50 protein-coding genes (2 of these 50 only partly in view) are annotated in these 57,514 nt (G+C 58.3%); 23 read left to right on the top strand and 27 right to left on the bottom strand.

The genetic code is table 11. The features are described 5' to 3' along the window. On the bottom strand, positions 1-25 hold the start of the coding sequence (locus tag EU557_RS12735) for a leucyl aminopeptidase family protein (RefSeq protein ID WP_135530825.1). The gene continues 1,424 nt to the left of window position 1, outside the view; 25 of the gene's 1,449 nt are visible here — the first part of the coding sequence; its start codon is at positions 23-25; the stop codon falls past the left edge of the window. 245 nt (positions 26-270) lie between these two features. On the opposite strand from EU557_RS12735, the gene rsmA reads away from it, so the two are divergent. After that, on the top strand, positions 271-1,062 hold the full coding sequence (gene rsmA, locus EU557_RS12730) for a 16S rRNA (adenine(1518)-N(6)/adenine(1519)-N(6))-dimethyltransferase RsmA (protein WP_135530824.1): 792 nt from the start codon (positions 271-273) through the stop codon (positions 1,060-1,062). 48 nt (positions 1,063-1,110) lie between these two features. Beyond that, positions 1,111-2,064, top strand: a complete 954-nt coding sequence (locus tag EU557_RS12725; protein WP_135530823.1) for an NAD(P)-dependent oxidoreductase — start codon at positions 1,111-1,113, stop codon at positions 2,062-2,064. Positions 2,065-2,170: 106 nt separating this feature from the next. Here the strand turns inward: EU557_RS12725 and EU557_RS12720 are convergent, their stop codons facing one another. The 8 genes from EU557_RS12720 to allB all read right to left on the bottom strand — a co-directional run bounded on the left by EU557_RS12720 (position 2,171) and on the right by allB (position 14,803). Next, a complete protein-coding gene (locus EU557_RS12720; protein ID WP_135530822.1) occupies positions 2,171-3,640 on the bottom strand; it encodes a glutamate synthase subunit beta in 1,470 nt (489 codons plus the stop codon). 147 nt (positions 3,641-3,787) lie between these two features. Next, the gene (gene gltB / locus EU557_RS12715; RefSeq protein ID WP_135530821.1) at positions 3,788-8,311 is read right to left on the bottom strand and encodes a glutamate synthase large subunit; all 4,524 of its coding nucleotides are present in this window, start codon (positions 8,309-8,311) and stop codon (positions 3,788-3,790) included. Between the two features lie 404 nt (positions 8,312-8,715). Beyond that, positions 8,716-10,152, bottom strand: a complete 1,437-nt coding sequence (locus tag EU557_RS12710) for a DUF6986 family protein (RefSeq protein WP_135530820.1) — start codon at positions 10,150-10,152, stop codon at positions 8,716-8,718. A 202-nt stretch (positions 10,153-10,354) separates the two neighbouring features. After that, positions 10,355-10,693 (bottom strand): hydroxyisourate hydrolase, encoded by a 339-nt coding sequence (gene uraH, locus EU557_RS12705; protein WP_135530819.1) that lies wholly within the window; start codon positions 10,691-10,693, stop codon positions 10,355-10,357. Further along, positions 10,690-11,196, bottom strand: a complete 507-nt coding sequence (gene uraD / locus EU557_RS12700; protein WP_135530818.1) for a 2-oxo-4-hydroxy-4-carboxy-5-ureidoimidazoline decarboxylase — start codon at positions 11,194-11,196, stop codon at positions 10,690-10,692. Before uraD ends, uraH begins: the two co-directional genes overlap by 4 nt. A gap of 173 nt (positions 11,197-11,369) precedes the next feature. Further along, a complete protein-coding gene (gene allE, locus EU557_RS12695) occupies positions 11,370-12,116 on the bottom strand; it encodes a (S)-ureidoglycine aminohydrolase (RefSeq protein WP_135530817.1) in 747 nt (248 codons plus the stop codon). Between the two features lie 106 nt (positions 12,117-12,222). Next, positions 12,223-13,464 (bottom strand): Zn-dependent hydrolase, encoded by a 1,242-nt coding sequence (locus tag EU557_RS12690; protein ID WP_245326253.1) that lies wholly within the window; start codon positions 13,462-13,464, stop codon positions 12,223-12,225. 4 nt (positions 13,465-13,468) lie between these two features. Continuing rightward, on the bottom strand, positions 13,469-14,803 hold the full coding sequence (gene allB / locus EU557_RS12685; protein ID WP_135531030.1) for an allantoinase AllB: 1,335 nt from the start codon (positions 14,801-14,803) through the stop codon (positions 13,469-13,471). Between the two features lie 59 nt (positions 14,804-14,862). Here allB and pucL point away from each other — a divergent pair, with 59 nt between their 5' ends. From pucL to EU557_RS26040, 3 genes are all read left to right on the top strand, one after another. Continuing rightward, the gene (gene pucL, locus EU557_RS12680; RefSeq protein WP_135530816.1) at positions 14,863-15,702 is read left to right on the top strand and encodes a factor-independent urate hydroxylase; all 840 of its coding nucleotides are present in this window, start codon (positions 14,863-14,865) and stop codon (positions 15,700-15,702) included. Between the two features lie 289 nt (positions 15,703-15,991). After that, positions 15,992-16,465 carry a transcription elongation factor GreA gene (gene greA, locus EU557_RS12675; RefSeq protein WP_135530815.1) on the top strand — a complete coding sequence of 158 codons (474 nt, stop codon included), beginning with the start codon at positions 15,992-15,994 and terminating at the stop codon, positions 16,463-16,465. Positions 16,466-16,642: 177 nt separating this feature from the next. Next, positions 16,643-17,518 carry a nuclease A inhibitor family protein gene (locus EU557_RS26040; protein WP_135530814.1) on the top strand — a complete coding sequence of 292 codons (876 nt, stop codon included), beginning with the start codon at positions 16,643-16,645 and terminating at the stop codon, positions 17,516-17,518. Between the two features lie 75 nt (positions 17,519-17,593). On the opposite strand, the gene EU557_RS12665 is transcribed toward EU557_RS26040, so the two are convergent. The 4 genes from EU557_RS12665 to EU557_RS12650 form a co-directional block, all read right to left on the bottom strand. Then, positions 17,594-18,697: an AI-2E family transporter gene (locus tag EU557_RS12665; RefSeq protein ID WP_135530813.1), complete on the bottom strand. Its 1,104-nt coding sequence runs from the start codon at positions 18,695-18,697 to the stop codon at positions 17,594-17,596. Positions 18,698-18,767: 70 nt separating this feature from the next. Next, positions 18,768-19,931, bottom strand: coding sequence for an MFS transporter (locus EU557_RS12660; RefSeq protein ID WP_135530812.1), 1,164 nt, complete (start codon positions 19,929-19,931; stop codon positions 18,768-18,770). A gap of 387 nt (positions 19,932-20,318) precedes the next feature. After that, complete coding sequence (locus EU557_RS25845) at positions 20,319-21,812, bottom strand: DNA/RNA non-specific endonuclease (protein ID WP_245326252.1); 1,494 nt, start codon at positions 21,810-21,812, stop codon at positions 20,319-20,321. 296 nt (positions 21,813-22,108) lie between these two features. After that, positions 22,109-23,299: a lactonase family protein gene (locus EU557_RS12650; RefSeq protein ID WP_167855189.1), complete on the bottom strand. Its 1,191-nt coding sequence runs from the start codon at positions 23,297-23,299 to the stop codon at positions 22,109-22,111. Positions 23,300-23,499: 200 nt separating this feature from the next. On the opposite strand from EU557_RS12650, the gene EU557_RS12645 reads away from it, so the two are divergent. The 3 genes from EU557_RS12645 (at position 23,500) to EU557_RS12635 (ending at position 26,838) form a co-directional block, all read left to right on the top strand. Further along, complete coding sequence (locus tag EU557_RS12645; protein ID WP_135530810.1) at positions 23,500-25,278, top strand: DUF885 domain-containing protein; 1,779 nt, start codon at positions 23,500-23,502, stop codon at positions 25,276-25,278. A 156-nt stretch (positions 25,279-25,434) separates the two neighbouring features. After that, a complete protein-coding gene (locus tag EU557_RS12640) occupies positions 25,435-25,779 on the top strand; it encodes a thioredoxin family protein (protein ID WP_135530809.1) in 345 nt (114 codons plus the stop codon). A gap of 288 nt (positions 25,780-26,067) precedes the next feature. After that, the gene (locus EU557_RS12635; RefSeq protein ID WP_135530808.1) at positions 26,068-26,838 is read left to right on the top strand and encodes a YdcF family protein; all 771 of its coding nucleotides are present in this window, start codon (positions 26,068-26,070) and stop codon (positions 26,836-26,838) included. Positions 26,839-27,209: 371 nt separating this feature from the next. Here EU557_RS12635 and EU557_RS12630 read toward each other — a convergent pair whose 3' ends face one another. The 3 genes from EU557_RS12630 to EU557_RS12620 form a co-directional block, all read right to left on the bottom strand. Beyond that, positions 27,210-27,953: a ferredoxin reductase gene (locus EU557_RS12630; RefSeq protein ID WP_135530807.1), complete on the bottom strand. Its 744-nt coding sequence runs from the start codon at positions 27,951-27,953 to the stop codon at positions 27,210-27,212. Further along, positions 27,946-28,590 carry a sulfite oxidase-like oxidoreductase gene (locus tag EU557_RS12625; protein WP_135530806.1) on the bottom strand — a complete coding sequence of 215 codons (645 nt, stop codon included), beginning with the start codon at positions 28,588-28,590 and terminating at the stop codon, positions 27,946-27,948. The genes EU557_RS12630 and EU557_RS12625 overlap by 8 nt, the downstream gene beginning before the upstream one ends. A 116-nt stretch (positions 28,591-28,706) precedes the next feature. Next, positions 28,707-29,489 carry an SDR family NAD(P)-dependent oxidoreductase gene (locus EU557_RS12620; protein WP_135530805.1) on the bottom strand — a complete coding sequence of 261 codons (783 nt, stop codon included), beginning with the start codon at positions 29,487-29,489 and terminating at the stop codon, positions 28,707-28,709. Between the two features lie 186 nt (positions 29,490-29,675). Between EU557_RS12620 and EU557_RS12615 the strand changes: the two genes are divergently transcribed. After that, positions 29,676-30,722 (top strand): LLM class flavin-dependent oxidoreductase, encoded by a 1,047-nt coding sequence (locus EU557_RS12615; RefSeq protein ID WP_135530804.1) that lies wholly within the window; start codon positions 29,676-29,678, stop codon positions 30,720-30,722. 214 nt (positions 30,723-30,936) lie between these two features. Here EU557_RS12615 and EU557_RS12610 read toward each other — a convergent pair whose 3' ends face one another. Beyond that, positions 30,937-35,607: an Ig-like domain-containing protein gene (locus EU557_RS12610; RefSeq protein WP_135530803.1), complete on the bottom strand. Its 4,671-nt coding sequence runs from the start codon at positions 35,605-35,607 to the stop codon at positions 30,937-30,939. 443 nt (positions 35,608-36,050) lie between these two features. Then, complete coding sequence (locus tag EU557_RS12605) at positions 36,051-36,830, bottom strand: oxygenase MpaB family protein (protein ID WP_135530802.1); 780 nt, start codon at positions 36,828-36,830, stop codon at positions 36,051-36,053. A 145-nt stretch (positions 36,831-36,975) separates the two neighbouring features. Between EU557_RS12605 and EU557_RS12600 the strand changes: the two genes are divergently transcribed. Continuing rightward, positions 36,976-37,380 carry a ribosomal maturation YjgA family protein gene (locus EU557_RS12600; RefSeq protein WP_245326251.1) on the top strand — a complete coding sequence of 135 codons (405 nt, stop codon included), beginning with the start codon at positions 36,976-36,978 and terminating at the stop codon, positions 37,378-37,380. A gap of 44 nt (positions 37,381-37,424) precedes the next feature. Here the strand turns inward: EU557_RS12600 and EU557_RS12595 are convergent, their stop codons facing one another. Then, on the bottom strand, positions 37,425-38,825 hold the full coding sequence (locus EU557_RS12595) for an NAD-dependent succinate-semialdehyde dehydrogenase (protein ID WP_135530801.1): 1,401 nt from the start codon (positions 38,823-38,825) through the stop codon (positions 37,425-37,427). 251 nt (positions 38,826-39,076) lie between these two features. Between EU557_RS12595 and EU557_RS12590 the strand changes: the two genes are divergently transcribed. The 8 genes from EU557_RS12590 (at position 39,077) to EU557_RS12555 (ending at position 45,296) form a co-directional block, all read left to right on the top strand. Continuing rightward, a complete protein-coding gene (locus tag EU557_RS12590) occupies positions 39,077-39,634 on the top strand; it encodes an RNA polymerase sigma factor (RefSeq protein WP_245326250.1) in 558 nt (185 codons plus the stop codon). Positions 39,635-39,636: 2 nt separating this feature from the next. Next, complete coding sequence (locus tag EU557_RS12585; protein ID WP_135530799.1) at positions 39,637-40,515, top strand: anti-sigma factor; 879 nt, start codon at positions 39,637-39,639, stop codon at positions 40,513-40,515. A gap of 129 nt (positions 40,516-40,644) precedes the next feature. Next, positions 40,645-41,196 (top strand): heme NO-binding domain-containing protein, encoded by a 552-nt coding sequence (locus tag EU557_RS12580; RefSeq protein WP_135530798.1) that lies wholly within the window; start codon positions 40,645-40,647, stop codon positions 41,194-41,196. Positions 41,197-41,257: 61 nt separating this feature from the next. Further along, a complete protein-coding gene (locus EU557_RS12575; protein WP_044017893.1) occupies positions 41,258-41,596 on the top strand; it encodes an arsenosugar biosynthesis-associated peroxidase-like protein in 339 nt (112 codons plus the stop codon). A 356-nt stretch (positions 41,597-41,952) separates the two neighbouring features. Continuing rightward, on the top strand, positions 41,953-43,002 hold the full coding sequence (arsS, locus tag EU557_RS12570) for an arsenosugar biosynthesis radical SAM (seleno)protein ArsS (RefSeq protein WP_135530797.1): 1,050 nt from the start codon (positions 41,953-41,955) through the stop codon (positions 43,000-43,002). An 11-nt stretch (positions 43,003-43,013) separates the two neighbouring features. Then, the gene (locus EU557_RS12565; protein WP_245326249.1) at positions 43,014-43,580 is read left to right on the top strand and encodes a rhodanese-like domain-containing protein; all 567 of its coding nucleotides are present in this window, start codon (positions 43,014-43,016) and stop codon (positions 43,578-43,580) included. A 50-nt stretch (positions 43,581-43,630) separates the two neighbouring features. Further along, positions 43,631-44,284, top strand: a complete 654-nt coding sequence (locus tag EU557_RS12560; RefSeq protein ID WP_245326248.1) for a TIGR04282 family arsenosugar biosynthesis glycosyltransferase — start codon at positions 43,631-43,633, stop codon at positions 44,282-44,284. Positions 44,285-44,339: 55 nt separating this feature from the next. Beyond that, positions 44,340-45,296 (top strand): hypothetical protein, encoded by a 957-nt coding sequence (locus tag EU557_RS12555; protein WP_210116034.1) that lies wholly within the window; start codon positions 44,340-44,342, stop codon positions 45,294-45,296. Here EU557_RS12555 and EU557_RS12550 read toward each other — a convergent pair. The 3 genes from EU557_RS12550 to EU557_RS12540 all read right to left on the bottom strand — a co-directional run bounded on the left by EU557_RS12550 (position 45,265) and on the right by EU557_RS12540 (position 48,981). Then, positions 45,265-46,683 carry an MptA/MptB family glycosyltransferase gene (locus tag EU557_RS12550; RefSeq protein WP_135530795.1) on the bottom strand — a complete coding sequence of 473 codons (1,419 nt, stop codon included), beginning with the start codon at positions 46,681-46,683 and terminating at the stop codon, positions 45,265-45,267. The genes EU557_RS12555 and EU557_RS12550 overlap by 32 nt on opposite strands. A 15-nt stretch (positions 46,684-46,698) precedes the next feature. Then, positions 46,699-48,174 carry a cellulose synthase family protein gene (locus EU557_RS12545; protein WP_135530794.1) on the bottom strand — a complete coding sequence of 492 codons (1,476 nt, stop codon included), beginning with the start codon at positions 48,172-48,174 and terminating at the stop codon, positions 46,699-46,701. A 102-nt stretch (positions 48,175-48,276) separates the two neighbouring features. Continuing rightward, entirely contained in the window at positions 48,277-48,981 is a 705-nt protein-coding gene (locus EU557_RS12540) for a glycosyltransferase family 2 protein (protein ID WP_135530793.1), read from the bottom strand. A 180-nt stretch (positions 48,982-49,161) separates the two neighbouring features. Here EU557_RS12540 and EU557_RS12535 point away from each other — a divergent pair, with 180 nt between their 5' ends. The 3 genes from EU557_RS12535 to EU557_RS12525 all read left to right on the top strand — a co-directional run bounded on the left by EU557_RS12535 (position 49,162) and on the right by EU557_RS12525 (position 51,364). Further along, the gene (locus EU557_RS12535) at positions 49,162-49,626 is read left to right on the top strand and encodes a peroxiredoxin (RefSeq protein ID WP_135530792.1); all 465 of its coding nucleotides are present in this window, start codon (positions 49,162-49,164) and stop codon (positions 49,624-49,626) included. A gap of 99 nt (positions 49,627-49,725) precedes the next feature. Further along, the gene (locus tag EU557_RS12530) at positions 49,726-50,283 is read left to right on the top strand and encodes a hypothetical protein (protein ID WP_135530791.1); all 558 of its coding nucleotides are present in this window, start codon (positions 49,726-49,728) and stop codon (positions 50,281-50,283) included. A gap of 88 nt (positions 50,284-50,371) precedes the next feature. Then, positions 50,372-51,364, top strand: coding sequence for an alpha/beta fold hydrolase (locus tag EU557_RS12525; RefSeq protein WP_135530790.1), 993 nt, complete (start codon positions 50,372-50,374; stop codon positions 51,362-51,364). Positions 51,365-51,832: 468 nt separating this feature from the next. Here the strand turns inward: EU557_RS12525 and EU557_RS12520 are convergent, their stop codons facing one another. The 4 genes from EU557_RS12520 to EU557_RS12505 all read right to left on the bottom strand — a co-directional run bounded on the left by EU557_RS12520 (position 51,833) and on the right by EU557_RS12505 (position 55,568). After that, positions 51,833-52,255: a hypothetical protein gene (locus EU557_RS12520; protein WP_167855188.1), complete on the bottom strand. Its 423-nt coding sequence runs from the start codon at positions 52,253-52,255 to the stop codon at positions 51,833-51,835. A gap of 168 nt (positions 52,256-52,423) precedes the next feature. Continuing rightward, entirely contained in the window at positions 52,424-53,839 is a 1,416-nt protein-coding gene (locus tag EU557_RS12515) for a 4Fe-4S binding protein (RefSeq protein ID WP_135530788.1), read from the bottom strand. 85 nt (positions 53,840-53,924) lie between these two features. Continuing rightward, positions 53,925-54,155: a hypothetical protein gene (locus EU557_RS12510; protein WP_135530787.1), complete on the bottom strand. Its 231-nt coding sequence runs from the start codon at positions 54,153-54,155 to the stop codon at positions 53,925-53,927. An 87-nt stretch (positions 54,156-54,242) separates the two neighbouring features. Continuing rightward, a complete protein-coding gene (locus tag EU557_RS12505) occupies positions 54,243-55,568 on the bottom strand; it encodes an NAD(P)/FAD-dependent oxidoreductase (protein ID WP_135530786.1) in 1,326 nt (441 codons plus the stop codon). A 240-nt stretch (positions 55,569-55,808) separates the two neighbouring features. On the opposite strand from EU557_RS12505, the gene EU557_RS12500 reads away from it, so the two are divergent. Both EU557_RS12500 and EU557_RS12495 read left to right on the top strand, forming a co-directional pair. Continuing rightward, positions 55,809-56,192 (top strand): hypothetical protein, encoded by a 384-nt coding sequence (locus EU557_RS12500; RefSeq protein ID WP_135530785.1) that lies wholly within the window; start codon positions 55,809-55,811, stop codon positions 56,190-56,192. A gap of 240 nt (positions 56,193-56,432) precedes the next feature. Further along, positions 56,433-57,131 (top strand): carboxypeptidase-like regulatory domain-containing protein, encoded by a 699-nt coding sequence (locus tag EU557_RS12495; RefSeq protein ID WP_135530784.1) that lies wholly within the window; start codon positions 56,433-56,435, stop codon positions 57,129-57,131. A 147-nt stretch (positions 57,132-57,278) separates the two neighbouring features. On the opposite strand, the gene EU557_RS12490 is transcribed toward EU557_RS12495, so the two are convergent. After that, a protein-coding gene (locus EU557_RS12490) for an APC family permease (protein ID WP_135530783.1) crosses the window boundary here: on the bottom strand, positions 57,279-57,514 show its end. The gene runs 1,234 nt beyond the window's last position; the window shows 236 of its 1,470 coding nt (coding positions 1,235-1,470); the start codon falls outside the window, past its right edge; it ends in the stop codon at positions 57,279-57,281.

Raw genomic sequence — 57,514 nt, 5'->3', positions numbered from 1 at the left:
CGGAGTAGGCGAGAGATAGGGGCATGAGACGATTCCGTTAGGCCAGTGGCTGTTCCTGCTTCGGGCGCTGGAGGTGGAGAAACGGCAGCCGCTGGCGTATCTTTGGGCGTGAAGGTAGTCCTTTTGTAGAAGGGCTGGGTAACTAAGTGCGAGGTTAGAAGGGAGAAATTAGACTTTCAGTCTACTAACTAGACTTCCATCTTTTGCTTCGCATCGCCGGCAGAAATGCATCTGGCAGCTCTCACCGCTCACTTGTAACCTCTCGATCAGATGGATTCCGTTAAAGCCAAAAAACACCTCGGGCAGCACTTTCTCGCTGATCCTAACATCGCCCGCAACATTGTGGAGGCCCTGCGCCTGCCAGATGGCGTTACGGAAGTTCTGGAGATTGGGCCCGGCATGGGGGTACTAACCGAAACGCTGCTACAGCACCCAGAGTACCGGACTTCGGTGGTAGAAATTGACCGGGAGTCGGTGGCGTATCTGCAAAAGCACTTCCCGGCTCTGGAAGAGCGGATCTATTCGCAGGATTTCTTGAAGATGGATCTGGGCAAGCTGTATAACAACCAGCCCATCACCATCATTGGCAACTTCCCTTACAACATCAGCAGTCAGATTTACTTCCAGGTACTAGCCCACCGCCAGCAGGTGCGCGAGTGCGTGGGCATGATTCAGAAGGAAGTGGCCGACCGCCTCGCTGAGGGCCCTGGCACCAAAACCTACGGCATTCTGAGCGTGTTGCTGCAGGCGTTTTATACCATTGAGTACCTGTTCACAGTGCCGCCGCACGTGTTCAACCCGCCGCCCAAAGTGCAGTCGGCCGTCATTCGCCTGACGCGCAACAGCACTGAGAAGCTGGACTGCGATGAAAAGCTGTTCTTTCAGGTAGTGAAGCAGGCTTTCCAGACTCGCCGCAAAACGCTGCGCAATGCCCTGAAGCCCTTCGGGATGCCGGCTGAAACCACCACCGATCTTGTCTTCGACAAGCGGGCCGAGCAACTAAGCGTGGCTGACTTTGTTGGATTGACCAAACACGTAGAGCAGCATCGAGTAGTGGCCTAGCATTTGCGGTGGCCGCTGTTTTCTAACTAAGCTCTCCCCTCCACAACCATGTCCCTCTGCCTCGTCATCGACGATATGCACCCGAGCCTGCCGGACTACATGCAGGAAATTGGCGTGCAGCTGCACTACCGCCCCGATCTGAAAGCCGCGGAGGTACCTGCTGCGCTGGCCGCTCACCCATATGATGGCCTGATGGTGCGCTCAAAGCTGCGCATCACGGCCGAACTGCTGGCGCATGGGCCGCACCTGCGCTACGTGTGCCGGGCCGGAGCTGGGGTCGATAATATTGATGAGGAGGCCCTGGCTGCCGCCGGGGTTACGCTCTTGAATGCACCTGAGGGAAACCGAGACGCAGTGGGGGAGTACGCCATAGGCCTCTTGCTGGCGCTATTTCGCAATATTGTGCGGGCCGATAAAGAAGTACATGCGGGGCAGTGGCGCCGTGAAGCCAACCGGGGCGAGGAAATAGGAGGGAAGACCATTGGGCTGCTGGGTTACGGGCACATGGGCAAGGCCTTTGCTCGTCGCCTACAGGCATTCGACTGCACCGTACTGGCCTACGACCACGACCCGAACTGCGAGGCTAACCACCATGCGCTGCTGGTGAGCCTACCAGAGCTGCAGGAGCGGGCTGAAGTGCTGAGCCTGCACATCCCGTATTCGCCAGCCAATCATCACTTCGTGAACGAAACTTTCCTGCAGGCTTTCAAGAACCCACTGTGGCTGCTCAACACGGCCCGCGGCGAGGTGCTAGACCACGCTGCGCTGGTGCAAGGCCTACGCGAAGGTCAGATTCGGGGGGCAGCCTTAGATGTGCTAGATAACGAGAAGCTTGCCACCCTAAACCCAGAGCAGCAGGCGCGTTTCGAGTTTCTGTCGTCGGCGCCCAATGTTATTCTATCACCCCACATTGGGGGGTGGAGTTTCCAGTCGTACCGGCGGATTAACGAGGTGCTGGCCCGGAAGCTCAAGGCGTTTTTGGGTACGCAAGGAGTGGCCTAGGCTGTAAGCTTGTCAATTAAAAACTGTCATTCCGAGCAGAGCGAGGAATCTGGAGACTGGCCTAGAGGCTAACTCAGATTCCTCGCTCTGCTCGGAATGACAGTTTTTACGTGAACATGCCTACGGCATTTTTGCTAGGCAGGGCGGTCTTGCCCGTCAAGAACAGGTCAACCTTCCGGGCAGCTTCGCGGCCTTCGGAAATAGCCCACACTACCAACGACTGTCCACGGCGCATGTCGCCGGCTACGAACACGTTAGGTACGCTTGTTTGGTAAGAGCCTTCAGCGGCGCGCACGTTGCCGCGCTCATCTACCGTCACGCCGAGTTGTTCAAGTAAGCCTGCGTATTGGGGCGAGGCAAACCCTACCGCCAGCAATACCAGCTGGCAGGGAATTTCGCGCTCGGAACCCGCAATTTCCTCAAAGCGCAAGCGGCGGCCCAATACATCGGTTTCCCAGGTTACGTCCGTTACCAACAGGGCGCGCACCTGGCCTTGCGCGTCGCCGAGGAAGGCTTTGGTGTGGATGCCCCAGTAGCGCTGACAGCCTTCTTCGTGGGAAGTACTAGTGCGGAAGATGGCTGGCTCTTGCGGCCACGGCGTGTGGGCGGGCCGCTCGGTTCCGGGCTGGTGCATCATGGCAAATTGTGTAACGGAGCGCGCCTGCTGACGGTTAGCCGTGCCCACGCAGTCGGAGCCCGTATCGCCGCTTCCGATTACTACCACATCTAGGCCAGTCGCCAGCACCTCCTCCTCGGTAAGGGGTAGGCTGCTCACGCGACGGTTGTGCTGGGTGAGGTAGGGCATGGCGAAATGGATGCCTTGAAGGTCCCGGCCGGTAATAGGCAAATCGCGCGGTACTGTGGCGCCGCCGGATAGGACTACGGCATCAAAGGAATCAGTAAGTACGTTGGCGGGCAAATCTTTGCCGATTTCCGTATTGCAGCGGAATACCACGCCGTCTTCTTCCAGCAATTGAATACGCCGGTCGATTACCCATTTCTCCAGTTTAAAGTCGGGTACCCCGTAGCGCAGTAGGCCACCCGGCAGGTCGTCGCGCTCAAACACCGTAACTGAGTGGCCAGCCTTGGTAAGCTGTGCCGCCGCGGCCAAGCCAGCTGGCCCCGAGCCCACTACGGCCACCGTTTTTCCCGATTTCAGCACGGGTGCCGTGGGCTGCACATACCCTTTGGAGAAGGCAATTTCAATGATGTGTTTCTCGATTTCCTCAATGGCCACCGGCGCGCGGTTGATGCTCAGCACGCAAGCCGATTCGCAGGGCGCTGGACAAATACGGCCTGTGAACTCGGGGAAATTATTGGTGGAGGATAGAATGCGGTAGGCCTCTTCCCAGTCCTGCTGATACACAGCATCGTTGAACTCCGGGATGATGTTGCCCAGGGGGCAGCCGGAGTGGCAGAATGGAATGCCGCAATCCATGCAGCGCGCCGCCTGTTTGGTTAGCTGATCTTCCGAATACAGGCCTACAAACTCGCGGTTGTGCGCCACGCGCTCTTGCGGGGCGGCCTTAGCTGGCAGCTCCCGCTCAAATTCTTTGAATCCGGTGATATGTCCCATGCGTGATAGTCAATTGCGTGTGGGGGGCCTGCTGAGCTTGTCGAAGCATCTCTACCTCTGGCTAATCAACTGGCCTAGCTGAGCAACGAAGCGGTAGAGATGCTTCGCAGGCTCAGCATGACACTCTGATTTGGTTATTCTAGGCCACTACCGTTCGGCTGGCTCGTATTGCCTTGCTTGCAACACCTTCTTGTATTCGGAAGGGAAGACCTTCACGAAGCGGCCGGCTTCCTCTTGCCAGTTGCCGAGCAGGTAGGCAGCTAATTGGCTGCCAGTAAGTTGTTGGTGCTTGCGGAGGAGCGTTTGAATCTGAGCTTCGTCGTCGAGGTCGAGTGGGTCCAGTTCCACCATTTCGGTGTTGCAGTTATCGCGGAAGGTGCCCTCGGGGTCGTAGACCCAGGCGATACCGCCGCTCATGCCGGCGGCGAAGTTGCGGCCGGTTTTGCCTAGGATGAGGGCGCGGCCGCCGGTCATGTACTCGCAGCCGTGGTCGCCCACCCCTTCCACCACGGCCGTAGCCCCGGAATTACGCACCGCAAACCGCTCGCCGGCCTGCCCCCGCACGAACAGCTCACCGGAAGTAGCGCCGTAAAGGGCCACGTTACCAATGATAATGTTCTGCTCCGGTACAAAATGACCCTCGGGAGCTGGATAAATGGCCAACTGGGCACCGGAAAGACCTTTGCCCACGTAGTCGTTGGCCTCGCCTTCCAGTGCAAACGAGAGCCCCTTAGCGCAGAAAGCGCCGAAGCTTTGGCCCGCCGACCCTCGGAACGTGTAGTTGATGGTATTGTCGGGGAGGCCGGGGCCGTGGTAGCGCTTGGCTATTTCGTTGGAGAGCAGCGTGCCGATGGTGCGGTCGGTGTTGTGCACTTCAAAAGAGGCAAACACCGGAATGCGCTCATCCAGCGCAGGCTGGGCGTGGTGGAGCAGCTGCCAGTCGAGAATATTGTTCAGGCCGTGGTCCTGCTGCTCGCTGTTATAAAGCGTGCCTTTAGAGGGGTTGGCTACGGCCTGCAGCAGGTCGGAAAGGTCGAGGGTGCGTGCTTTCCAGTGCGAAATGCCTTCGCGTACCTTCAGGAATTGGGTGCGGCCTACCATTTCATTGACCGTCCGGAAGCCCAGCTCGGCCATGATTTCGCGCAATTCCTCGGCTAGGAAACGGAACAGGTTTACGATGTGCTCGGGCTGGCCCGTGAACAGCTTGCGCAGCTCGGGGTCTTGAGTAGCCACACCTACGGGGCAGGTGTTCAGGTGGCACTTGCGCATCAGGATGCAGCCGCCCGCAATGAGGGCAGCCGTGGCTACTCCCCATTCCTCAGCGCCCAGCAGGGCTGCTACGGCAAGGTCGCGGCCGGTTTTGATCTGGCCGTCGGCCTGCAGCACTACGCGGCTACGGAGCTGGTTGCGCACCAGCGTCTGGTGGGCTTCTGACAGGCCTAGCTCCCAGGGAAGACCCGCGTGCTTGATGGAGCTCATGGGCGAGGCGCCCGTGCCGCCGTCGTAACCGGCAATCAGAATTACGTCGGCGTGGGCTTTGGCTACGCCGGCGGCAATGGTGCCCACGCCGGCCTTGCTCACCAGCTTCACGTTGATGCGGGCGGCGCGGTTGGCATTTTTTAGATCGAAGATGAGCTGGGCCAGGTCTTCAATGGAATAGATATCGTGGTGGGGCGGGGGTGAGATGAGGCCTACGCCGGGCGTGGCGTGGCGCACTTTCGCAATCCACTCATCCACCTTATGGCCGGGCAGCTGGCCACCCTCGCCGGGCTTGGCGCCCTGGGCCATTTTGATTTGCAGCTCGTCGGCGTTAGTGAGGTAGTGGGCCGTGACGCCGAAGCGGGCCGAGGCTATCTGCTTGATAGCCGAGCGCATAGAGTCGCCGTTGGGCAGTTGCTCGTAGCGCATGGGATCCTCGCCGCCCTCGCCGGTGTTGCTCTTACCCCCGATGCGGTTCATGGCAATGGCCAAGGTGCTGTGCGCTTCGTGCGAAATAGAGCCAAACGACATTGCTCCGGTAGCAAACCGCTTCATGATGCTTTCGGCGGGCTCCACGTCTTCCAGTGCAATAGCCGGGCGGTGATGGGCAAAATCCAGCAGGCCGCGTAGGGTAAACAGGCGTTCTGGCTGCTCATTCAGTAGCTTGGCGTAGCGCTGGTACACTTCATAGTTGCCGGTGCGGGTGGCGTGCTGGAGCAGGTGCACGGTTTCGGGGTTGAACATGTGCGCCTCCCCCCGGCGGCGCCACTGGTACACACCTCCTTCCGGCAGAAGCTGTTGCTCTTCCAGGGTGCTGCTCTTAAAGCCCTGAAACTGCTTATACAGCGTTTCGCGGGCAATTTCGTCGAGCCCTAGGCCACCTATGCGCGTTACGGCCCCAGTGAAATACTGGTCTACCACCTCCTGGTTGATGCCCAAAATCTCGAACACCTGCGCGCCGTGGTACGACTGCAGCGTGGAGATGCCCATCTTTGAGAAGATCTTCAGCAACCCATCACACACCGCCTTAATGTAGTTTTTGGCGAGTTGCGGGTAGTCATACGCAGTGTTGAACTGACCGCCAGAGTGCATGGTCTGCACTGTGGAAAGGGCCAGGTAGGGGTTGATGGCTGTGGCGCCAAAGGCCAGTAAGCAGGCGAAATGGTGCACTTCCCATACGTCGCCGGCTTCTACTACCAGGCCCACGGACCCACGGTAACCCTTCCGGATCAGGTGGTGATGCACCGCCGACACGGCCAGCAACGATGGAATAGGAGCGTGCTTGGAGTCTAGGCCACGGTCTGACAAGATCAGCACCTCAAACCCATCATTCACGGCATCTTCAGCATAGCGGCACAGGCGGTCGAGGCCTGCGGCCAGGGAGCCGGGTTTGCCGTCGGCTTTGAAGTAGGAGAGCAGCGTTTTGGCGTTGAACATGCCCGTATCGATACTCCGCAGCTTTTCCAGCTCGTGGTTGGTGAGGATGGGCTGGTGCAGGGCCACGCAGTGGCAGTGCATTTTGTCCTCGTCGAGGATGTTGCCGTTGTTGCCGATGAACGTAGCCAGGCTCATCACCAGCCGCTCCCTGATGGGGTCGATGGGCGGATTGGTTACCTGTGCGAAGAACTGCTTGAAGTAGCTGCTCAGGTGCTGGGGCTGGTCAGATAGCACGGCCAAAGGCACATCTACGCCCATCGAGCCGATGGGCTCCTTGCCCTCCAGCGCCATGGGCGTAATTAGGGTGTCAATGTCCTCGCGGGTGTAGCCGAATACTTGATGGTACTTGAACACGGCATCCGCGGCGAGGTCGGAGAAGACCTGCCGGGGCTCGGGCAACTCCTCCAGCCGAATCTGATACTCATCGAGCCACTGCCCGTAGGGCTGCCGGGCGGCGGCCTGGGCCTTCAGCTCATCATCGGTGATGATCTGGCCGGCCACGGTATCCAGGAGCAGCATTTTGCCGGGCTGCAGGCGGCCCTTTTTCTCCACGATGGAATCGGGAATAGTGAGCACGCCGGTTTCGGAAGCCACCATCACGCGGCCATCGTTGGTTACAATGTAGCGTAAGGGGCGCAGGCCATTGCGGTCGAGCATGGCCCCGAGCATTTGGCCATCGGTGAAGAGTAGAGCCGCGGGGCCGTCCCAGGGTGCCATGAAGGTGGCGTGGAACTCGTAGAAGGCCTTTTTCAGCGGGTCCATCTGGGTGTTGCCGTCCCAGGCCTCGGGCACCAGCATCATCATTACGTGGGGCAGAGAGCGGCCCGAGTGCAGCAGAATCTCCACGATGTTGTCGAGGCAGGCCGAGTCCGATTGGTGGCTGTCGATGACCGGCAGCAGCATGTCCATCTCCTCCGCCGAGAAGAACGGCGACACGTAGCTGCGCACCCCGGCGTAAAACCAGTTCAGGTTGCCTCGTAGCGTGTTGATTTCGCCGTTGTGGGCCAGCAGCCGGAAGGGCTGGGCCAGGCGCCACGACGGAAATGTATTGGTAGAAAAGCGCGAGTGCACCATCCCAAACGCCGAGGTCACGCGCTCATCCGACAGATCGGGGAAATAGCCGCGCACCTGGTAGGTGGTCAGCTGGCCCTTGTATACAATGACTTTGCAGGAGAGGGAGGTAAAGTAAAAATCCTCAGCCGCCGCAGGTACTTGCTCCTGAACCAGCTTGGTGATGTAGCGCCGCAGCACGTAGAGCTTCCGCTCGAAGTCTTCGGCGGTGGCTAGGCCAGTAGGGCGAGCCACAAACACCTGTTCCATGCTGGGTTCCGCCGCCAGCGCCGTGGGCCCTATACCGGCCGGATTCACTGGCACCGGGCGGTACCCCAGTACCGAGAGGCCTAGCTTGTCGCCAGCGACCTTAATTACGGCCCGGCAAGCCGCTTGCGCGGCGGCCTCCTTGGGTAGGAACAGCATGCCCACGCCGTAGTAGCCGGGCTCGGGCAGCCGGATGCTCAGGGCGGTGCACTCTTCTAGGAAAAACCAGTGGGGCAGTTGCAGCAGCAGCCCGGCACCGTCGCCCGAATCGGAGTCGCAGCCACAGGCGCCGCGGTGCTCCATGTTTTCGAGCATGGTGAGAGCATCGATAATAATCTGGTGCGACTTGCGGCCGTTGAGGTAGGCTATAAACCCAGTACCACAGGCATCATGTTCGAACTCGGGGCGGTATAGGCCCTGCGGGTTGTCAGGTGTCATCGGAGTGTGGCGTCGTGGTTGGAGAGGAAGTCGACTCGGCGTACTAAGCCGAATTAGCAAGATATTCTCCTCCACCAAGCGTTTATACCACACTAGGCCAGTTCTACGATTTCTAAGCGAGTAGTATTTATAGGTTTAAAAAGATAAATACTTGGATTTGATTAGTCTAAGCTAGTTTCGGCTGAGTTCGCGCTTACAGTGTCAGAACGAGGTAGAAGCCGCGCAAACACATAGGTAAACTGCGTGACGACTGCCGCATACGCTCGTCATGCTGAGCTTGTCGAAGCATCTCTACCACTGGCTACTGGCCTAGCAACGATTCAACCAAGCGGTAGAGATGCTTCGGCTGTGCTCAGCATGACGGGCTCTTTCCAGAAGAATAGGCTGGTTGCAAGGCAAGTGGCCTAGGCCTTCTGGGTGCGGCGGCCTTCCAGAATGCGGAAGAAGGAGCGAGTGTGAATTTCGGCGGTGGTGAGGCCAGTGGCTTTGATTTCCTCTTCCGTAATGGCTCCGCAGTTCAGGGCTTTCAGGAAGAAGTTGAGCAGGCCCTGGCCGGTAGCGGCATCGTCGAAAATGTCGCCGGTGAGGGTGGAGATGGCGGCGCGCTCCACGAAGGTTTTCAGGCGGTGGACCGCGTCGTCGTAGCTGCTGAGGAAGAAGGTGTATGTGGCCGCGTAGCGCATGGGCAATTGGGCGGGGTTTAGGTCCCAGCCCTGATATAGGCCATTGATGAGCGAGTGCGTGGTATGGTGGAAACCCTGCCGCCAGGCATTGTGCACCGATTCGCGGTTCTCCCGGAGTTGTTCGTAGGATAGGTTTTCGCCGCGGTGTGGGCCGATGGGCATTACATTGGTGGCGCCGTCGGAGACGAAAATGCCGGTGCCGCCCAGGGCTACTTTGGTCATGTGGTGGGCGAAGTCGCAGACGGGGTGCGCCATAGTCTGGTACTTGGCCGTGATTCCCGCCGACGCGGTATAGTCGTAGGTGCCGAAGTGGGCTGCTACGCACCGCCCTTCGCTGGCCCGGATGATGCGCATGAGGGGGTTGCGGCCCTCATCGTCCATAATAATCTGGGTGGCCTCCACCATGGTCTCCATCTTCAGGGTGCCGGGCTCTAGGCCATTGGCCTTCTCCAGCAGTTCAAAGAAACGCACCATGGTGGTCATCTGCTCCGGAATGGTCACTTTGGGTAGCATCACCACGAAGTTGTCGGGTAGTTTGCCACCGGTTTTCTCCAGCAGGGTGGTCAGGAAGATGTCTAGCGTGCGGATGCCGCGGGCCTTCATATCCTCCGTGAAGGGCTTGATGCGAATACCAATAAACGGCGATACCGTGCCCTTTTGCATACCTAGCGCCAGCTCAGTAGCGGCCTGCACGGCAGTGGCATCTTCCTCCGCATCGGGCCGGTTGCCGAAGCCATCCTCAAAGTCGATGCGAAAATCCTCCACAGCTTCCGTCTGCAGCTTCCGCACTATCTTATTGTACACGGAGTAGGCCAGCCAAGCGTGCTCGTGCTTGCGCTCCGCCGCCGACATAGTATCTAGCCGGGCTGTCAGCGCCTTGATATCTTGAGCCAGCGTGGGCAAATGCTCGTGCCCCTTGAGCTGCAACACCCGCGCCAGCTCCACAAAGTTGGGGGCGTAGGTGTGCAGGTTGTTGAGGGCAATGTCGCCCATCCGTACGCAGGTGTCGGCCTTGAACAGGTTGGCGCCGCCGTACACCGTGTGCACGGGCTGGCGGTCGGGCTTATCGCCGGGGTAGGTCTGCTGGAAGCGGCGGTTGGCCTCGCCAAGCTGGTCTAAGAGGTGCGCTTTATCGGTATCCTGGATGCTGAGCTTCATGGTGGGAAAGAGGGGGATATGGTAAAAAGCTAGAGACTAGTTCCCCTCCTCAGTTAAGGAGGGACTAGGGGTGATGAACTGGCCTAGAACGATAATTAGAACTAAGCGCTAGTTTTTAGATGATGTTCGGCCGCGCTGGTCAAGCACCCCTAACCCCCTCCTCAACTGAGGAAGGGAACTAGCTGTAGCTCTAGTTTATAATTCATGAGCCGCGGTAGGTGGAGTACCCGAACGGGTTCAGTAGCAGCGGCACGTGGTAATGCTCGGAAGAACTAATAGCAAAGACAATTTCCACAAAGGGATAGAACGTTACGACGTCTTGCTGATCGAAGTACGGCTGGGTGAGAAACTTTAGTTTATAGATACCTAAAGGCAGTATCTCCTCTTTCGGCAGTAGGTCGCTGATACGGCCGTCGGAGTTGGTGGTGCCGTAGGCCAGTTCGGCCCAGCTTTGGGCTTGTTGGCGGTAGAGGGTGACGGCTACGCCCGTGGCGGGCTTGCCCTGCGTGGTATCCAGAATATGGGTTGTGAGCTGACTCATGCGGCTAAAAGCTTTTCCAAGCGAATTCGGGTGATTTTATCCTGCTCTGCCATGGCTATCAGGATTTCCTGCGGCGGCGGGTTAGGTAGGCGGGCTTGCAGTAGCGCCAGCATTTCCTCCGCCGATTTGCCGGTAGCACACACAATGAAGATGTACCCGAATTTCTGCTCATAGGCCTCGTTGCCAGCGGCCAGCGCTTCCAGCACCTCCAGTGGAGCTTCTTTCACTGCTCCTTGCTCTCCGGCAGCCCAGGCACTGGTGCTGGCAAACTTCTCTTTTAGAGAGGCGATATCACCAATTTTAGGATGGTGCGTGAAGGCTTCGCGCCAGTCGGCTTCGGAGAGGTCGTTCCAAATAATGGTGGCCTTTTGCAGCAGCGTTACCCTATCAGCCACCGGAAAAATACCCCGCATGGCTTCCACCCAAGCTGATGACCCGCAGCATGTCTGCAAGGCATCGGCTAGGCCAGTGGGGGGAAGACGGTTGAGTTCAGCTAGGGTCATTGGCGGGGAGAGGAAAGTTCTGAAAAGCTGATATAAGCAGAATGTAGAGACGCGACACTTTGCGTCTCGGCGCGTCGTGATGTTGTTTAGCCAGCTATTCTAGGCCAGTCGTTCAACGCCGAGACGCCAAGTGTGGCGTCTTTACTCCGTTCTGGTATCAGTTGGCTGGTTGGCTATACTACAGTTGGGAAGCGGTTTACATTCTTGTAGTAGATGTACACGGAGGGCTCTTTGCCCATGGTGGTGGCCCACTGCTGGCAGTAGGGGGCCATCCAGATGGAATCACCTTTCTTGACCGGGTACCACTCCTGATCTAGCATGTAAATGGCCTGGCCTTGGAGATAGAGCAGGCCGTGTTCCATGATGTGGGTTTCCACCATGGGCAGGTGTCCGCCGGGATTGTAGGTGAAAATGTTCACGGCCATGTCAAAGCTCGGGTCATTCGGGAGCAGCTCCTGAATCCGTAATGCCTCATCATTCATATAAATGGGAGCCTTGCTGTCGTCTTTCTCCCCGAACAGGATGCTGGGCGTCTCGTAGCTCACCAGCGGCTCGTACACCTTATGAAAAGTCAGCAGCTGCGTGCCTTCGGTGGCTTGCTCAAACACGTAGGCCTGTCTGATAGGTATGTAGACGAACTGGCCGGTGCTCAGCGTCCGGGCTTCCCCGCCCACCGTAGCGTGCACTGTGCCCTCCACTACATAAAAGAAAACCTGCGATGCCAGGGTCTGGCCTTCCAAACGCCCATCTTGCCGCATAGTAATGATGGTCTGGCACAAACGAGCACCCATCTGCTCATTAATGATGACGTTGACGGTGCAGTTCGTCCAGCCCGGCACGTTGCTGTTGATGTAACCATCGGGGGCAATGATGGCGTGGTTGCGCTTGACAACGGAGCGGGTGAGGGCGGATATTTCCATGGAGGGAGAGGGGGTGAAGATGAAGTTGTCATTCCGAGCGGAGCGAGGAATCTAGGTTAGCTACTAGGCCACTCCTCAGATTCCTCACGCTGGTCGGAATGACAGGTTAGTGCGAAGCGATAAGTAACGAAAGAAACCGGTCAGTTACTGGCAATGTGGCGGCCAGATCAGCCAGCTCTACCCGTTCCAGCGGGTTATGACTAATACCCTCAAAGCACCGCACAAACAGCATGGTAGCAGGTGCCACGGCCGAAATAGGTACGGCATCGTGGCCCGCGCCGCTGACCAACGCCACCACTTCATGCCCCGAGTCAGTAATGGCCTGGGCGAGCAAGGTATTCATTCCCGCATCGCAGGCAACAGGGGGCGTGTACTGAATTTGGTTCCAGTGCAGCTCCAGGCCGCGGCGGGCAGCTATGGCTTCCGTTAGGGCGCGCAGTTCCTCGTAGGCCACTTGCAGGCGGGCCGCGTCGGCGCTGCGCAGGTCCAGACTGCAGACTACTTCGCCGGGAATAACATTGCTGGCCGCATGGCGCACGTCGAGCTTGCCCACGGTGGCTACTAGCTCTTGTTGGTGCTTCCGCCCAAACTCCTCCACTACTAGTACAAACTCGGCGGCGCCCGCCAACGCATCGTGGCGCATGCCCATGGGCACCGTGCCGGCGTGGCCTGCCATCCCGCGCCAGGTTAGCTCCACGCGCTGCTGCCCGGCAATGGCCGTGACCAGGGCCACCGGAATGTGGCGCTCCCACAGCACCGGTCCCTGCTCAATGTGCACTTCAAAGTAGCCCAGCCAGTCGGCGGCCGGAATAGCATCGGCGGCGAGGTGGCCTAGGTGGCCGCCCATTATACTGATGGCGTCAGCTAGGGTGAGGCCGTTGGCATCTTGCTTCGCCAGTAGGCCCGCGTCGAAGGCGCCGGCTACTACTTTGCTGCCCAGGTAGGTGGTGTGGAAGCGCACACCTTCCTCATCGCTGAAGGCAATCAGCTCCACATGAAATGGTAGCTCCGCTTGCTGTGCCATCAATTGCTCCAGCATATCCAGGCCCAACAGTACGCCCAGCGGACCATCGTATTTACCGGCATTCACCACCGTATCAATGTGGGAGGCCAACACGAAGGTTTTGGCGGCGGGGTTGCGGCTCACCAGCCGGCCCCGTACGTTGCCTATGTTGTCGATGCGGGTTTCTAGGCTACTGTTTTCCATCCAGGAGCGTACTAGGGAGCTGCCCGTCAAAAAGGCCGGCGTGCCGAAGGTGCGCGTAACACCGTCGGAGTTTTCGCTGATAGCTGCTAGTTCTTCAATGCGCCGCATGATGTTGGCGGCGCGCGTCGTGTAGTGTTCCACCCAGTTAGCGGGTTAAAAGTTGGCCTTGATTAAGCTTGAGAAACTCCGGGCGCTGGTACACAAGTTGGCCGGCCAGAAAGGTTTGCTCCACCACACCCCGCAGCTCCAGCCCCACGTACGGCGACACTTTATGGCGGTGGTGTAGGCCACTCTCCGTTACGCGGAAGGTGTTATCCGCGTCCAGCACTAGCAGATCGGCGTCGTAGCCCTTCTCGATTTTGCCCTTGCGGTGGCCTAGCCCGATGAGGTGGGCCGGGTTGGTGCTCAGCCAGCGTACAAGGTCGGGGAGGGTAGCGCCGCGGCGCTGAGCGGCCGTCCAGAGGGCGGGTAGGGCGAGTTGCAGTGAGGCAATGCCGCCCCAAGCGGTGGTGAAGTCGCCGGTTTCGATTTGCTTGAGGTGTGGTGGGGCGGGGGAGTGGTCGGTGGCTACAAAGTCTATGATGCCGGCTTGCAGGGCCTTCCAGAGCTGCTCATTGTTGGCCCGCTCCCGAATGGGCGGAGCGCACTTAAACTGGGTTTGGCCGTCGGCAATATCTTCGGCGGCAAAGTGCAGATAGTGCTGCCCGGTTTCAACTGTAAGCGGCAGCCCCCGCTGCTTGGCTGCGGTAATCTGCGGGAGAGAATCGGCCGACGATAAGTGCACGATGTGGGTGCGGCAGCCCGTTTCCTCGCATAGCCGAATCATGAGGGCCACGGCCTCGTCTTCCCATCTTTTGGGCCTCGAGGCTAAGTAGTTGGCATAGGAGCTCGGGTCATGCTGCTTCCAGGTGTCGTTATCGGTGGTCAGCTCGCAGTGCACCAACAGGGGCAGGCCGTGGCGGGCCAGAATGGGCATAGCCTGGCGCAAATCGGCCTCGGTGGCATTCGGGAAATCATCAATACCGGAATGAGTCAGGAAGGCTTTGAAGCCTAACACCCCGCGAGCAATCAGGCCTTCTATCTCGCTGGTATTGCCAGGAATGATACCGCCCCAGAATCCGCAGTTGGTATGCAGCTGGCCTTCCGTAGCCCGCAGTTTCTGCTCGAAGTTAGCCACGGTAGTCGTGACGGGCGCTGAGTTTAAGGGCATGTCCACTAGCGTGGTAATACCTCCCGACAGCGCCGCGCGAGTAGCTGTATCGAAGCCTTCCCATTCCGTGCGGCCAGGCTCATTGATGTGTACGTGCGGGTCAATTACGCCCGGTAGCACGGCCCGGTCACCGACATCTAGTACTAAACACGCTACGCCTGTATCGGCGGGCACCACGTCGGCAATGCGGCCATCCTGCACCAGAAGCAAGCCATCATAGCTGCTTTTGCTAATTATGATATTCTTACTTTTTATCGCTAAATAGAGCATTTGCCGCCGGTATTTTCCTCCAAATTCAACATCTTTCACAAAGAAGCAAGCTGAATAGTATGAAATTAGGAATCAATGCATACGGCAAAAACGCGGTAAATCTATCCAAAATCATCCGGCATGCTGACCATCATGAGTTTCGGCAAGTGTCGGTGAGCGTGCAGCTATCCGGTGACTTTGATACGGCGCATACGCTCGGCGACAACTCCCAAATTCTGCCCACGGATACCCAGAAAAATACGGTGTACGTGCTGGCGAAGGAGCACTTCACGGGCACCATTGAGGAGTTTGGGCTGTACCTGGCGCACTACTTCGTAACCCGCAACCCCCAGATCAGCAAGGCGCGCGTAGCTATTGAGGAGCACAGCTGGCAGCGCATGAGCTTTGATGGACAGCCGCACACCCATTCCTTCACGGGCGGCACCACTGAAAAGCGCACAACTGTAGTCACGCAAGATGCGGCGGGCCCGGTAGTAGTGTCGGGGCTTAAAGACTTGCTGCTGCTCAAAACCACCGACTCCGGCTTCGAGAACTTTATCAAGGATGAATACACGGTGCTAAAGGAAACTTCTGACCGCATTCTGGCTACGCAGTGCGAAGCGAGCTGGGAGTACACCGCCACCGCGCTGGACTTTGAGGCGCTGTACCAACAAATACGCACCTCCTTGCTGCACACCTTCTCTGCGCATAAGAGCTTGTCGGTGCAGCACACGCTCTATGCTATCGGTGAGCAGATTCTGTTGGATAACGACGTGGTGAAGGAAGTTAGCCTGGTGATGCCCAACAAGCACCATATTCCGTTCAACCTGGAGCAGTTTGGGCTGGAGAACAAAAACGAAATCTTTGTAGCCACCGACGCCCCGTTTGGCTACATCACGGGCACTGTAGTGCGTGACTAGCAGAGTGGCCTAGCCTTGATCTAGCGCAGGGGCAGGTGCCCGCTGCTCAGGAGGTTACTTGCTGGAGGCAGGCGTAATTTATGCGCCGAGCCCGGAGGAAGAGCAGGAGGAATGAAATACTGTATTCTTCCTGAAAAGCCGCAAAAATGAGCTGCACCCACGTTAGGTAGGCCTAGCTAGCACTAGACAAATCCAACCATATTTCGTATATTTGCCTAAACCTGTTCGGGGAGAACGGCCAGCCATGCTGGCCGTTCTCCTTGTTTTTTGAGCTTACCATCACCCCACCATGTCTACTATCAACTACTATACTCCGGAAGGTCTTCAGAAGCTGAAGGATGAGCTGCAGGACCTGAAAATCCGCGGTCGGGCTAAAGCAGCTGACGATTTGCGCGAAGCTCGCGACAAAGGCGACCTGAGCGAAAATGCGGAGTACGACGCGGCCAAGGAAGCCCAAGGGTTGCTCGAACTCAAAATTTCCAAACTCGAAGAAATTGTGGGCAACGCCCGCATCCTCGACGAATCTAACCTGGACCTCACCAAGGTGCTCATTATGAGCAAGGTGAAGCTCAAGAACCTGAAGAACAACATGGTTCTCGACTACACGTTGGTGGCGGAAGAAGAAGCTAACCTGGCCGCAGGCAAAATCTCGGTAAAGTCGCCGATTGGGAAGGGCCTGCTGGGCAAGTCAGCCGGCGACACGGCCGAAATCACGGTGCCCGCCGGGAAGCTGCAGTTTGAAATTCTGGAAATCAGCCGGTAATGGTGAATTAGTGAACTAGTGAGTTCACTGTTCCGCTGAATCCCAAAACGCAAAAGGGCGAAGCCACCGGCTTCGCCCTTTTGCGTTTTGCCTCGTACTTTGGAGCGCGTGGCTACTAGCCGAGGCCACATTGTGGCCCTATGAACTCACTAACTCACTAAATCACCACTTCACCCTATGCCATCTATCTTCTCCCGCATAGTTTCCGGCGAGCTGCCCGCCTATAAAGTGGCCGAAGACGAGCATCACTTAGCCTTTCTGGATATCACGCCGTTAGTGGAAGGTCACACCCTGGTTATTCCAAAAAAGGAAGTAGACTACATTTTTGATTTGCCCCCCGCCGAGCTAGCGGCGCTGCATCATTTTGCGCAGCGTGTGGCCAAAGGCGTAAAGGCGGCCGTGACCTGCCGGCGCATTGGCGTGGCCGTGATAGGCCTAGAGGTGCCCCACGCCCACATCCACCTGATTCCGATGAACAACGTGTCGGACATGAACTTCGCCAACCCTAAAATCAAGGTGGCCGAAGCGCGCATGAAGGAGCTGGCCGCGGCCATCGGTGCCCAAGTGCCCGGTGCCGATGGTGGGGCCGTGGCTCCGCTGGACACCAAAGGCAGCCGCGAAACGGAGGAAACTAACAACCCAGCCGCCGCGGCCGCTCCAGCGCAGGATAGCTCCCTAGGCCAGTTGCAGCAGCTCACCAAAGGACTGTACTTCATGAGCGAGTCGGATGCGCCGCTGGAGGCCGTGAGCTTTCCCGCGCCAAGCAGCATGAACGATGAAGCACTAGCTAAACTGGCCGGACAGCCCACGGACGCGAAAGTAGAAAAGCAAGAGCTGACGTACTTCTTGCGCAACCATACCGCCGACAAAGGCGTGCTTGGCGACCCGGCCCTGGCCAACCGTTTCAAGGCCCTGCAAATGTACCTGAAGCAAGAGCTGGAAGACGTGCAGGTGTACCGCTTCGGCAGCGGTCCGCAGGTACCGGTGCTGGCCCTGGGCAAAACGGAAGATGGCAAGCTCGCAGGTTTCAAAACCGTGCTGACGGAGACCTAGGCCACTCGTCTCACCCAATTTCAAACAACAAAGGCGCAGGACTTGTCCTGCGCCTTTGTTGTTTGCTGGGCTATGTTACTGTGGATCAGCGGGGCCCTCGTTAGCGTCGGGCTCTACGTGGGGGATGTTATCAATCTTGCTGCCTCTGAGCTTAGGGCGAAGCCGGTTTTCGCGCTCGAATACCTGCATCAGCACAATGAAGTAGGAGAGTAGCAGGGGGCCCAGAACCAGGCCTAGGATACCGAATATCTCGACGCCGAGCACCACGCCGGCCAGCGTAATGAGCGGATGAATATTGCCCATGCGCCTGGCCAGCACAATGCGCAGTAGGTTATCGATGTTCATAATGGCTATCAACCCCACCAGCAGAATGCCGATGCCCTGGCCCGTGTGGCCCTGAGTGAGCTTGAGAATGGCCGCCGGGCCCCACACCAAAGGTGTGCCGAGCACCGGGATGAAAGCCATAAAAAAGGCCACTACGCCCCAGAAAAGCGCATCGGGAACTTGGAAAATCCACAGGGCTAGGCCAGTAAGCGTAGCCTGCACCAGCGAAATCAGCGCCTGACCCAGCACATTGGCATTCACGGTGTTTTTCAGCGACTCACCTAACTCATGCAGGGTATTGTTGCGGAAGGGCAAGTAGCGGCGCAGCCCCCGCAGAAAATCGTTTTCCTGGGTAAACATGAAGTACAGGGTGAACAGCATTAGGCCGATTACAACGGCAAAATGCAGTAGCCCACTAGCCAAGGATGGCAGCCGTTGGCTGATCCAGCTTACACTTTGCTGAAGCAATGAGCGCACGTTTTGCTCGGTGGTAAACCGGTAGCCGGTTTTCTGCTCAATAGTGTGCAGCACGGTCATAATCTGGCTGGTATCCTGGCCGTAGTGCCGGATACGGTCAACCAACATTAGGCTTAGCGCCGAGAAGGGCAGGATAATGACCACAAAGGCAAATGCCAGTAGCCCAAGGGTTACTGCCTGGCGGTTCCAGCCGCGACGGTGTACCAGGGCTTTAAACCAGGGGCGGAACACCACGAATAGAATACCCGCGCCCAGGAAAGCCGTGATGTAACTGCCCAGCCCAAGCAGAATGAGCGTAGCCAGCGCCACCAAACACACAATCAGCAATACGTACTGCTGACGCGGGGTGTAAATATTGTCGGAGGGAGCAACGGGCATAAGCGAGGCAGGAAGGGTGTAGCCGCAAAAATACGGATAAGATAGGGCAGCGGCTATATAGAGTGTGCTGCTACTCTACGCCGGCACGCCGCGCCAAGGCGGCCACGGCCAGGCCCATCACGGCAATCAGCGAAAAAGAAACGCGCAGACTTGTAATGCCAGCCACGAGGCCAATCAGGGGCGGGCCCAGCAGGAAGCCCGCAAACCCCACCGTAGAAACAGCCGCCAGCGCTACGCCCGGCGACATTGTTTTGGAGCGGCCCGCTGCCCCGTACACCAGCGGCACCACCGATGATACGCCCAACCCCACCAACATAAAGCCAATAGTGGCCGGAATTACGCTCGGGAAAACTACTGCCATGGCCAAGCCCAGGGCCTCCAGCAGCCCACTTAGCATGAGCGTGCGCTGGCGGCCGAAACGGTCAGTGAACCAGTCGGCTATGAAGCGCCCGGCGGCCATGGTGCTCATGAATGCCGCAAACCCCACGCCCACCAGGTCCTTATCGGCGTGTAGTACTTTGCCAAAGTAAACTCCACTCCAGTCGAACATAGTGCCTTCGCAGAGCAGGGAGCAAAACGCCAACAGGCCTAGCAGCATCAGAGACTTGTCGGGAAGTACGAAAATAGGCGCGTCGGCTTCGCGGGGGGCATCGGAGGGCAGCAGGTAGGGGCGTACTAGCAACACACCTCCAATTACCACGCCCGCAATCAGCAGGAAGTGATGAAGGGGCGACACGTTGTGCGAAATCATGAACGTGCCGATAGCCGCCCCCGCGAAACCCGCCAGGCTCCAAAGCCCATGGAAGCTCGCCATTATCGACTTACCATACACGGCCTCCACGCCTACGGCCTGGGTGTTGATGCTGATGTTAGCCATGTTGCTGGCCAAGCCAAATACCACCAGTGCTACTAGTAAAAGCGGAGTAGAATTGGCTAAGCCTAGCAAGGGCAGGAAAGCTGCGTACAGAAACAGGCCTAGCACCGTGAGCAGACGGCTGCCGTGGCGGGCTACCAGCCAGCCCGAGAGGGGCAGCGAAACCAACGAGCCAAAGGGTACGGCCAGCAGCACGCCACCCAGCTCCGTATCGGAGAGGCCTAGCTGCTGCTGCACCGTTGGGATGCGGGCCGCCCAAGTGGAAAAGCACAGGCCCTGCAGAAAAAAGGCCGCGGCTACCGCTACCCGGTACGTGCGGCGGGGATGTACCAAATCGGAATCAGGAGAATATGTCAGCATAGAAAAGGCTGTCAGCGAAGTCGGGTAGGCAAAAAAACACCCATCTAGGCCTGACAAAGGACAAGATGGGTGGGATTTTTAAGAGGTAGGACAAGCGCGGTGGGGGCGCGGCAAAAAAGTCGGGAAAAGAAGGCGAAATGGCTCAGGTTCAGCTATTCGGCCTGGAGGTTTTACGGCAAGGTACAGCGGAAGTTCAGTGAGAAGCTAAGGCTGTTCAGGAGTAAAAGAAGATCATGTTGAGCTGGTAGAGGCCGCGAGCTGATGTCGCCGGAGTAGCTACAGGCACAAGGAGGTGCCTCAACCAGCTTAGCATAACGGGCACACGTAACTGGGATGGGGCTACGCACCTAGATCCTGCCCGATAATCGAAAGGGTAAGCAGCCTAGGCTAGCTTACTGGGCCAGCGTCTACTTGCGCTTCAAGCTTGTCTTGCACGGGTAGGGGGAGCTTGCTGAGCAAGTCTAGGCCAGTGGCGGCTTCAATGGCATCGATGCTGACGCGGTACCGGCTCCACTCGGGGCTAACGGATTGGTCGTTGGGCGTATCTACCGCTATGATGCGGGCTTGGCTGGCGGCAATGCGCTGCAGGTCGTTGGAGCCTTTGGGCAGAATTACCAGCACCTTCCACACGCGGGCCGGCACCGTCACGCGGCCCTGGTCGATGCTCGTAACGCGGCCGTTCTGGCCGGTGCCGCCTTTGCCGTAGCTACCCATCAGTACGTACACCTCCTGGCCTTGCTTTACCTGGGTGCGCGTCCATTCCTCTAGGCCACTCCAGGTACGCTGGTTGTTGTTGCCGGCCTGCGGAATCATGTTGGTCATCAAGAAGGTAGCCGAGTTGTCGTCGAGGTCGGTGGTGCGGTCGGCGGAGGGGCAGTTGTGGCCCCGGTCGAAGCCTGAGCCCTGGTAGCTGCGGGGCGTAACCTGGTAAAACTGGCGCGGTAGAGCCGGGTCGGGCCGGAAATCGTCTTGGCGCGGGGCCGAGCCCATCCAGGACCGGTTGAGGTGCCAGCTCACCCAGGTGGGCGTGCCTCGTTGGGCATTGTAGCCAATGGTAAACTGGGGCTTTACCAGCAAGTAGTTAGTAGGGGTGTTAACATCGGAGGTGGCTCCGCTGGGGTTGCCCAGGGCCATGTTGTCATCGCGGCCCGAAACGACGGCTGTAGCCCGCGCCGTGGTGGCCGGCGGCAGGCTGGAAGAAGCCGGAGCCGGGCTGCTAGCCGGAGTAGTAGAGGAAGGCGCCCCTGCTACTGAGCCACCCATAACGGCCGTGCCATTGGCTCCCGTCAGGATAATGTCATCAATGTTGAGCCGACCCTTACCACCATTCGTTTTCCGGATTTCCAGGCGCATCGGAGCCGCTGCCCCGCCCTGAAAGGTGGTCACAACCAGCCGGGGGCCCTGGGCTTTCACGGGCTGCCCGATACGGCGGTACGTGCGGCCGCCATCAAGGCTACCCCACAGCTCCCAAGTGCTGGCGGGGTCAGTGCCATACGCGGCGCTGGTTATTTTAATGACCTGCACGCCCCGCGGCGCATCGAAGTTCATGCGCAGCCGGCCTTGGTCGCGCAGGCGCGCTGCCTGATGACCATTCTTGTGGTCTTGGTCGGAAGAGCCAATCAGGGCGTCCTCAAAGTGCCAGGAGCCAGAAGTTAAGTTCTCGTCGCCGGTAGCGTAAGCCCCTTTTTGAGCATTTTCAAATGTTTCGGGGAAGCGGCCGGGGCTTTGGGCAGCCGTGCCCGCTGATTCTACAGGAATGGCCGGCGGGCCAGTGGGGGCAGGGGCAGGCTGGTGGGTGGTTTCGGGGGAGTTTTGGGAGCAGCCAAAGGAAGTCAGGCTCAGCAATAGGCCTGAGAGAACAATAGGGGAGATGCGGCGCATAAATAGCGGGTGAAATTCTGCAGCGAATGTAGCAGAAGCAGCGCAGTGTGGCCTAGAATCACGCCAGACCACTTCTTATGCTCGTGGAAAGGTGGCATTTTGTACCGCTAAGATCCGTTTCAGCGCCTAACCAGTCTAAGCTATTAAGGAACCATCCGGTGCTTCCTCTCCCGAAGAGAGGGGGCCTGGGGAGGCGCCCCGCCTGAACGATAGGTAAGCCTACAATTCTGAGCGAATACTAGCTTTGCTCGTCACGAAACAGATTTTCGCGGTACAGTTGGTTGGGGCTACCTGGCCTAGCTGCGCAGAAAATCGGGGTACACTTGCAGGCACACGGGGGCCGGCAGCTCCACGCTGGTACCGGTGGGCGTGAGGCGGCCGGTGTTGGCATCGGCGAAGTACGTGACGATGGTGTTAGACTGCTGGTGCGCCACCAGCACGGTGCGGCCGGTGGGGTCAAAGGTGAAGCTGCGGGGTGTTTTGCCGGGCAGCATCACGTGCTCCACAAAGCTCAGGCGGCCGCTGTTCTGGTCGATGGCGTACACCACCAAGCTATTGTGTCCGCGGTTGGAGCCGTAGAGGAATTTGCCGTTCGGCGACACGTGCACATCGGCGCAGGCATTCCACTCGGTGAAGCTCGCGGGCAGGGTAGTCAGGGTCTGGATTTCGGTGAGCGTGCCCCGGCTGGCATCGTAGGCCAGAGACGTCATCGTGGAGTCGAGCTCGTTGATAAGGAAGGCCAGCGGCTTGGTAGGGTGGAAGGTGAGAATGCGCGGCCCCGCACCCGGCTTGGCCTTAAACGCAGGCCCCGACTGGCCTAGCAACTTGCCACTAGCATCGAGGGTGTAGCCGTACACGGTATCGTTGCCCAAATCAACGGCAAAAAAGTGCTTGCCGGCGGGGTCGGGTAGGAGGCAGTGGCCGCGGGCGTTCGTCTGGTTTTTGTGCGGGCCGTGGCCCTGGTGCTGGTCAATGGAAGAGGCGGGGCGTAGCTGCCCATCGGGGCCAATGGGCAGGGCCGCCACGGTGCCGTTGCCGTAGTTAGCTACCAGCGCGTGTCGGTTCTGCTTATCAAGGCTGATGTAGCAGGGAATGGTGCCGCCCGAAGCCTGCTGGTTGAGCAGGGTGAGCCCCCCCGTTTTCCGGTCGATAGCAAAGGCACTAACTCCGCCGTTGGGGGTGCCCTGGTAATTGTCCACCTCATTCACGGCGTAGAGGAAGCGGTGCTGCGTGTCAACCGTTAGAAAGGACGGTGCGGCGCCGCCCTTAGCCCCCAGTACCCGCGTGAGGGCACCGGTGGCGGGCGTGAGACGATACAGCACGATATTCTCCTGATCAGCCGGACCGTAGGAGCCTACATATACCAAGTAGGAGGCATTGGAGGAGCCTAGGCCAGTACGGGCGCAGGCCGCCAGTACGGCAGTGCCCGCTAGGCCAGTGCCCAGAGTTAGAAGGAAACTACGGCGGCTGAAAGAGGATGAAGTCATAGGTAACAGAACGAGCGGTGGAAGTTGTAGGAGACGTGTAGGATAGTTGCCCTGATAAGGCAGTATGTAAACGTACACTTTACGCAATAGAACTCCCATGCGTGGGCATCATATATTCCTACGGCTTGCCGCAACGCCCGGTGTCAATCCACGTCCTTGTCCGCTACCTTGGCGCTTCTATTCCGCTTCTACCATTCTGTATGCAGAAATTCTACCCCTCTCAGCTGCTGCTGGCGGCCGGCTTAAGTGGCCTAGCCGCCTTCAGTGCCTGCAACTCCAATAACAAACCCACCTCCGGTACCCCCGAAACAGTAAACGCTGATTTTGACCGCTATAAGCAGCGATTCATTGACTCGCTGTGGTATTACAACCCCGAGTGGGCCAGCTCCCAGGGCTACCACCGCTACGATTCCTTATTGGTAGTGCCCACGGCGGGCCGCCGGCAAACGGAGGCCGCCGCCATTGCCCGCCGCTGGAAGGAGATGGAAATCTTCAAGCCCGAAGACCTGTCGGTAAATAACCAAACCGACTATCATCTGCTGGAAAATTACCTGCAGTCGGCGCGCTTCTACGCCGATACCCTGCGCGACTGGCAGTGGAACCCCGCCAGCTATAACCTGGGTGGCTCGGTGGCTGAAATACTGAATGGCCGCTACCAGCCCCTCGACCGTCGCCTGCGCTCCATCAGCAACAAAATCAGCCGCGCCGCCGACTACTACGAGGCTGCCAAAGCCAACATTAAACAACCCACCCGCGAGCATACAAACCTTGCCATTCAGCAAAACCAGGGTGGCCTAGAGGTGTTTGGCAAGGCTCTGCAAGATTCCATTGCAAAATCGGGGCTCTCGGCGCAGGAGAAGAAGGACTTCACCGGCCGCATTGCCACCACTCGCCTCGTGATGGAGAACTACGTGCGCTTCCTGCAGCAGGAAGTGCTGCCGGCTGGCAAGTTTCGCTCCTTCCGCCTGGGCAAGCCCCTCTTCGACCGGAAGTTTGCGCTCGATATTCAGTCGAGCTACTCGGCCGAGCAGGTGTACCAGAAGGCGCTGCAGCACAAGCAAGAGCTGCTCCACGACATGGGCAAGCGCGCCGCGCGCCTGTGGCCCAAGTACTACCCCGGCCAGCCCCAGCCCACGGACTCGGTGCAGCTGATTAAGCAGGTACTCACCAAACTCTCAGATAAGCACGCCACGCAAGCGGACTTTGTGCAAGCCGTGAAAGACCAGATACCCACACTGGTGAAGTGGGTGAACGACCACAAGCTGCTGACCCAAGACCCCACCAAGCCCCTGGTAGTCCGCGAAACGCCGCTATACATGCGCGGCAGCGGCGCCGGGGCCAGCGTTTCGGCGCCCGGCCCGTATGATAAGGCTGCCGATACCTACTATAATGTGGAGCCCCTAACTGGCCAGCCCGCCGCCCAGGCCGAGAGCTACCTGCGCGAGTACAACCAGTACACCCTCCAGATCCTGAACATTCACGAGGCCATTCCGGGCCACTACACCCAGCTGGTGTACGCCAACCGCAGCCCTTCCCTGGTGAAAGCCATCTTCGGCAACGGGGCCATGATTGAGGGCTGGGCCGTGTACGCCGAGCGCATGATGCTGGAGAGCGGCTACGGCGGCAACACCGACGAAATTTGGCTGGCCTGGGATAAGTGGAACATGCGCGTGACGCTGAACACCATCCTCGACCACGAGGTGCACGTCAATAACATCTCGGAGCAGGCCGCGGTGGCAATGCTGCTGCGCGATGGGTTCCAGGAAGAGGCCGAAGCTCGCAATAAGTGGCGCCGCGCTACCCTCAGCCAGGTGCAGCTCAGCAGCTACTTCACCGGCTACACCGCCATCTATGACCTACGCGAGGAACGTAAGAAGCAGCAAGGAGGCAAGTTCGACCTCAAAGCCTTCAATGAGCAGTTCCTAAGCTACGGTAGCGCCCCCGTGAAATACATCCGGCAGATGATGCTGGCCAAGTAGTGAGGCTCAGGTAGATAGTGAGTAGTTACAGAAATTACGGCCCCGGTAGGAATTATCCGGGGCCGTTTTTGTGTCTGCGGAAGAACTTTTCTTCGTTTCTCCCGAATGTAGGGGGAGCCTCCACATTTCCTGCTTTGCTTGCTCTTTTGCACGCTTATGAAAGTTATTGACACCAACGATACTGGCCTACGCACCCTCATTCACGACTTCCCTCGGGTTATTGCCAAGTTCACCTCAGCCAACTGTGCCATCTGTGAGCTATTGGCCCCGCCATTTGAGAAATTTGCCGGCGACCCTCGCTTTCGCACCACCTTCCTGCGGCTCGACTCTGACGAGAACCCAGTAGCTAAAAAGCTGATGAACGAGCGGATAGCTCCCTTTTTTGTGGCCTACTGTCGCGGCAGAATCATCGAGTGTGATACCCTAAAAACGGAGCAGGAAGTGCTGGCCATGCTGGAGAATCTGCAGTCCTGCACTGATGAAGCCACCCCAACTACCTAAAGCAGAAAGGTAGTTTGTGCGATTCCGCCTCCACAAGGACCTAATTGCGTTCGTAGCCTTCCAGGTTACCCGGGTTTTGCTGTGTAGCTAGCCACACGTAGTGGCCCGGTTAAGTAGCGGTAAAAGATCCTAGTCCGTGAGTGCAAATCTTTTGTAGGCCACTCAGGCTTATGATGTAGGGCCTTTTATGCTTGCCTGCTATGGCCTTAGCTGTTGGGCGGCGCAACAAATTCAGGCTCACTGCGACATTGGCAGGATTGGCACAACGCTTCCTAGTAGCTTTGTGCCATGTTCTTTGTGCTGTCTAAAATCCTGGATTTTTTGTTGTCGCCGATGCTGTGGTTCGTGGGGCTGCTCTTGCTGGCTCTCGTGCTGCGGCGCACAAAGTGGTGCCTCCGGCTGCTGGCCCTTACCACTGTGCTGGCGCTTATTTTCACCAATAGCGCCCTCGTTAATGAGGCGCTGCTGGCCTGGGAAGTGCCACCCAAGCCGCTGTCAGAGCTAGGCCACCGCGATGCAGGCGTGCTGCTGACGGGCATTACCAGCGTCACGAAGTCGCCACACGATAGGGTGTACGTGAACCAAGGCGCCGACCGCCTTCTGCACACCCTATGGCTATACCGGGCCAAGCGGATTCGCAAAATCATTATTTCAGGGGGCTCAGGAGCTATTAACACCAAGGTGGCGCGCTCCGAAGCTGAGGAGCTGCGTATTCTGCTGCGCTTGGCCGGCGTACCCGCCCAGGATATTCTGCTGGAAACTAAGAGCCGTAACACCCACGAAAACGCGCTCAACACCAAGTCCTTGCTCGCCCAACACCCCGAAATCAAGTCGTTGGTGCTGATTACTTCGGCTTTTCACGAGCGCCGGGCCATGGGCTGCTTTCGCCAGGTAGGCCTAGAGCCGGTGGTTTTTCCGGCCTCGTACTACTCCACTGACCGCCGCCCCACGCTCACCTACTGGCTCATCCCCAACGACGACGCCCCGCGCCTGTGGAGTATTCTGGTGCATGAAATGGTAGGCTATGGGGTGTATAAACTATTGGGCTATGTAAAATAAAAAAGCCAGTCAGCGAGACCGGCTTTCAGTACTATTGCTCAGGTATTGGGTTAACTACCCTTGCAAGTCTTCCTCAATCTGTTGGAGGAGCTGCTCATATACGCACGAGGCCTGCAATGGCCAGCCTGGCGTGCCTGCTAATTGCTTAGCCTGGTGCTGCAGGAGTTGGTGCATGTAGCGGTCTAGCTCGAGGGCCCGCCTAATAGGCGAAGGCAGGGTTGGTTTTGTGGGGCACTGTGGCTGCATAGGTGTTGGTAGTATTCAGGACACGAGCTAATACGAATGTAAGTAGGTACATGGTTTTGCGCAGTGGGAAATTATTTTAGGGGGCAGCTGCCGAAGTTTACGGTTGCTACTGCGGGGTAGCGCAGTCAGGAGCCGGAAGGCCCAAAGCGCTCAGTATGAATAGCTGACGCCGGAAGCTGGAGTTGTTCTGCTAAAATATTCGCGGCGCTTTCTACCAGGCCAGTTGGCCCGCAAATGAAGCATTGCGGCGCTGAGGGCAGGAGGCCTAGCGCCTCTTGGAGCATGGCTTCATCAACCCGCCGATGATACCCCGTCCACCCAACGGGAGCCTGCCGGGTATAGGCCAGTTGCAGGTAAAACAACGGATCAGCCTGCGCCATATCCCTCAGTTCCTGCGCATAAATCACTTCCTCCGGAGTCCGGACGCTGTAGAGCAGTGCTGTGGGGTTATGTATGCCACTGCGCTGTCGGTGGCGAAGCATGCACATGAGAGGCACAATGCCCGAGCCGCCCGCCACGAGCAGCAGCGGCCCAGCTTGGGGCGTGGCTTCCCACACAAAGTAGCCGCCAATGGGGCCGCGTACTTCCAGCTGGTCGCCGGGCAGCACGCCCTCAAACAGATAGCCCGATACTTCGCCTTCCTCAATCAGCTCAATAGTGAAGGCTACCTCGCCAGTTTGCTCCGGGGGCGAGGCAATGGAGTAGCTGCGCTGCGCCTGGTAGCCATCGGGGGCAGTGAGGCGAAGGGTGTAGTGCTGGCCCGCCCGGTGGGGCTGCCAGTGGGGCAAGCGTAGCGTAAAGGTTTTTGCGTGGGGCGTTTCGGGCGTTACTTGCACCACAGTGCCCAGTTGCCAATCGAGACTATTCATTGGCTTTGGCAGCCAGGTATTCGTCGTCATCCAGGTAGCGCTGCTCCTTCCATGGGTCACCATACATACTGTAGCCGGCCCGCTCCCAGAAGCCCGGTGCGTCTTCCGAGAGCAGCTCCAGACGCTGAATCCATTTAGCACTTTTCCAGAAGTAGAGGTGGGGCACTACCAGGCGGGCGGGGCCGCCGTGCTCTGGAGCCAGCGGTTTACCATCGTACAGCAGCCCAATGAAGGCTTTGCCGCCGCGCAGGTCGGCTAGCGGGAGGTTGGTGGTGTAGCCGCCGTAGCAGTGGGCCATTACGTAGCGGGCCTCGGTGGTGGGCTGGGCGGCATCCAGCAGCGTATCGAGGCTCACGCCCTGCCACCCCGTACCGAACTTCGACCACTGCGTTACGCAATGAATATCCACCGTGAAGTCTTGCTGGGGGAGGTTATTGAACTCCTGCCAGCTCCACTGCTGGGGAGTTTGCACCAGGCCATCGAGCCCGAACGACCACTGCGCGGGGTTGATCTGGGGGGTGGGGCCGGCGCTCAGCACCGGGAAATCCTTGGTTTCGTACTGGCCCGGCGGCAGTACGTGGCCAGTAGGGGCGGGCCGCTTGCGCTGGAAACCGCGGTTAAAGAAAGAGTTCTGCATGGAAAGGAAGAGTGAGGAGAGCGTGCAAGCCGAAGAGCGAGAGAATGCCGGGGTAGGTAATGCCTTCACCTGCCTCGCGCTACTCGGCCCGACAATATACATGACAGTACGCTGTTCTAGGCCTGCTGCTGAGTGAGCCAGGCGTCAAACTCCGTGGCCACAATGCGCTGGCCCGTGATGCCGTTGCTGGCTTCGGAGGCCAAAAACACAATGGGGCGGGCCATAATAGAGGGGCTGAGCAGGGAAAAGTGGCTGGGCAATGCCGCGCGCTGCTCCTCGGGTATCATGCCGGTTTCGGTGGCGCCCCCGGGCAGCAGCATGTTCACGTTGATGTTATGCTCGCGCAGGTCTTCGGCCATAATCAGGGAAAGCGACTCAGCCCCGGCGCGGGATGGGCCGTAGGGAATGAAGCCCTGGCGCTTCATGGTCTCGTGATTCATGGAGATGTTCACGATTTTGCCGTGCCCCTGCGCCACCAGCAGGGGCGCAAAGGCCTTGGCCACCAAAAAATACCCCGTCAGGTTGGTGTCGATAAGGTCGCGGAAGCCAGCGGCACTGACCTTGTAAAAGGGCTGGGGAGCCGTCATAAACTCGGGGTTGACGGTGCGCATCCCAATGCCGGCGTTGTTTACCAGCAGGTCTAGGCCACCCCAGTTGGCCTGCACCCACTGCAAGGCCTCGGCAATGGAGTTTTCGTCGCGTACATCCATGGTAAGGGCTTGCACCCGGTCAGCCGGGTGGCCTAGGCGAGCAAGCGCGTCGTTGAGCGTGGCCGAGCTGCGGCCCGTGATGAGCACCGCGGCGCCAGCATCGGCCAAGGCTTGGGCCATGGCGAAACCCAAGCCGCTGGAGCCGCCGGTAATTAGGGCTTTCGTGCCGGATAGAAAGTCGGTTGGCAAAGCGTAGTAGTTGGAAGGAGTGGGGCAACTACCCGCTGCCAGTCTGTGGGTAGCGGGCCCGACATAAACCTTTCAGAGTAGGCACTGGTTTACCAACATCTGCTTCTGCATGACCTGCCGGACAATAACTGCTTGCCAGTGACCAGGCCTAGGGGAGCGGCTTTCTATCTTTTGAAGCTTACGAACATGACCACTCCGTCACTCGCTAATATTCCCTTCTCCGTACTGGATCTGGCCCCCATTCTGGCCGGCCACACCCCCGCCGATACGTTTCACAATAGCCTGGAGCTGGCCCGCCGGGTAGAGGAATGGGGCTTCCAGCGGTTCTGGCTGGCTGAGCACCACAACATGGCCAGCATTGCCAGCTCGGCTACGTCTATCCTGATCGGGCACATTGCCGGTGGTACCAACCGCATTCGGGTGGGCTCGGGCGGTATTATGCTGCCCAATCACGCCCCGCTGGTTATTGCCGAGCAGTTCGGGACTCTGGCCACGCTCTACCCCGGCCGCATCGACCTGGGCCTGGGCCGCGCCCCCGGCACCGACCAGGTAACGGCCATGGCCCTGCGCCGCGACGCCCGCGGGTCGGCCAACGACTTTCCCGAAAACGTGCAGGAGCTGCAGCTCTACCTCTCCGCCGAAAACCGCACTGGTCGCGTGCGGGCCGTGCCCGCCGAGGGGCTGGATATTCCCATCTGGCTGCTGGGCTCCAGCACCTACAGCGCCCAACTGGCTGGTATGCTAGGCCTGCCGTTTGCCTTCGCCAGCCACTTTGCGCCCACTTACCTGCACGAAGCCCTGCGCCTGTACCGGAGCAGCTTCCGCCCATCTGAGCACCTGACGGAGCCGTACGCCATGGCCTGCGTAAACGTAATAGCTGCCGATACCGACGCGGAGGCGGAGCGCTTAGCCACCTCGTTTTACACCTTCGCGCTGGGCATTATCCGCGGTACTTCCGCACCTCTGCAGCCGCCCGTAGATACCATGAACGGCCGTTGGAGCGACATGGAAGAAGCCGCTGTGCGTCAGATGATGACCTACGTATTCATCGGTGGCCCCGAGAAAATAGCTCGTCAGCTCGAAGAATTCGTGGCGAAAACCCAGGTAAAAGAGCTGATGGTTGTATCGCACATCTACGAGCCCGCCGCCCGCTTGCGCTCCTACGAGATTCTGGCTGAGCTAAAAGGTAAACAGCAGCAAACGCCGGAGCTGGTAAGCGGCGAAGTGGCCTAGCGGCTCGTGTAGTGTAACAAAGGCTTTTCCTGGCACGTCATCCTTCGTGCTGCGCAGGATGACGTGCGGATGTAATCTGGCAACGTCAGCACGCGAGATGTCTCGGTAAGCTCGACATAACCGCCTCTTTACTTTCCTCCATAGCTTATTAACAACAAAAAGCCCCAGTCAATCGGCTGGGGCATTTTGTTGCTAAGACCTCGTAGGTACTGGCCTAGTGGCGGATGGAAAGTCGCTTGGTCTGAACTTCCTTGCTTGTCACCAGGCGCACGAGGTAGATGCCGTCGGCAAACTCGCCGGCGTTCAGGTCGAAGGTCAGGCGCTGGCTGCGGCTGCCTTGTCCGGCACTGACTTGCTTCACCAGGGTACCCTTCAGGTCGTAGATGCTCAGGGTGTAAGCTCCATCCTGGGCCAGCGCAATTTCCAGGCGGGTATGATCCTGGGCAGGGTTGGGGTAGAGCGTAACTTCAGCAGCCTGCAAGTCAGTAGACTGACCAGCCAGGTACGCACTAGACTCAGCCACTGTGCTAACCGATGGGGTGCAGCTGCCCAGCACGGCGCCCTTCTTCAAACGCTCGGCGACATCAGACGCGGAAATCTCAACGGAATTGCCATTGTGGCAAATCATTACTTTGTCGCCCTTCTTGCCAGCGCGGACGTCGATAACCGTGATGGTGACGGAAGCCGCAGCCGTGCAGCCCTCCGCGTTTTTGGCCGTAACCTGCAGCTGGTAGCTGCCGGCAGTTTTAGGGGCAAACACAGTGCTGGCTCCAGCGGTGGCCCCTAGGCCAGTAGCGGGGCTCCAGCTATAAGAAGCGGCGCCCGTGGCTGTAGCCGTCAGGGTCACGCTCTGCGGGCCATAACCCAGGTAAATGGTCTGGGCATTGCCGCCAGTGTATACTGTGGAGGCCGGCTTCACGGCAATAGTCGGAGCGGCTTGGGCGGGCAGGTCGAGCTTGCCGTCGCAGTTGCGGTCTTGGCCGCACACGTCCTTCGCAGCAGGGTTGATGCTGGCATCTTGGTCGTTGCAGTCGCCGCCTTTCAGCACGTAGCCAGCTGGCGTTAAGCAGGCTGTAACGGTTGCTGCCGAGCTGTTGCCAAACCCATCACCATCGGCATCGGCATAGAACACTAGGCCAGGGTGCACGGCGGGATTATGGTCGTCGCAGTCCTCGTTGGCGGGGTATCCGTCGCCATCTTCATCGGCGTAGGCCACCGTAATGTTCACGGGCGCCGAGGTAGTAGCTAGGCCACCGTTGTCAGTAGCTTTTGCCGTGAGGGCGTAGCTGCCCACAGGCACGTTATTCCACTGGAAGCTGTAGGGCGCCGCAGTAGCCGAGCCCAGCAGGGTAGTGCCCTGGTAGAACTCTACCTTAGCAATGCTGCCATCGGCATCAGCGGCCAAAGCCGTAAGCGTAATGCTGGCCGGCGCGGCAAACGTGGTAGCCGACGGTGAGGTCAGGCTGACGGTAGGCGGCGTGTTGGCGGGTGCTGCCGCGCAGGAAGTGCCTACCGTGTAGGTGACTTTGGCATCTGCCGTATTGCGCTCAAACCCATTGGGGCCCACCTGATACGTGAAGTAGAGGCTGAGCACAGAGCCGGCGGCCTGTCCGCGGGCCGTGTAGGTAAAGTCGCCTGCGGAGTTCTTGGTCATGCCGTAGCCGCCCCCGTTGATGTACAGGATAGCTAAGTTGCCGCCCGCCGTGGCGCCTAGTGGGTGGAAGGTAAAGGCCACATCGGTGCCGGTGGTGCTGGCTTTCCAGCTGAAGTCACCATTGGCCGCCGTGCCACAGTAGCCGCCCGTATCACCGCCGGGCGTGGTGCCCGTTACGGTCACGGCTACCGGGGCCGAAGTGGTGGCTAGGCCACTGTTGTCGAAGGCTTTGGCCGTGAGCGAGTAGCTACCTGCTGCTACATTGCTCCACGAGAAGCTGTACGGAGCGGTGGTAGCCGTGCCGAGCAGAGTAGTGCCTTGGTAGAACTCCACCTTGCTGATGGTGCCATCAGCATCGGCGGCGTTGGCCGTGAGGGTAATGGTAGCGGGCGCAGCAAATGTAGCGGAAGCTGTTGGCGAGGTCAGGCTGACGGTTGGGGCGCTGGGCGCTGGAGCATCGCTGCACACGGAGCCAGCGGTATACGTGTGGGGCGTGGCGGACGAGTTTTTCTCACCGCCGCCGGCTCCTACCTGATAGGTGAAGTAGAAGTTCAGGGCCTGACCAGCCGTTTGGTTAGGAAGCGAGAAGGTGAAGTCACCCACCGAGTTTTTCGTCATGCCATAGCCGGGGCCATTCACGTAAATGATAGCCAGGTTGCCGCCCGCCGTGGCACCCAGAGGGTGAAACACGAAGTTGACGTTATTACCCACCGTAGTGGCCGCGTAGCTATAGTCGCCGCTGGCAGCGGTGGCGCAGTACGTAACCGGGGGCAGCGTAACCGGTGCCGAGTTGTAGTAAATGTTGTCGAAGTAGAAGTCGGCCTGGGGGCCAGCGGCATCACCCGCAAACATAAAGGCTTGCTCTAGGGCTGTCCAGTCGAGGTTGCCGAAGGCTTTGAGCGGAATGATAACCTCATGCCACTGCCCATCTCGCACTAGCCCGTACTGCGTGGCACCAGGCGCGAAATCAACCCAGCCCTCAGTGCCGCTCTTCACGCCTATTTTAAACTGCCCGGCATAGGTGGTTTTGAAGTGGAATTTCAACGAGCCGTTCGAGAAAGCCGCCAGGTTCTTAACGCTGTTGGCCACGCCCATTCCAAACCAGTTGCCGGCACCGGCGCGCAGGGCCAGTACATCGGAGCCTTCGTAGGGCGTGGGAGAAGGAATGTTGCTGAGGTTGTTCCAGATGTACAGATCAGCATCCTGCCCAAACACCAGCTTCTCCGTTACTTGGGCGTTTTCGGTGTATACCCCAAAGTTCGGGCCCGCAATAACGTTGCTCTTCACCGTAATGGTAACTGGCGCTGAGGTAGTCACGAGCTTGCCATTGTCCGTCACCTTGGCCGTAAGCGTGTAAGTGCCAGCCGTTACTCCGCTCCAGCTGTAGGTGTACGGGCTGCTGTAGTCGGTGCCCAGCAGGGTCTGACCGTTGTAGAATTCTACTTTATACACCGAGCCATCGGCATCGGCGGCATTGGCCGCAATTGTGATGGTAGCCGGCGTAGTAAAGCTGGTGCTGGCCGTGGGGGCGGTTATTGCCACCGTAGGCGCCGTGTTGTTAGGTGCAGCTACAAATACCGTAATCGGCGCTGAGGTGGTTACTACCCCTTCGTTGTCGGTGGCTTTGGCGGTGAGGGTGTAGGTGCCGGGCGCTACACTACTCCAGGTGGCGCTGTAGGGCGCCGTGGTAGAAGTGCCCAGCAGCGTGGAGCCGCTGTAAAACTCCACCTTTGTAACCGAGCCGTTGGCGTCGGAGGCGTTGGCCGTCAGGGTAATGTTGGCGGGTGTAGTGATCAGCGCCTCATTAGTAGGCGAGGTTAGGCTGACGGTGGGAGCGGGGTTGGTAGCCACGCCGCCGCTGTAGTAGATGTTGTCGAAGTAGAAATCGGCGGCGCTACCGGGGGCGTCGCCGGCAAACATGAACGTGGCCGTTACCGAACCTAAGTCGCCGTTGTTGAAGGCCGACATCGGAATTACTACTTCGTGCCACTGCCCGTCGCGCACCAAGCCAAAGCGCGAGGTGCCAGCCGGGAAATCAACCCAGCTTTCGCCCGCGCCCGACTTAATCCCGAACTTAAACTGCCCAGTATAGGAGGTCTTGAACTGGAGCTTCAACGAGCCCTTATCGAAGGCCACCAGGTTTTTTACCTGATTATCGACGCCCATGCCAAACCAGGCGCCAGGGTTGGCGCGCAGGGCCAACACTTCCTGCCCTTCAAAAGGAGTTGGGGTAGGGGAGGTGATGTTGGCGAGGTTGTTCCAGATGTAGAGGTTGGCATCTTGCCCGTAGGCCAGGCGCTGGGTAATAGCGGGGTTCTCGGTGTAGATGCCGAACTCGCCCGCAATGCCGTTGTTGGTGCCCAGGTACAGCTCGTCGCCGGGGCTCTGGTAGAGCCGGATGTAGTCTACCTGCATTTGGCCCGGCAAGGGTGCCGTAATGCCATCGGCGCCGTAAATGCCGGTGTACTGGCCTCCTACGGCCAGGTTCAGCAGAATGTACTGCGCCTTGTGAAACTCCTCCAGGTCGGCAGCTGCGCCCTTGGAGATGTCGATAGCATAGTATTCGTGGTCGTCGATGAACATGCGGATGAGCTGGCTGTCCCAGGTCATGCGGTACACATGGTAATCGTTGGTGAGGTCGGTGGGGCTGTCGTAGTACCGGTCGTAAGAGGCATGTTGCCCAGCGTTTTGCCAGTGGGTAGCCCCGCCTACGCGCCGGTTTATTACGCCATCTTTAATGGCGGCCGCCGAGCCCATTTCCATAATATCGGTTTCTCCGCTGGCGGGCCAGGTGCCGCTGGCACCTAGCAGCCAGAACGCCGGCCACAGGCCGTTCTGTAGGTTCGGCACCTTAATGCGGGCCTCCAAAGTGCCGTACTTAAACTGTACGCGGCCCAGCGTTTTCATGCGGGCCGAGGTGAACTGCCGGCCCTGGTACGCCTCCCGCCGGGCTTCAATTACGAGGTGGCCGTTCTCCACGCGGGCGTTTTCGGGGCGGTTGGTGTAGGTCTCCAGCTCACTGTTGCCCCAGCCGCATACGCCCTGGGCGCAGCCGTCACCAACGTCAAACGTCCAGGTGTTGGGGTTGATGCTGGTTGTGTTGAAGTTCTCTTCCCAAACTAGTTGCTGCTGGGCCTGCGCCGAGAAGTGCGTAACTGCTAGAAGGCCGCCCAGCAGCGCTAGGCCACTCAACCGAACTCGTTGGACATACCTGTAGAAGGTTCTTTTCATAAGGGTGGGGTTAGAAAGGGAAAATGGATCGGAATGCGGAGCAGAAGCCGGTAAATGAGGAGGTTAGCCCGGATATGTAAGTGCGCTTAGGCTTAGACTGGCCTAGCAGAAAGTAGCAGCGGGAGATGAAAGGGTATTCAGAAATCCTACCCTGCCCAGGATAAATAGGCCTTGAATAGTGCTAATGTATCCTTAATAATTACCTAAATGCAAGCCGTGAAACTGGCTAAATATCCTAGCAGTAAGCATATAGTCCTTCTATAATACACTTAAGACACACGCAATAAATCGGTACATACACACCAGTAAGAGCCCGCTGAGATGCAAAAGAATTGGAGGCTTGCGCTTAAAAAACAAAGAGCTCCGGCCCTGTTCCCGCAATATTTTTTGCGAAGACAGGGCCGGAGCTCTCCCGGCCGACGGGGCTGTAACTGAACAGAAGCCTAGGCCGCTAAACGCACACCCGGCTCACCATCAAGGGCTAGGATCTGAGCCTTGTAGGCTGTAGGCAGCAGCGACGCTCTGAGCCAGCGGCTGAACGCCAAGTGCTGCAGGCGCCGGTACACGGGCAGTACCGGCCGCAGCCAGGAGCGCTGGCCTAGCTGCAACAACTGCCGCACCTGGGCTGGCGCCACTAGCCGCTGCGCTTCCAAAAGTAACCGGTAGCGTACCGGCCCCAGGTGGCGGCGGTACTGCGTATATAAATCGGCGGTGAAGTTGCTGTGAGCCAGGTGCTCATTGAGATGCTGCTCGCGGGCCACCTGCCACTCCGCAAAACTATTGGGCAACCCACTGATGCCCATGCGCTGGCCTACCCGGCAGAATACATCGAACACCTCGGCTTTCTCGGCCTCCGTCATGCGGCGCTCTAGCACCTCAAATGCCTGAATAGAATAGGAGATGAGCATGTAGAGTACATCGCGGTAAGCCCAGTCCGGAATGGCCATGCCCCTCTTGGCCTCCACAGCCCCGTGAATGGCCGCAATAGTGTCAATGGCCCGCTCGGCACCCGCCCGCTCGGCAAATACAATCTGACGGGCGTACTCCACCGTAGAAAACAGGCGCGCCAGCGGATCAGCGGGCAGGCGGCCCGTGAAGTACAGCCAGTCTACGGCCTTGTTCAACGCAAACTCTGCCGCCGACCCCGCAAAAATAAACAGCACCACATCCGCCTTGCTCCAGATAGAGCGAACAACCGAACCTTGCGCAACGAAATATTCCATAGTAGTGATAACCCTAAAAGGAGTGGCCTAGATCCTCACAGATTCAGCTTTTCTGTAAGTTTGACTTTGGTAAAAAGAACTTTGAATTGCAAAGCAAATGATAAATTTGCGAACCATCACATATTGCCCTGTACCAGCGAGCTAAGTGAAGAATATTCGTCTGACGTATTTGTTGCTGAGCATCAGCACCATGCTCCTAGGCCTCTGCTCCCGCCATTACGGGGCCTGGCTGCCTGGTTGGGTGGCTGTATACGCCGGTGATACCCTCTGGGCCCTGCTGGTGTACTGGCTTCTAGGGCTGGGGTGGCCTAGCTGCCCGGCCAAGTGGCGGGCAGTGGTAGCCATCAGCTTCTCCTTCTTTATTGAGGTCAGTCAGTTGTATCACCCGGCTTGGCTGGAGGCTGCGCGTAATACCACCCTAGGGAGCTTAGTGCTAGGCCACGGCTTTCTGTGGAGCGACTTGGTGTGCTACACCGTTGGCGTGTTACTTGGCTATGTGGCAGACCAAGGGCTGGCAACAAAACAACTAAAGCCGATAACGCAGCGCTAGGCGCCACATTATCGGCTTTAACGTAAGGCTTTTATACCCGTGAGTTATTCTACTTTCTTCTTGGCTTCGGGCTTGGTTTCTTTGGCCACCCATACCGATTTCTGATTGACGAACTCCCGAATGCCTAGGTGGGAAAGCTCGCGCCCATAGCCCGACTTCTTCACGCCGCCGAAGGGCATTTCCGGCGCCGATTTTACTAGGCTGTTCACAAAAACTGCCCCGGCCTCTATGCGCCGTGCCAGCTCTTCACCGCGCTTGCCGTCTTTGGTCCAGATGGAGGCACCCAGGCCAAACCGTGAGTCGTTGGCTAGCCGGATGGCGTCGTCGGCGTTCTTGGCTTCCAGTATAATAGCCACCGGGCCGAAGAACTCCTCTTCGTAGGCCCGCTGTCCGGGTTTCACCTGGCTCAGCATCATTGGCCGGAAGAGGGCGGTGCCGGGCTTACTCTGACCCCCGAACAGCTCCACTTTAGCGCCCTGCTTCACAGAGTCTTCCACTTGCTGGGTAAGCTCATCGGCGAGGTCGGGGCGGGCAAGGGGGCCGTATTGGGTGGCCTCATCTAGTGGGTCGCCGGGGCGGAAGGCCAGCAGGTGGGTTTTCATCTTCGAGATGAACTCCTTCAGAATTGGCTTCTCCACAATAAAGCGCTTGGCGGCAATGCAGCTTTGCCCGGAGTTAATCATGCGGGCCTGAGCGGCGGTTTTGGCGGCCAGCTCCAGGTCGGCGTCGGCCAGCACAATGAAGGCATCGGAGCCACCCAGCTCCAGCACGGTCTTCTTGATTTCGCGGCCCGCCGTAGCAGCTACCTGAGCGCCAGCTGGCTCCGAGCCCGTAAGGGTAACGGCCCGCACCCGGTCGTCTTCAATCAGCTTACTCACCAAATCAGAGCCAATCAGCAACGTGCGGAAAGTAGCGGGAGGGAAGCCTGCATCATGGAAAATCTTCTCCAGCGCCAGGGCGCATTGGGGCACGTTAGAGGCATGCTTGAGCAGGCCTACGTTGCCAGCCATAAGGGCTGGGGCCGCAAAGCGCACTACCTGCCAGAACGGAAAGTTCCAGGGCATCACGGCCAGCACAATACCAATGGGCTCGTGGGAGATGAAGCTGTGCTGGGCTTCTGTCTTGATTTCTTCGTCGGCCAGAAACGCCTCGGCGTGGTCGGCGTAGTAGTCGCAGGTGAGGGCGCATTTCTGCACTTCAGCCCGGCCATCTACTATTGGTTTGCCCATTTCTACGGCCATCATGCGAGCCAGCTCATCCTGCCGTTCACGCAGCAGCTCGGCGGCGCGGTGCATGAGTTGGCTGCGGTGGGCAAAGGAAGTGGTGCGCCATTCGGCCGCGGCCCGGTGAGCCTGGCCTACAATACGCTCGGTTTGGGCCCAGCTAAATGCTCGGAAGCGCCGCTCGACGCGACCAGTAAAGGGGTTAAACGACTCAATTGCCATGCGGAATAAACAAGAGGTTGCGGACGAAGCTACGGATGAGCCCGGCAGAGGCTAAACAACTCAAGGGGCGTAGGGGTTAGCACAGGCGCCCGGCTCGCAACTCCACTCCCTTAGTGTGCGTAGCACCTGAGCCGTGCAAGCGCTACCGTATTTTTATGCAGTTGCGCTTGAAATAAAGGCGAATCGTGTACTTTCGTCCTATTCATAGGAGCGGTTTTCCTACGCCGTTCCCTATCCCTTAGTTGCTGCCTGTGTCTGCTACTACACCAGAGTCTGCCGCCCTCGCAACCGAAGAACTGCTCGTGCAACGCCTGCGCGAACGGGACGAGGCGGCCATGACCATCTTCTATGACAAGTACTCGGCCGCCCTCTATGGTGTGATTTTTCGCATCGTGAAGAAAGAGGAGATTGCCGAGGACGTCTTGCAGGAAGCCATGGTCAAAATATGGCATTCCTTCGGTTCCTACGATGCTGATAAAGGCCGTTTATTCACTTGGGTGATGAATGTGTGCCGAAATTTAGCTATCGACAAAATCCGCTCTCGACAGTACCGCGTAGGTAGTCGTACGCAGCCAATCGAAGAAAGTGCAGCGCTGCGCCAGGCCGCGGAACCCACCTTCCGTCCTGAGCACATTGGCCTGCAGGAGATGACCCGCCAGCTGAATCCGGAACAGCAGCAAATCGTCGACCTGCTTTATTTCGGCGGATTTACGCAAAGCGAAGTGGCAGAAGAACTCAGTTTACCGCTGGGCACGGTGAAAACCCGTGCCAGAGCGGCTATCAAGGTCCTTTCCAAATTGATTCGGTAACCGTGAACATTCAGGAATACATCGAATCTGGAATTCTCGAGGAATACGCCTTGGGCGTGTTGAACGAGGCCGAGCGCCCCGAAGTGGAGCGTATGGCGGCCCAGCACCCGGAAATACGCCGGGAGCTGGATGAAATAACCCGCGGTCTGGATTTCTACGCCGAAGCTCATGCCATTACGCCTCCTGCTGGTATGCGGGAGCGGGTGCTGGGCGGCTGGCAGCAGGCAATTCAGCAAACGCCAGTGCAGCCAGTGGCCGCGCCGGTCATGCAAGCGTCGGCACCTGAGCCTGTTGCTCCGATGGCACCGGTTTCTGGTGAAGCAGTAGTGCGGCAAATGCCCCTCGAAAACCCTGGCAGCGGCCGTACGCGGTGGCTGATTGCAGCTTCCGTGGCGCTACTGATGCTGAGTGCCCTGGGCAACTTTCTGCTCTACAACCGGCTTAAGCAAACAGAAGCCAACCTGGAAGTAGCACAAACGGAACAGTCGCGCTATGCAGCTACGCAACAGGCCGCGCTCAATGAACGCGACCAGCAGCTGCGCGTGCTGCGGAACGAGGCTTTCCAACAGGTGGAGCTAAAAGGCACCCCTAAGGCTCCTGATGCCCTGGCTCGCGTGTACTACAACGCAAAAACAAAAGCCGTGTACCTGGATGTGCGCAATCTGCCCGCTCCGCCCGAAGGCAAGCAGTATCAGCTGTGGGCCCTCGACAATGGCAAACCCGTGGATGCCGGCGTGCTGGCCTCTACAACGGCCACCGGCGACAGCATTCAGCAGATGAAGGACATTGCCAGTGCCCAGGCCTTCGCCATGACGGTAGAGCCCCTAGGTGGTAGCGCCAGCCCGACCCTGACGACAATGACGGTGATTGGCAACATGTAGGCCACTCAACGGTTAAGAAGAAGAGCGAGCTGCCCTGGGTGGCTCGCTCTTCTCTTTTTGATGAATCGAGTACTGAAAGGAAGGAGTTAAGCCCACACCCATCCTTCTACTCTTCCCACTTCTGCTTCTGTGCACGGAACTGTCTTTACACTACTAAAACGCTACGTTCAAACCCAGTACGACCACAGCACCTGGGTTCGGCTATTGGAAGTCGCTAACCTTTCCGCCGTCGATTTTGATCATAAGAACGTGTACCCCGATGAGCACATGTATGCGCTCGTAGGCCACGCCGCCGAAATGACGGGGCTATCCGCCGATCAGCTCCACGAGAAATTTGGCGAGTACCTAGTGCCCGACCTCATGTACATGTACCAGCGCTTGGTACAGCCCGAGTGGAAAACGCTGGACATGATTGAGCACACGGAAAACACGATGCACCGGCAGGTGCGCAGTGAGCACCTCGAAAATGCTCCGCCCGTGTTAGAAGTATCCCGCGTTTCACCCACTGAGCTGTACATCGATTATATGTCGAAGCGACGAATGGGGGCCTTGGCCGTAGGGATTGTGCGCGGCCTAGCCACGTATTTCGACGAAGCCGATCAGATTGTGGTGGAGCCTACCACCAGCGAAAACGGCGAGCGAGTACGCATTTGGGTTCGGCAGATACCATCTCAGTGCTGACTACTACTTTACGGTTTCTAATTTCACCTATCTACTGCCATAGCCGGCAACCCACCTTGTCATGGAAAAAAGCACGTATTACAACCCCGCCGACTTGGCCAAATTTGGCAACATCACGGAGTGGCAGCCCGAAATGGGCAATAAATTCTTCGCTTACTACGCGGAAGTATTTAAGGATGGCGCCCTCTCTGAGCGCGAAAAATCCCTGATTGCCTTGGCCGTAGCCCACGCCGTGCAGTGCCCCTATTGCATTGATGCATACACCTCCGACTCTCTGCAGAAAGGGGCCGATGAGGCTCAGATGATGGAAGCTGTGCACGTAGCCGCCGCCATCAAGGGTGGGGCCGCGCTAGTACATGGCGTGCAGATGATGAACAAAGCCAAGGAACTATCCATGTAGATGAGTAGCTAAGCTGAATAGCAGGCCTAGATGCCGCCTGCTATTCAGCTTGCTATGCAAGCTGCGGAAGTTTCTGGCTGGGGTGATGAATTGAGTGGGTTTCGTGTTGTAGGGCAGAACTCTACACTCAGTTGCCCTCCTAATTCAGCTCGCGGAAATCTGCCAGCGTGTTTTTTTAGTAGATACGACTGAATAGGGCAGTGAGCAACGGCTGTTTCAGCAGAACGCTGGTGGGCTCGCGCAAGGGCTTTGTGAAGTGCTCAGGGTTGCTGAGGTCTTCCAAAAATACTCTCTATCCACCGTGAACTGGCCTAGCGGTCAGGGTAGTTAACCTAATCAGCGTAAATCAGCGATTTATGAAATCACTTCATGCACGGCAGGCACCGTTGGCCGATACCGGCTACCAGCTTGCTGTTTTGTCTCAGGCAGAAGTTGCTGGGGCGCACTTGCCTGCTTTTGCGCACAAATTGCGGGAAAGTGGGCTCTTGCCCCTCCGGCCGAGTGGCCTAGCCGTGATGCAGATCAACGTGGGCAAGATGTGCAATCAAACCTGCCGCCACTGCCACGTTGATGCTGGCCCCGACCGCACTGAAATCATGACCCGCGAAACCATGCAGCTCTGCCTAACTGCACTGGCGCAAACGGATATTTCGGTGGTAGACTTAACTGGAGGGGCGCCTGAGATGAACCCTGATTTTCGGTGGCTGGTGGAGCAGATTTCGGCCCTAGGCAGGGAGACGATTGTGCGGTGCAACCTTACCATCATCGTAGCTAACAAGAAGTACCACGACCTGCCCGAGTTCTTCGCTCAGCACCGCGTGCGGGTGGTATCATCGTTGCCACACTTCTCCGCGGGCCGTACCGATGCGCAACGAGGGGAAGGAGTATTTGAGCGCTCCATCAGGGCCCTGAAAATGCTGAATGAAGTGGGCTACGGCGTAGAAGGCTCGGGGCTGTCGTTGGATCTGGTGTATAACCCTTCCGGAGCCTTTATGCCAGGCAACCAGGCCAGTTTGGAGCGAGAGTTCAAGCAGCGCCTAGGGCGGGAATATGGTATTGTGTTCAATAGCCTGCTCACCATCACCAATTTGCCGGTGAGTAGGTTTATGGAGTACTTGCTGGAAACCGGCAACTACGAGAGCTACATGGAAAAGCTTATTGCGGCCTACAACCCCGTGGCGGCAGCTAACGTCATGTGCCGCAGTACGCTCAGCATTGGCTGGGACGGGCAGCTCTACGATTGCGACTTCAACCAGCAGCTGGATTTGCCGGTGGCAGCTACCGCGCCCCAACACATCCGCGACTTTAACGAAGCCGCCCTCAACGACCGGAGCATTGTCATTAACCAACATTGCTACGGCTGCACGGCGGGGGCCGGCTCCAGCTGCGGCGGCGCCACTACCTAGGCCACTTGCGCGTGCTACAAGCAAGAAGTATAAGTTGGAGCTGGCGCCGTGGGGTGCTGGGCTGGCTACTGCTGTGGCTGGTGGCCTGCACCAGTGCCTGCAGTCAGTCGCCGCAAACTCCCGACAGTCATTCTATGACGGCCTACGACCGTATGTTGAGTCTGCTGTATAAGCAGACGGTACCAACCATTCAGCCAGCGCAGTTGGCCGAAGCACTGCGCCAAAACCCTAACGGGGTAGTGCTGCTGGATACGCGCAGCCCCGAGGAATACCAGGTGAGCCATTTGCGCGGGGCCCGGTTCGTGAACTATGACGCCTTTCAAACGGCTACTTTCCAGGATGTGCCGCGCAACCTGCCCGTTGTAGTGTATTGTACCGTGGGGGCTCGCAGTGAGCAAGTGGGGGCCCGCCTGCGTAGCTTGGGCTTCCAACATGTGAGCAACCTCTACGGCGGTATTTTTCAGTGGGTAAATGAAGGGCACGCCGTGTACAATCAAGCTGGCGCCACGGATAAAGTGCATCCTTACTCAGCACTGTGGCGGCCGTGGCTGAAGCGGGGCGAAGCGGCGTACAAATAGCCCTCCAACTACATAGTAGCGGCGTAGGCCACTACTCCAATTCTTTCGCTTTGATAGCAGACCTCAACAGCGCGCAGCCATCAGTACTCACCTCTCATCAGGAGGATTTAATAGTTTTTGCCCGGTACCCCGAGCTAGGAAGAGTAAAAACTCGGCTGGCCGCTGGTGTAGGCCAGGAGCGGGCCTTGCAAGTATATCGGCAGTTGCTGGCCCACACCCAGGCCGTAGGGGCGGCACTGCCGGCCCGGAAGTGGCTGTGGCTGGCCGAAGCCGGCCCAGGCGCCGACCAGTCTGACCCGTGGGTGGGTTACCACCAACTGCCCCAGCCTGCCGGCGACCTAGGCCACCGAATGCAGTCGGCTTTTGCGCACGCCTTCGCCGAAGGAGCAGTAGCTGTGGTTATTATCGGCACCGATTGCCCTGGCCTCAGGACCGACCATCTGCACGAAGCCTACGCCGCTTTACGCACCCACGACCTGGTGCTGGGCCCCGCCACCGATGGCGGCTATTACCTACTAGGCATGAAGCAAGTATGGCCTGAGCTGTTTATGAACAAGCAGTGGAGTACTGACTCCGTTCGGGCCGACACATTGCTCGACGCTGAGCGGCTAGGTCTGCAGGTGCACCTGCTGGAGGAGCTGCGCGATGTAGATACAGCCGACGACCTAGCGGCCTGGCAAACTGACGAAAAAGCGGGTAGCTGAACACTTTCCGGCGCGATACGCGTATGGAAGCCCGTCTGTCATGTCGTATCAGCTCATGTCTCGAGTAAGAAGATTGTCCGTTCGAATGGTGTTCGTGGCCCTGAGTGGCCTCGCGGCGGCGTGCTCTTCTGGCAGTGAAAAAAAGAAAACGACTTCTACCAAAGCAGCCCCTGCCATCACTGATCATGTGCTCACGCGCCGTGGAGGAGCATTCAACCACCAGTGGGCCATGAATACGCTTTGGGAAGATGGCCTGGCAGAGGTTGCCACGTACGCCGCCGAGCGAGTGGTGTACGGCGAGACTCGCACATTCGAGTACACCATTATTACAGTGAAGGAGGAGTTCAACGCGCAATACAACGTCAAGACCGACGACTACCAGCGCAAGGATGTGTTTCCGGTTATGAAGGTCAACGAGTTCTGCGCCATCCCGACGGAAAACTATCCCTATCATTACCTGACTTCGCTGTTCTTCCGTCGCGACCAGCCCACCATGCTGCACAAGATGACTACCTCCTCGCAGGAGTGGTGCGGCAATACCTTCAAAGCCATCACCGACGAAGGCTTGCACTATAACCAAAGCTATAACTCCTACTGGGACAGTCAAGGGGCCGGGCGGCGGCAGCTACGGCGGGAGGCCTTGTTTGAGGATGCCTTACCCTATGTGCTGCGCACGATGCGTTTTGAACGCAAGCCCTCTTTTACGGTGCCCATCTACGAGTTGCAGCAAACCACCCAAGCCAAGGTGCCGGAGCTATATAAGGCGCTGGTGATAACGGAAGATGCCCAGCCCAATGATACCGCCGAGCCGGCTTGGCGCGTGACGGTGTCCTTGCAAGAGCAGAAGCAGAATGTGTACTGGTTTGCCAAGCGCTACCCCAACCTGCTGCTGCGGCAAACTACCTGGGATGGCCGCACATTGTTGCTGAAGCAGGTGCGGCGCTACGCCTACTGGCCCAAGCCCAGCCCACCCACCGACACTACCGCTGCCGGAGGTCGGCCACAGGCCTAGGTCTTGGCCGCCGCATCTCCCACAGGAACAACCCTATTACTACGGCATATTCCAGCCCCACCAACCACAGGTTCTCGGTGTAGGCCAGGGTCTGATAAGCTGCGTAGGAGAGAACAGCCATGCCGGACCACACCAGCGCAAAGCGGTAGTGGCTGAACACGCTCAGCGCCACCAGCGGCGTGATGTACCACGGATGCACGGTGGTAGCCAAGAGATAATATAAGGTGAGCAGCAGCAGTAAAGCGCGCGGCAGCATAGGCCAGTTAGGGTGAGGCTCGCGGGCCGCCAGCAGCAGTCCGCCCACGGCGGTGGTGAGCGCCAGAGCGGGGCCAATGCGAGCAATTTCGTTGTAACCCGTCAGCCACTGGCCTACGGGGCGCAGCAGGTAGTAGAAGCTGGCATTGAACTCGAAGCTGCGGAAGTAGAGGTTCAGGCTTTTGCCAATGTTGCTGAATAGCTCCCACGACAGAAACGGCACGAATACCACCAGCAGCGTAGCGCCCGTAACCACAGAGAATAGCAGCCACCGCCACCAGCCGAGGCGGCGCACCAGCAGCGGCAGCACCAGCAATGGCAGAAACTTGGTGGCCACTGCCAGCCCTAAGGCCACGCCTGCCAACACCACGCGCCCGCGCCAGAGCAGCCCCAGCAGTAGTAGCAGCAGGCAAATCACGAGGGCCTCAAAATGAAGGTTGCCGGTTAGCTCCACTAGTACCAGTGGGTTCAGCAGATAGAGCAACGCCCGCCGTGCATCCTGCCCAAATGCCAAGAGCAGCCGCCCGAGCAGCCACGCCGTGACTAGCTCAGCCGCCAGCAGCACCAGCCGCAGCAGAAAGGCAAACCCCGTGGCACTCGTGGGGAACATCTTAACGGCCGCGACAAATACCGCCTGGCACACCGGTGGGTACACCGAGTAATAGTGGGGCGAGTTGAGCAGCGGATATTCTACCGCCAGCTGGTGCTGCGCTGCCGCGGAAAGCAAATGCTGCGGCGGGTGCTGCACAGGGCTGAGCGTGTCGGCTAGGCCAGTCTTGGCTTGGGTTTGGGCAGGGTGGCCGGGGAGCGTAAACTCATCGGGCCGGAACTGGTAGGGGTTGATGCCGGCCGCAACCAGCAGTCCATCCCAGCGAAAGCGGTGATAGTCATCGGAGAATGGAGGCAGAGCCGGCAGCCACAGCAGGCGCAGAAGCAGGGCGGCCGCCAGACCGGCTTTCAGCGGGAGCCGTGTGTACCAAAGCGCCGCATAGGCCCCGAAGGCTACCGCCATCCAGGTAAGTAGCAGCCAGAAGCTTTGGCGCGGCACAGTGTAAGCCAGGGCCACGTAGGCCACTGCGCTTATCAGCAGGAGCAGCCAATGAACGGGGCGTAGGCCAGTAGACTGAGGCATGGGCTGGTGCACAACTTACCGCCGCGCATTGTGGCGTAGGGAGTAATAGAACACCACCCCGTAGCCCACCGTGAGCATAAAATGGAACGGGAACAGGCCAAAGTCGCGGAAGTAGATACCGGCGGCCAGGCCTGCCAGGAAGTACAGGGCCAATAAGCCCTCCAGCATAGTGAGGCCATCGAGGCCACCGGTGCGGTAGCGGCGGCCCTGCCACGTGCCCTGTCGGCGCACCAGTCCCAGCTTGGGCGTCCGGATGAAGGCCGACTGCCGGCCCAGCAGGCCTAGCGCCACCGCGCGGGCATTGTGCAATGAGAGGCCCATCATCACCGACAAAAACAACAGAAAGCGCAGCAAGAAGCCCGGACCGGTAGGTTTGCGGTCTTGAGAGGCTAGCTGCCAGGAGGTATAGTAATAGTAAGTGAGGGGCACGAAAGCCAGCAGAAACACCGAGGCCATCTGGAAGGCCGGCCGCAGGGCGGGTAGGTCGGCGCGCACGTACACGAGCGGCACGCTTAGCACCGCCATCAGCAGAATGGCCCCGAACACGGAACTGTTGAGCAGGTGAAACGTGGCGTGAATTTTTATCCCAATTGACTCTGAGGAGCGCAACACCCGGCCCAGGTGCTTGCGGGCAGTTTCAGCGGCGCCCTTAGTCCAGCGGAATTGCTGCGACTTCAGGGCATCCATGGCGGCGGGCAGCTCAGCGGGCGCCACCACCCGTGGCAGGTACTTAAAACGCCAGCCGCGCATCTGGGCCCGGTAGCTTAAATCCAGGTCTTCGGTCAGGGTGTCGGCCTGCCAGCCCCCGGCATCCTCAATGCAGGAGCGCCGCCACACGCCGCCGGTACCGTTGAAGTTGATGAAGTAGCCGCCGGCCGTGCGGCCCACCTGCTCCACGTAAAAGTGGGCATTCAAGCCAAAGGCCTGCAGCTCAGTCAGCAGGGAGTATTCTTCGTTGAGGTGGCCCCAGCGGGTTTGTACCACGCCCGTGCGCTCCTCCTGAAAGTGCGGAATGGTGCGCTGCAGGAAGTCGGGCTCCGGGATGAAGTCGGCGTCAAAAATGGCAATGAACTCCCCATCGGTTTGCTCTAGGCCATAGCGTAGGGCACCCGCCTTAAAGCCCTCCCGGGTGGGGCGCCGCACATGGTCGATGCGCAGGCCTTGGGCGCGGTGGTAGGCCACCCGCTCAGCCGCCAGGGCCACCGTTTCGTCGGTGGAATCGTCGAGCACCTGCAGGTGCAGGCGGTGCAAGGGGTACTGGAGGCGGGCGCAGGCATCAATCACACGTTCAACTACATACAGCTCGTTGTAGATGGGTAGCTGAACGGTGACTAGCGGCCACTCCGCAGGTACCGGGGGGAGTGGAGCAGCGGGTTGGCGGTAAGCACGGCGGGCTAACCGGGTAAGCTGAAATTGCGTCAGGCTGAAGCTTAAAATGAACACCAGGCACAGGCCGTAGAGTGCTACCAGCAGAAGTTCCAGACCAAGCATTAAGGGGTGATGAGCAGTGAGGGGTAACGGAGTGCGGGCTACAAAGAACGGGAAGCTGCACCAGCTTTCGTAGGCCTGTCCGCAATCCGCCGCAGGGTGGGCTTAGAGGTACCGGAAAATCGTCCAGAGAATTTTGTAGCCAGCGCCCAGGGTACCTTTCACCGTGCCCGATACTTTCGAGACGCCGATGCGGCGACGGTAGCGCACGGGCACCTCAACGTTGCGCAGCTTCAGGCGCGCCGCCTTTAACTGCATCTCTACCGTCCAGCCGTAGGTGGTATCCTGCATCCCAATCTGCTCCAGGGCCTCGCGCCGAATTGCCCGGAAGGGGCCTAGGTCGGTGAACTGCGCGCCGTAGAACCAGCGGAGCAAGGTAGTGGCCAGCCAGTTTCCGAAGATCTGCTGGGGCAGCATAGAGCCCGACTCCCGCTCGCCCAAGGCTCGGGAGCCAATGACCATGTCGGCCTCGCCGCGCAGAATGGGCGCCACCAGGGCCGTCATGTCGGCGGGATAGTCGGAGTAGTCGCCATCCAGAAACACGATGATGTCGGGCTGCTCGGCGGCGGTGCGGCCGAAGCAGCGAGCCATGCCGGCCAGGCAAGCATGGCCGTAGCCGGGGCGTGGCTCCCGCAGCACGGTGGCCCCGGCAGCCTGGGCTACTTCCCCGGTGCGGTCGGAGGAGTTATTATCTACCACAATTACTTCCCGGACTAGGCCCGCCGGAATTTCAGCCAGCACCTTGGCAATAGACCCCTCCTCGTTGTAGGCCGGAATGATAACGTCGATGAGGGGCGGGGTAGAGGTCATGCAGGGGAAGATGCTACTGAGTAGTAGCAAGTGGGCAAAAGGAGAGCCGTATGGGCAAACAACGGCTACAAAGATGCACAGTTGTGCTCGTTGTGACTTTAGCCTAGCTTGCCTGACCTGAACAATTCTTGCAACAGCACGTTTGCAGGCTAGTTTCTTACGGTTCTTACTCCTGATTCCATGCTCCAGATTGGCGACCTCGCGCCCGATTTCTCTCTGAAAACCACTACTGGCGAAACTTTCCAGCTCAGCGACTACCGCGGGAAGCGCAGCATAGTCCTCTATTTCTATCCCAAGGACGATACGCCAGGTTGCACCGCCGAGGCTTGCTCGTTCCGCGACCAGTACGAGGATTTTCAGGAGTTGGGCGCCGAAGTGGTAGGGGTGAGCTCCGACAGTGAAACCTCCCACCAGAAATTCACGCAAAAGCACCGCCTGCCTTTCCCGCTCCTCGCCGACACGGGCGGCCGCGTGCGCAAGCAGTATGAGGTGCCGCGCGCTTTGCTAGGCCTGCTGCCCGGCCGCGTAACCTTCGTGATTGATGCGGAGGGCCGCATTCAGTATATCTTCAACTCCATGAATCGCGCCACCGACCACGTTTCGGAGGCCAAGCAGGTTCTCACGAAGCTACGCGCCACCACCTAGGCCACGTCGTGCTATAGCTTACTTGGCTAGTACAGTCGAGGTGTATATTTGCCGCCCGGTTCAATGAGAGCCGGGCGGTTTTTTTATAGTTTAAATTACATGGGTGCTTTATTAACTGATATGCTCCAGCGGGCGCAACGCAGCCGGCGAGTAGTGTCCATTCAAAGTAGTGGCGGTACGTTTTTGGGCTACGTGCTCAACCACAACCCCGAGCTAGTGGTGCTGCGCACCATCACGCGCCAGGGCCTGCTTACGGGCGTACGCACGCTAAGCCTTAGCAACGTATCGCAGGTGCATTTTTATGACAAGTATGTGCGCTTGATTGAGTTCAAGGAGCATAACCCCGAGGTGGTGTATGCCCGCCCGGCCGCCCCCGATGGGCTGGATAACCAATATCTCACGGTAGCCTCGGTGCTGCAACGGGCCAGCGAAGTGCGCCAACTGGTGCAGCTGGAAACCCACGCCGACAGCGACCTGTACGGCTACATTGAGCGCATCACGGAAGACGAACTGCTGGTAGAAGTGTACACGCAGTACGGCGAGCCCGATGGCCACACCGTCCTCGACCTCGACAACGTGCGCAGTGTAATCTGGAGCGACGAAGACACGCGCACCATTGAACTGCTAATCAAACAGCGTGGCACGGAAGCCAAGTAGCAGCGCTGTAAGACTGGCCTAGCACTACTGCCAGCGGAACGACCCGACATCTTTTGCGTATGCTGGACTTCGCCAATTCCGGTTACTAATGAAGTTTCTGCTTGTTCTGCTGGCCTTTGTAGGCTCTTTTACCGCTTCAGGCCAAACCACTGCCCCCACGGCATTCAACGCTACCCTTGATGGGTACGAATATCCGTACCCAGTAAAATACTTGCCCCTACGCCTAGAGGGGCAAGCCATGCGCATGGCCTACATGGATGTGCCGGCTGCGGCTAAAGCTAATGGCCGTACCGTAGTGCTTTTGCACGGAAAGAACTTCTTCGGGGCCTACTGGCGCGAAACCATTAAGGCCCTCACGGCAGCCGGTTTCCGGGTAGTAGTGCCCGACCAGATCGGCTTTGGCAAGTCGGATAAGCCAGATATCCATTATTCCTTCCATCAGCTGGCCCGCAATACCAAGCACATCCTTGATACTCTTGGAGTGCAAAAAGCCATTATCGTAGGCCACTCTATGGGCGGTATGCTGGCCACCCGCTTTGCCCTGATGTACCCGGCCACCACCGAAAAGCTAGTGCTGGAAAACCCGATTGGCCTAGAGGATTACCGCGTAAGCGTACCCTTCCAGTCGGTTGACCAAGCCGAGGCTACAGAGCGCAAGAGCACCGAGGAGAGCATCCGAAAGTATCACGCCACCTACTATCCTCACGGCTACCCCAAAGCCCACGATGAGTGGCTGCTGCCCCTGGCGGCCCAAACCCGCCACCCCGATTTCCCGAAGGTAGCCCGCGCCAACGCTCTTACTTTCGAGATGATTTACCAGCAGCCCGTGAGCTACGAGTTCAGCCGGGTAACGGTGCCTACGCTCCTTATCATCGGCCAAGACGACCGTACGGTAGTAGGCAAGGGTCTGGTAAAAGACCAGAAACTACTGGCTACGCTAGGCCAATACCCGGAGCTGGGCCGCCGCACAGCCGCCCAAATTAAAGGGGCTAAACTGGTGCCGTTGAGCGGCGTAGGCCACATTCCGCACCTCGAAGCTACACCTCGCTTTCTGGAAGCTTTACTGGCGTTTATCAAGTAGACCGCTATACCAGTCTGAGTATTGATAAGCAGGGTAGTGCAACCGTACCTAGCATTGTGGTCTCCTTTGCTTTACACAAAAGTCTATTACTAATGAAAGGTCTGTTACTAGTGATACTGTGTGCCTCGCCCATAGCTGTAATGGCTCAAACTACCCCCAGAAGTGGGGTGGGGCTTGGCCACTACAAACTGAAAATGGATAGGCACCTCGAAAAGGGCTCCACTGCTGGAGAGTCAACCACCAAGGCTTCTCAGCAAAAGTTAGCACCGGGTGCATACGAAAACCGGCCAAACGCCATGCACATCATGGTACCTGATTCCTCCACATCTAGAATGCCGCGTGCTGCTACGCCCAACCACGAGGCACAAGGTGGCATTGCGCCGCTACCGCAGCAAGAGCAGCGGAAAAAGCGTCCCTAAGAGTATTTTCCGGCACGCGTACTGGCCTGTACAAGCAAGGCTACCCACTCTAGCGAATGAAGATGGAACCTGGGGGATGGTGGCTGCTCTCAGATTTAGGAGATAGAGTTAGCCAGATATCTACTCTGGTTTCGGGAGCCTCAGGTGTGGGCCGCAGGATGTGTACCTGCCCAATAGCGGACGGCGCGATGCGCAGAGCGGCAGCGTCTTGGGAGGTGAGCGTGTGCCCGTTTAAGGCAAAAATAAGTGGCCCCCGCAGGCCTAAGCGGCGGCCTACTTGCGCAAATGAGCGACTGCGTACGCGTTTCGAGGAAGTAATATTGAGGGCCCCGGCCGGGCTTAGGTTCTTGAGATGCGGCGCTGCCGTCGGGGCTTCTGGGCTGCCAGGGCCTTTATACACCTCTACTGATGTAATTTCTTGCGGGTTAAGCTCCTGCAAAAGGCCATTGATGATAATGGTAGAGTTCAACACATATACAGGCTCGGGTATGGACGCCTGTGGCCGGCTATAAGTGGTAGTTTCCTGAGCATAGCTCTTTGACGAAACTCCACCTAGACCAATTAAACATAGCAAGCCGAACCAGAGACGATTCATAGTGCAGAGAATAATATAGCTATATGGTAAATGCCAGGGCCGGCTCTAGCTTAAAATGCGCAGGCTCTCCGCTGAAATTAATTGTGAAGCCTGGTAGCGGCCTTCCCGTGGGCCATTCTCCAGGTTGAGCACTCCGCGGGGGCACACGGTGGAGCACATGCCGCAGCCTACGCAGGAGGCCCGAATGATAGGCTCGCCACGTTGAGCGTACTGCTTCACATCAATGCCCATCTCGCAGATGTTGGAGCAGTTGCCGCAGCTGATGCACTGGGCGCCGTTGGTAGTAATGCGGAAGCGCGAAAAATGCTTTTGCAACAGGCCTAGGTAAGCCGCCATGGGACACCCAAAGCGGCACCATACGCGGTTGCCTAACAGCGGGTAAAACCCCACACCCACCACACCCGAGAACACTGCGCCAATCGCAAAGCCATAGAACTTGCTCAGCGCATCAACGGGGCTCAGGTTGTTAAAAAGCCCAATGCTTGATGGCTGCGAAGTGGTGGCCCAGGCTGGCAGCATTCCTGAAACGCCCAGCCACAGCAGCACCGTTACGAGCACAATGAGGCCGAGAATGGGGTAAATAATGCGGACCTCCCAGCGCCAGGCCTCACGACTTTTGTCGGAGAGGTGGCGGTAGGGGTCGCCGGCGGTTTCAGCCAGGCCCCCGCAGCCGCACACCCAAGAGCAGTACCAGCGCTTCCCGAAAAAGTACGTAAGCACGGGCGTGCCCAGGATGGATATTACCGCCCCCCAGAACACCATAAACACGCCTAGGCCCGGGCCCCCATCCTTGAGTAGATAGCTTACCGTGCCGGGGAATAGGTAGTCGTATTTCAGGGGCCAGAAGTAGCTGAAATAGTACTCAGGGCGCTGAAAGGCGAGCAGCAAACTGGGGAGCAGGTAGGCGAAGCCCAGCTGGAAGAACATCACTGAAACTGTGCGAATACGCTGATAAGGCGAGTGACGGTACTTCCACAGGGCCCGGCCCCCCATCACCAGGATAGCCAGCGTGTAGAAGGTGCCGTACAGAAACCACTGGTCGGCGGGGCGTTGGCGGAGGGTTTGGCTCAGCGGGTCGAGGGCGTGAATGAGGTTGTTGAACAAGCCGAAGTTGCCTTGCTCATCGGGGCTGCTGAACCAGTACAGAATCACGTAAAAGCCCGTGAGCACGATGGCCGTCAGCCAGGCAATGCTGCCCCGGCTAGTGCTAGAGCGCAGCCAGAGGTTATCCTGCTGCACCCCGGCGGGGTGGCCGCCAAACTTACGCGCCGCCCAAAGCAGGGTGCCCACGCTTACCAGGGCCATAGCCACGTACAGACTTACCCGAGCCTGAAAAGCATCGGCGGCAAAAGCGGCGGGCAGCAGTGCCAAAAGTCCTAGCCCAATGATTGTGAGCAGGATCTTTTCAGTAGCTGGTACGGTGGGCAGCGGAGGCGTTGGGAGGGGAAGGGTAGAATCCATGGGGGTGAGGTCAATGAGCTACGCCGACCAATGTGGCCTAGGAGCAGCGGCAAGCTGGTAGGAGGGTGGCCTAGGCCACTCAGCCTTAGTGGTGATGATGGTGATGACCATCGTTGGGTTTGCCAAACAAGTTCAGCAGAGTACCCAGCACGTACAGTACCGCCCAGCAGAGATAAAGCCAGTTATAGCCCTTGGGTTCTGGTTGGCTCAAGAGATGAATAACTAGTTGAGCACCCGCGCTCATTACCACGCCTACCAGGGCAATGTATTGGAAGCTGTTGAGGGCGCTAGGGCGGTAGAGTTTGGAGAAATCCATGGAAGTCAGGTCAAGGACAGAAAGCGAAGCACATTGCGCGAAGCCAAGCCTTAAGGCCAAGTGCCAGCGCGGGGGGTAAATAACGAATTAACTAAACGAAAAAAGTCCTTTACGGCGGCGCAGTGCCACGGGGTACTGCGGAAACTGCTGGTTGAACTGGCCTACAATTGCCGCCTCATGCCGCCGGTAAAACTCAGGGTCGAAGTTGGCAGTTCCGAGTTCACTGAGCACTTGCGTGATAGGGGCGGCAGTGCGCAGCCAGTGGTCCCAGACCGCATGGCGCTGTCGGATGCCCAGCGTGTTCATGCCCGTAACAACACCATCTTCCCTGAAATTAATCCGGAGGAGAAGCTGGCCGTTTGGGTGCTGCCAGCAGAAACTATGAATGTCGGCAGGCGTGCGCGCCGGCACGCGGCCGTAGGTCTGGTATTCGAGCTGAAAGAATTTGGCCGAGTTAAACCACGGGCCGCGCTGATACGGCCGAGGCTGATCACAAAGGGTGTAGGCCACTGTTTCGCCCTGCTGACGGCCGGTATACCAAAGCTGCTCAATTGGTACTTCGTCGGAGGCGGGCTGGCGGTGCTGGGCGCAGTCGCCGGCCGCAAAAACGTTGGGCTGGCTGGTTTGCAAGTGCTCATTTACCAGAATACCGCGGTCGGTTTCCAGGCCTGACTCCTGGGCCACCGAAATATTGGGCGTCACGCCGGTAGCTAAGCCTACCCACTGGCAAGCAATTTCCTGCCCTCGGGAAGTACGTACAGCGCGTACGCGGCCCGCATCATCCCCCATAATTTCCGCTAGCTCGGTGCTATACTGCACCTGAATGTGGTGGGCCTGGAGCTGCCGATTGACCAGGGCCGCTTCTTCGGGCGGTAGCACAGAGCCCCAGTAGTGGGTATCGCGCACGAGCATGGTAACGGCAATACCGCGGGAGTGGAGCATTTCAGCCATTTCTACGCCAATCAGGCCGCCGCCCACCACTACCGCCTGGCCTACGCCGTGCGTATCGCGGTGCATGCGCTCCAGGTCGGGCAGCCCGTAGAGGCCCTGCACGCCCGCTAGTTCCTGTCCCGGCCAGTTTTGGAAACGGCTGACGGAACCAGTAGCAACCAGAAGCTTATCATAGGGTAGCGCCTCGCCCGTGCGTAGCTGTACCTGCTGGCGTGTGATATCTAGGTGGGTTACGGTGGCCTGCACCAGCTCCAGACGATTTTCGGCCCAGAACCAGTCGCCGTAGGGTTTTAAGTCCTGGGGGCGGAGGTGGCCTAGATAGGCATACATGAGGGCCGGCCGCGAAATATGATAAGGGCTTTCATCGGAAACCAGCGTAATGTGAGCATCGGGGCGTAGCCGGCGCACTGTAATTGCACAGGTGACCCCCGTAATGCCATTGCCGATAATAACCAGGTTCATAATGGGCACGTGGAAAAGACCACCGCGCAAAGGTGGAAGAAAAAACTGACCAGCGAAGTAGCAGGGAGCAGGCCTACAGCCGGGGTGCTTTCTGCCATACGGAGGAGTTGGCAGCATGGATTGATTTCTAGGCCACCATCACCCGCAAAAGCACCTGCGGCATACGTGTGCCTAAACTTACCGCCAAGGCCAGCGTACACCCTGAATACCAAGGTTAATTTCCACTAAATTCCGTCTCTCATGGCAACCAATGATAAATCGGCTGATAACGCAGTACACGATAACGCCGCAACTCCCGACAACGAGCATCTGGAGAAGAACAAAGAATATAAAGAGCTGCTAAGCAACGGCAAGCAGTCCGACGATTCCTCGGCGCACCGTAACCAAGGAGCCGGAGGCTATACCCAGCGTTCCGATCAGAAAGATCAACTCGAGAACTTGCACATTGGCGGGGGAGAGGGTGTGCCGCAGGGTGGCAACGACCACGACAACCCCGGTGAGCAGGCGGGCGGCCCTGGCTTTGGCACAGAAGGTAGCGTAGAGCTCGACCACCAGCTCCGCACCCGAGACCAGAAATTTGGAGAGTCTTCTACCAGCGGCCCGTCGAAACCGGTTGAAGATTAGTCTTTTATAGCATCAGAAATGGAAGCCCTGCCTTGTGAAGTGCAGGGCTTTTTCGTGGTCAGTGGTCAGCAGTGAAGTAGCTGAAGGCAGAGCTCCACAACAAATTAGGATTTACGCAATCTGACTTTATATCTTTAGGAACCGCAGAAGGGCTTAAAAGTGATTATTCCACTAACAAGCTCCACTGAACCTATTTACCCGCTGATTTTACCTGCCAAATTCCCTTTTACGCACACCCGTATGAATGAAAACACTACTCCTCCTAATGAAGAAGTAACCCCCGATGTAATGGTTGAGGAGGAGAATTATTCCTCCGGCAACCGTCGGCTGGCCCTACTTGTGGGTGGCATTGTGGCGCTAGTTGTTTCGGGGTATGCCCTGTTACCCGCTCAGGCTACCCGCAAAATTGTGAATGCCATGCCCGGCGTTGAGCTAGGCGATGCCACGGTAACCGGTTCTCGTGCCACCGAGGAACCAACTGATACCGTAGCTGCCACCGCTGCGGAGGACACCGAAGAAGCCCCCAAGACTCCGGCCGAGCAGAAAGCAGTTGCTGCTGCCAAGCCCCAGGCAGCTCGGGAAGTGGCGGACCGCTCAGAAGCTGAAGAAGCCAAGGAAGAAGCTGCACCTGCTGAAATAGAAGTAGAGCCAGTGCCTGCCGCTGAGCCGGTGGCTCCCGCAATGATTACTATAACCGGCCGTATTTTAAACGAGAACGGTCGGCCGCTGGCTGGCGCTACGGTGCTGGTGAAGGGTTCGAAAAAGGCGGTCGGGACGGATGCTAATGGCAACTATTCCCTTGAGCTTCCCGCTGGTGACAACACGTTGGTGTACGGCTACGGTGGCTACGCAGACCAAGAGATTCGCACTCGTAATGCTCAGCCCGTTAACGTAACGCTGGTGCCATCTGAGAATGCTGGCAAGCGCCGCCGGCGCTAGTGGCCTAGCTAGTGGCCTAGCAAGAGGCTCTACGTTATGTACGCCTTAGCTGGTGGCTTACTGCCTTAAAGGTCTTAGTCAACTGCATAAAAAAGCCCCGCTGATACAGATCAGCGGGGCTTTTTTATGCGGCGTAAATATGAAAATTTAGCTGGGCTCTTGGGTTTGCGTATTGGCGAAACGCTTCCCGAAGATGTAGTACACCGGCACGCCCACTGCCACTAGGCCTAGGCCCCGCAGAGCAAACTTCGAGTTGACGGGGTCGGTGAGCAGGATAAAGCAAAAGCCCGAAGCCAGGATAATGTAGAGCAGCGGAATGATAGGGTAGCCAGCTGCCCGGTATGGCCGAGGCGCATCGGGCCGGGTACGCCGCAATACGAAGA

This window comes from Hymenobacter wooponensis (assembly GCF_004745865.1).
GTDB classification, from domain to species: Bacteria; Bacteroidota; Bacteroidia; order Cytophagales; family Hymenobacteraceae; genus Hymenobacter; species Hymenobacter wooponensis.
This window is presented reverse-complemented; position numbering and strand designations above follow the sequence as displayed.

What these genes read in the sequence shown, in the direction of transcription:
- rsmA (WP_135530824.1), top strand. Translation starts at nt 271, where the DNA reads ATGGATTCCGTTAAAGCCAAAAAACACCTCGGGCAGCACTTTCTCGCT.
- EU557_RS12725 (WP_135530823.1), top strand. Translation starts at nt 1,111, where the DNA reads ATGTCCCTCTGCCTCGTCATCGACGATATGCACCCGAGCCTGCCGGAC.
- EU557_RS12720 (WP_135530822.1), bottom strand. Translation starts at nt 3,640, where the DNA reads ATGGGACATATCACCGGATTCAAAGAATTTGAGCGGGAGCTGCCAGCT.
- gltB (WP_135530821.1), bottom strand. Translation starts at nt 8,311, where the DNA reads ATGACACCTGACAACCCGCAGGGCCTATACCGCCCCGAGTTCGAACAT.
- EU557_RS12710 (WP_135530820.1), bottom strand. Translation starts at nt 10,152, where the DNA reads ATGAAGCTCAGCATCCAGGATACCGATAAAGCGCACCTCTTAGACCAG.
- uraH (WP_135530819.1), bottom strand. Translation starts at nt 10,693, where the DNA reads ATGAGTCAGCTCACAACCCATATTCTGGATACCACGCAGGGCAAGCCC.
- uraD (WP_135530818.1), bottom strand. Translation starts at nt 11,196, where the DNA reads ATGACCCTAGCTGAACTCAACCGTCTTCCCCCCACTGGCCTAGCCGAT.
- allE (WP_135530817.1), bottom strand. Translation starts at nt 12,116, where the DNA reads ATGGAAATATCCGCCCTCACCCGCTCCGTTGTCAAGCGCAACCACGCC.
- allB (WP_135531030.1), bottom strand. Translation starts at nt 14,803, where the DNA reads ATGCTCTATTTAGCGATAAAAAGTAAGAATATCATAATTAGCAAAAGC.
- pucL (WP_135530816.1), top strand. Translation starts at nt 14,863, where the DNA reads ATGAAATTAGGAATCAATGCATACGGCAAAAACGCGGTAAATCTATCC.
- greA (WP_135530815.1), top strand. Translation starts at nt 15,992, where the DNA reads ATGTCTACTATCAACTACTATACTCCGGAAGGTCTTCAGAAGCTGAAG.
- EU557_RS26040 (WP_135530814.1), top strand. Translation starts at nt 16,643, where the DNA reads ATGCCATCTATCTTCTCCCGCATAGTTTCCGGCGAGCTGCCCGCCTAT.
- EU557_RS12665 (WP_135530813.1), bottom strand. Translation starts at nt 18,697, where the DNA reads ATGCCCGTTGCTCCCTCCGACAATATTTACACCCCGCGTCAGCAGTAC.
- EU557_RS12660 (WP_135530812.1), bottom strand. Translation starts at nt 19,931, where the DNA reads ATGCTGACATATTCTCCTGATTCCGATTTGGTACATCCCCGCCGCACG.
- EU557_RS25845 (WP_245326252.1), bottom strand. Translation starts at nt 21,812, where the DNA reads ATGCGCCGCATCTCCCCTATTGTTCTCTCAGGCCTATTGCTGAGCCTG.
- EU557_RS12650 (WP_167855189.1), bottom strand. Translation starts at nt 23,299, where the DNA reads ATGACTTCATCCTCTTTCAGCCGCCGTAGTTTCCTTCTAACTCTGGGC.
- EU557_RS12645 (WP_135530810.1), top strand. Translation starts at nt 23,500, where the DNA reads ATGCAGAAATTCTACCCCTCTCAGCTGCTGCTGGCGGCCGGCTTAAGT.
- EU557_RS12640 (WP_135530809.1), top strand. Translation starts at nt 25,435, where the DNA reads ATGAAAGTTATTGACACCAACGATACTGGCCTACGCACCCTCATTCAC.
- EU557_RS12635 (WP_135530808.1), top strand. Translation starts at nt 26,068, where the DNA reads ATGTTCTTTGTGCTGTCTAAAATCCTGGATTTTTTGTTGTCGCCGATG.
- EU557_RS12630 (WP_135530807.1), bottom strand. Translation starts at nt 27,953, where the DNA reads ATGAATAGTCTCGATTGGCAACTGGGCACTGTGGTGCAAGTAACGCCC.
- EU557_RS12625 (WP_135530806.1), bottom strand. Translation starts at nt 28,590, where the DNA reads ATGCAGAACTCTTTCTTTAACCGCGGTTTCCAGCGCAAGCGGCCCGCC.
- EU557_RS12615 (WP_135530804.1), top strand. Translation starts at nt 29,676, where the DNA reads ATGACCACTCCGTCACTCGCTAATATTCCCTTCTCCGTACTGGATCTG.
- EU557_RS12610 (WP_135530803.1), bottom strand. Translation starts at nt 35,607, where the DNA reads ATGAAAAGAACCTTCTACAGGTATGTCCAACGAGTTCGGTTGAGTGGC.
- EU557_RS12605 (WP_135530802.1), bottom strand. Translation starts at nt 36,830, where the DNA reads ATGGAATATTTCGTTGCGCAAGGTTCGGTTGTTCGCTCTATCTGGAGC.
- EU557_RS12595 (WP_135530801.1), bottom strand. Translation starts at nt 38,825, where the DNA reads ATGGCAATTGAGTCGTTTAACCCCTTTACTGGTCGCGTCGAGCGGCGC.
- EU557_RS12575 (WP_044017893.1), top strand. Translation starts at nt 41,258, where the DNA reads ATGGAAAAAAGCACGTATTACAACCCCGCCGACTTGGCCAAATTTGGC.
- arsS (WP_135530797.1), top strand. Translation starts at nt 41,953, where the DNA reads ATGAAATCACTTCATGCACGGCAGGCACCGTTGGCCGATACCGGCTAC.
- EU557_RS12555 (WP_210116034.1), top strand. Translation starts at nt 44,340, where the DNA reads ATGTCTCGAGTAAGAAGATTGTCCGTTCGAATGGTGTTCGTGGCCCTG.
- EU557_RS12550 (WP_135530795.1), bottom strand. Translation starts at nt 46,683, where the DNA reads ATGCCTCAGTCTACTGGCCTACGCCCCGTTCATTGGCTGCTCCTGCTG.
- EU557_RS12545 (WP_135530794.1), bottom strand. Translation starts at nt 48,174, where the DNA reads ATGCTTGGTCTGGAACTTCTGCTGGTAGCACTCTACGGCCTGTGCCTG.
- EU557_RS12540 (WP_135530793.1), bottom strand. Translation starts at nt 48,981, where the DNA reads ATGACCTCTACCCCGCCCCTCATCGACGTTATCATTCCGGCCTACAAC.
- EU557_RS12535 (WP_135530792.1), top strand. Translation starts at nt 49,162, where the DNA reads ATGCTCCAGATTGGCGACCTCGCGCCCGATTTCTCTCTGAAAACCACT.
- EU557_RS12530 (WP_135530791.1), top strand. Translation starts at nt 49,726, where the DNA reads ATGGGTGCTTTATTAACTGATATGCTCCAGCGGGCGCAACGCAGCCGG.
- EU557_RS12525 (WP_135530790.1), top strand. Translation starts at nt 50,372, where the DNA reads ATGAAGTTTCTGCTTGTTCTGCTGGCCTTTGTAGGCTCTTTTACCGCT.
- EU557_RS12515 (WP_135530788.1), bottom strand. Translation starts at nt 53,839, where the DNA reads ATGGATTCTACCCTTCCCCTCCCAACGCCTCCGCTGCCCACCGTACCA.
- EU557_RS12510 (WP_135530787.1), bottom strand. Translation starts at nt 54,155, where the DNA reads ATGGATTTCTCCAAACTCTACCGCCCTAGCGCCCTCAACAGCTTCCAA.
- EU557_RS12505 (WP_135530786.1), bottom strand. Translation starts at nt 55,568, where the DNA reads ATGAACCTGGTTATTATCGGCAATGGCATTACGGGGGTCACCTGTGCA.
- EU557_RS12500 (WP_135530785.1), top strand. Translation starts at nt 55,809, where the DNA reads ATGGCAACCAATGATAAATCGGCTGATAACGCAGTACACGATAACGCC.
- EU557_RS12495 (WP_135530784.1), top strand. Translation starts at nt 56,433, where the DNA reads ATGAATGAAAACACTACTCCTCCTAATGAAGAAGTAACCCCCGATGTA.